Source organism: Algibacter pacificus, from assembly GCF_008033385.1.
GTDB lineage: Bacteria > Bacteroidota > Bacteroidia > Flavobacteriales > Flavobacteriaceae > Algibacter > Algibacter pacificus.
On the sequence record NZ_VOGY01000014.1, the window covers coordinates 1 to 57487 of the forward strand.

Genomic DNA, 57487 nt, shown 5'->3' on the forward strand with positions numbered 1-57487 from the left:
TTTTTGTTTTCTGTTCATTTTGCCTTGATGCAAAACGAACCAAAAAATCAGGTCAAAATTATGAAATTGCTAACGCACCATTCGCTTTCGGAATTGCGTGCTTAAAGCTTCGCATCTTCATTTCTTCGCTCATTATTTCTGAATTTTGACGTTTCCGACGGTGTCGGAATTTGGGAGTTTTACTTTTACTATGTTTGATTTTCTTCCCAATGTTACTTTTTTATTTTTCTATTTCTTTTTTTTATTCATTTGAGTAAACACTGTTCACTGTGACTGGCTACTGTGACTTTTTTCATTTGAGTAAGCACTGTAAACTGTCACTGATGACTGCGACTATTTTTTAATCCTCAATCCAATTCTTTAAAATCGTTTTTCCGTGTGGTGTTAATACCGATTCTGGGTGATATTGTACGCCACGAACATCGTAAGTTTTATGGCGTAAAGACATAATTTGTCCGTTAGCATCTACGGATGTGGCTTCTAAATTTTCTGGTAAATTTGGATTTACTACCCACGAGTGGTAACGCCCAACTTCTATGTTTTTGTCTAAGCCTTGAAACAATATTTCATCGTCTACGGTTATGGTTACATTTGTTGCCACACCGTGATAAACGTCCTCTAGGTTTATAAGCGAACCTCCAAAAACTTCGCCTATGGCTTGTTGGCCTAAACATACTCCAAGAATGCTTTTTGTTGGTGCAAATCTTTTGATAATGGCTTTTAGTAATCCAGCTTCGTCTGGAATTCCTGGGCCTGGAGATAATACTATTTTATGATAGGGCTCCACATCGTCTAGGGTAAGTTTGTCGTTTCGGACTACGGTAACATCGCAGTTTAAATCTTCTAGGTAATGAACTAGATTGTATGTAAAACTGTCGTAATTGTCTATGACTAGTACTTTCATAAGTTTGTTTTTTTCAGATGATTCTGAATTTTATTTATTGTTTTAGTCGAGTAAGTTTTGGTTTACTTTGACTGTTTGTTTTTAAATTTCTTTTTTATTAATTTGAGTAAACACTGTTCACTGTGACTGAATACTGCGACTCATTTTATTTTTTTGTTTTCTGTTCATTTTGCCTTGATGCAAAACGAACCAAAAAATCAGGTCAAAATTATGAAATTGCTAACGCACGATTCGCTTTCGGAATTACGTGCTTGAAGCTTCGCTTCGCATCTTCATTCCTTCGCTCATTATTTCTGAATTTTGACGTTTCCGACGGTGTCGGAATTTGGGAGATTCACTTTTGTTATGTTTGATTTTCTTCCCAATGTTACTTTTTTGTTTTTCTATTTCTTTTTTTTCATTCGAGTAAGCTCTGTTTACTGAGGCTAAATACTGCGACTTTCCCCAAGGGTTGCTCCCGCGTTAGGGATTGAGGCTTTGTTGGAGCTCCTCGAAGAGAGCGACTGCCGAAAGCCCGACCCTTTTCGGGTAACGCCCAAATTTTTATATGTCTTCGGCTACTTTTATGGCTTTTGTTAGTGCGCCGAGTTTGTTATATACTTCTTGTAGCTCGCTTTCGGCGTTAGATTTCGATACCATTCCGGCGCCTGCTTGCCAGTTTAATTTGTAGTCTTTGCTTAAAAAGGTTCGAATCATGATGGCATGATTAAAATTGCCGTCGAAATCCATGAATCCGATAGCTCCGCCGTAATAGCCGCGACTTGTTTTTTCGTATTGTTCGATAAGTTGCATGGCGCGGTGTTTTGGCGCGCCACTTAGGGTTCCCGCAGGAAACGTGTCGGCTACAACTTGCATGGTTGAGGTGCTTTCGTGTTTATGGCCGGTGACTTTACTTACCAAGTGGATAACGTGCGAGAAAAACTGGACTTCGCGGTAGGTTTCTACTTTTACTTGACTGCCGTGGCGACTTAAATCGTTTCGGGCTAGGTCGACAAGCATCACGTGTTCGGCATTTTCTTTATCGTCGTTTTTAAGTTTTTCGGCTAGAATTTCGTCTTGTTGCTCGTCGCCTGTCCGTTTGAATGTACCTGCAATGGGGTGGATTTCTGCCAAACCATTGGTTACAATAAGTTGGGCTTCTGGCGAGCTGCCGAATATTTTAAAATCGCCGTAATCGAAATAAAACAGGTACGGTGATGGGTTTATGCTTCGTAAGGCACGATAGATATTGAAATCGTCGCCAGTGAATTCTTGAGAAAAACGACGTGAAAGTACGAGTTGAAACACATCACCTCGGGCACAGTGTTTGCGCGCTAACTCTACTTGATTTCTAAATTCTTCGTCGGTTAAATTCGATTTTATTTCCCCTTTCGATTTGAAATTATAAGATGCAAAGTTTTGTATGTTTATCAGTTTGTCGATGTCGTGAATGTTATTTTCGGCATCATCATAACAATGCGCAAAAATATAAGCTTCGTTTTTATAGTGGTTTATGGCTATAATATTTTTGTAAACGGCGTAATATAGGTCTGGAATGACTACCGAATTGTCTTTTTTTGTAATTTGGATATCTTCAAAATAACGAACCGCGTCGTAGGCTGTGTAACCAAAAATTCCGTTGTTTATAAATTTGAAATCCTCATCGGTATGCGTTTCAAAACGTTTGGTGAAATTATGGATTTCGGTAGCGACATTAACGTCTTTTGTAATGTTTAGTGTGGTGGTGGTGCCATCGGGAAAAGTTTGCGTAATCACTTCATTTTCCACCTTTATGGTTGCAATAGGATTAAAACAAATGTATGAGAAATTTTTATGATTCCGGTGGTAATCGCCACTTTCTAGTAAAATACTGTTTGGGTATTTATCGCGTATTTTATAGTAAACAGATACGGGGGTTATAGTATCGGTTAGTATTTTTTTGTTGTGGGTGTATAGACTAAATTTTTTCATGTCTTGTTTTTAATATTTCGGTAAACACCGAAAATGTAATTTTTTTAATAAAAAAAAGGCTTGTCGTGAATGACAAGCCTTTTGGATATTTTTTTAAGTTTTAAATATACTAGGGATTTACTTCACGAATTTTAGTTTCGAAAGCTCCACCACCATGTGTTATTTAAAGTTATATTCATTTTTGTTTTTTTACTGGTTCAAATATAAAGATTGAAAAAGTATTATACAAAACTTTGTGCGTTTTTTACGAAAAAAGAAAAATTAACCTTATTTTGTTAAAGATTCTATTTAGAAAAAAGACCGCCATAACAAAGTACAGCAGTCTTGGTTGGTTACTACTAGTACTTAATAATTACTAGGGTAATAATTATTGTTGTTCTAATAAGATGTAAAACTAATATTTATTTTTATAGAATAGAAGGAATTCATGAATTTATAATGAGATAATAAATGGAATGTAAATGGTTTGTTTTAAGTTGAATAGAGGTGTTGCTGGTTGTTTTGTGTAAAAAAATGTTAAATAATAATTAGAGTTAACAACTATTAATTAGTTTTATAATTATGAAGAGATACGTATTTATTATAGCATTACTCTTGGTTTTAGGATGTAAGGAAAAGAAAAATGTACCTGAATTAGGAATTAAAGATTCCTATAAAAAAATAGATGCAAGTGCTGTTAAATTAGAGATATATAATTTTGATGGTCTAAAAACGTTTTTAAATAAGGAGGACAATAAAATTCATGTTATAAACTTTTGGGCCACTTGGTGTGCACCTTGTATTAAGGAGTTGCCTTATTTTGAAAAAATAAATACTGAATATAAATCTGAAAATGTAGAGGTGTTATTAGTGAGTTTAGATTTTCCGCATTTATACGATTCTAAATTGAAGCCTTTTATTTTAGAAGAAAAATTAAAATCGAAAGTCGTGGCTTTGGATGATGTCGATAGTAATACTTGGATTCCAAAAGTAGACGAAAGTTGGTCGGGAGCATTACCTGCAACTATGATATATAAAAATGATAAGCGTAAGTTTTTTGAAAAATCTTTTACTTACGAAGAATTAGAGCATGAATTAAAACAATTTTTAAATTAGAAAATTATGAAAAAAACAATGAAAATAGTATCGGTATTTTTAGTGGTACTTTGTGCAAGTGCTTTTACAATAAAAACGATTAACGTTAATGAAGGTTATAATATAGGTGATATAGCCGAAGATTTTACATTAAAAAATATAGACGGTAACATGGTGTCGCTGTCGGATTATAACGAAGCTAAAGGGTTTATTGTAACTTTTACTTGTAACACTTGCCCGTATGCGGTGATGTATCAAGATCGAATTATAGAACTGAATAAAAAATATGCAAAATTGGGCTATCCGGTAATTGCTATCATGCCAAATAATACGGATATTAATCCTGGTGATAGTTTTGAGAATATGAAAAAACGCGCTATTGAAAAAGGATTCGAATTTCCATATTTAATTGACGAAAATCAAGAGATATATCCAAAATTCGGAGCAACCAAAACCCCTCATGTTTTTGTATTAGAAAAAACGAGCAAAGGAAATGAAGTGAAATATATAGGCGCTATTGATGATAATTATAAAGATGCATCGGCTGTTACAACTAAATATGTTGAAGATGCGGTAGATGCCTTATTAAATGGAAAAGAAATAAAAGAGACAGAAACAAGAGCTATTGGCTGTGGCATAAAAGCTTAGTGAATTTGTGTTGTTTAACGATTAATGAAAATTCCGAGGTGTAATACTTCGGAATTTTTTTCGTCTATCCATATTATAAATATTAAATTTGCGTTCAAATAAAAAAATAAAAAGACCAACATAAAAATGGAAGATTTAACACAAGAAGAATGGGTAGAGCAATTATCTAAGGATGATAATGCTGTGATTTTAGATGTAAGGACAGATGCCGAAGTGGCCGAAGGCGTTATTGAAGGTGCTATACATATCGATATTTATAAAGGACAAGGGTTTGTGGACGAGGTTGAAGCCCTTGATAAAAGCAAAAACTATTACGTGTATTGCCGTTCTGGTAACCGTAGCGGACAAGCATGTTCTTTAATGGAACAATTAGGCTTTGAAAACGCTTATAATTTAGAAGGTGGTATGTTGGAATGGACTGGTGATGTTGTAGACTTAAAATAAGATATGAAATATATTTTATTTGCGGTAACCTTTGTTATTTTTAGCTTGTTTTTTAATTGTAAAGCTCAGGATGATGATATGGTTACTCATGTTACAGCAAATGAGTTGAATGTTGTTTTAAAGGAACAAAGTAATATCCAAATTTTGGATGTTAGAACTTCTAAAGAATATGAAGCCGGACATTTACCAAATGCTGAAAATATTGACTTTTTATCTGAAGGGTTTTCAAAAGCATTGGAAGGATTGGATAAAAATGAACCTTTGGTTATTTATTGCAAATCCGGAAGACGGAGTGGGAAAAGCTTAGACGTTTTTAGGACTCTAGGATTTACTAAAATCTATAACTTGGAAGGTGGTATTTTAAAATGGAAATCTAAAGGGTTTGAAGTGAATTAAATTTTGCTTTTTATCTATCAATGGAAATAAAATAAAAATCTCAGATTAACTTGTAATCTGAGATTTTTTTATTTCAAAACTTAAGTGTTTATTTTTTAATCAAAATGTTTTAAAATACGTTCTAAGGCCATGCCTCTGGAGCCTTTTATTAGTAAAATAGCATGTTCAATTTCAGAAAAATTAAAGTCGTTTTCTAAATCTTGATAGCTTTTATATTGTTTTACTTTTTCGGAATTTGTTTTGGTGTCGTAAAAATTTTCACCAACTAAAATAATGCAATCTATATTTATAGAGGAAGCTAAATCTGTAATCGCTTGATGTTCTGTTTTGGCAGCTTGTCCAACCTCGAACATATCTCCTAAAAATACTGTTTTTTTACCCTTTTGTTTTTCGAAATTTAATAAGGCGGCACGCATACTTGTTGGGTTGGCATTGTAGGCGTCTAGAATTATTTTATTGGTTCCCTGTTCAATAATTTGCGATCTGTTATTTGTTGGTGTATAGTGTTCAATGGCACTTTTTATCGCATGATGTTCAACTTTAAAGTAATGTCCAATGGCTATCGCAGCAGCAATATTATTAAAATTATAATCGCCTATTAATTGACTTGTCATTTTTAAGCGATCTAGTTGACAAGAAACAAAAGGTTGAGCGTCTATAAATTCAATAACCACTTCGGGATTCGTGGTTTTGCTGCCAAAAGTAAATCTTGTTGCCGCTTTTGTTTTTTCCATTTGAATGGCATCATTCGCATTCACAAAAACAGTTTTATGATTAGAAATAAGGAAGTCGTACATTTCACTCTTAGCTTTAATCACGCCTTCAATACTTCCAAAGCCTTCCAAGTGTGCTTTTCCAAAATTGGTAATATATCCAAAATCTGGTTTTGCTATGCTACATAGAAATTCAATTTCTTTTGGATGATTGGCTCCCATTTCAATAATACCAATTTCGGTGTCTTTTGTCATCGATAAAAGTGTAAGCGGTACGCCAATATGGTTGTTTAAATTGCCAACCGTTGCTGTGGTTTTAAATTTTTTAGAGAGTACAGCGTTTATAAGTTCTTTGGTGGTTGTTTTGCCATTACTTCCGGTTAAAGCGATAATAGGGCGTTTTAAATAGGACCGGTGTAAACTGGCTAGGTTTTGCAGCGTTTCTAAAACATTTTCAACTAAAATTGTATTAGAGTTTAATGGGTATTTCGGATTATCTATAACAGCATATTTAGCACCCGATTTTAAGGCCTGTTCTGCATATCTATTGCCGTCAAAGTTTGCGCCTTTTAAAGCAAAAAACATGCTATTCTTATTAATTTTTCGAGTATCTGTAGATACCGATTCACAAGTTAAAAAAAGCTGATGAAGTTGTTCGATTTCCAATTTTTTAAATGCCTTTATTTTATATGGGCTAAGATAACAATTTGTGTGGTCCTTTTTGCTATATTATCGTGTTAAAGTCAAGGCGAGCATATCATGAATTTTAAATATACCATATTACTATATGGTATATTTTTATGTTTAAAAGTGTTATTTTCAACTAAAACGACATGATTTAATATGTTTAGCAAATAATCTAGATTTGTATATCATATTTCATGAATTTTACTTAAATAAAATTCATTTTGAATAAAAAACAGGGTGTTATAATTACAATATGTTAAAAATAAGTCTAATATGGTGTTAAATTCTGCTTGCTTAGGTTTTTTTCTTAATTTACCGCTTCTTTTTTAAAACTCTAACAATTATTACATGAAGAAATTATCTGTTTTTTTACTAGCTATGTTGTTTATTTCAATGGCTGGTTTTGCACAAAACACGTCCGGAAAAACTCAAGAAGGACATACCAATCAAAATAAATTTAGGCAGCTAAAAGATTTATTAGCAACACCTAACAGTCAGCATACTGCATCTGGTGCGCCAGGAAAAAAATATACGCAGCAAAAGGTAGATTATATTATTGATGTTACTTTAGATGATGTGAACCAAAAAATTACCGGGCGTGAAACTATTACTTACCATAATAATTCGGAGGATGAGTTGACTTATTTATGGTTGCAACTCGATCAAAATATGCGAGCAATCGATTCTAAAACCCCTGATATAAAACCTTCTACCTTCCCCAAAGGGACATCAAAGGCGAGGTTTAATAGAAGTTATGTAGACGAACCTTTTGATGGTGGTTTTAAAATTACAAGCGTAACAAATATCGATGGCAGCAACCTGTCGTACACCATTAATCAAACCATGATGCGGATTAATTTGGCCACAGCTTTAGCGCCAGGTGAAACTTTTGAGTTTAAGGTGTCTTGGTGGTATAACATCAATAATCACAGATCTAACGGTGGACGATCGGGGTATGAGCACTTTCCTGCAGATGGTAATAATAATTATGTTATAGCACAGTTTTATCCAAGATTATGTGTGTATGACAATGTAGAAGGTTGGCAAAACGATCAGTTTTGGGGGCGAAGCGAATTTGCTTTAGAGTTTGGTGATTTTACGGTAAATATTACCACACCAGCAGACCATATGCTTGGCGCAACTGGTAAATTGTTGAATGAAAAAGAAGTGCTAACCAAAACACAACAAAAACGATTAGCAGAGGCTAAAAAAACCTTTGATAAACCTGTTGTAATTCATACTCAAGAAGAAGCTATCGAAATAGAAAAGAGCTTTTCTAAAAAAACAAAGACTTGGAAGTTTTTTGCAGAAAACGTAAGAGATTACGCCTTTGCTACCTCAAGAAAGTTTATTTGGGACGGTATGGCTGTAGATATTAATGGTAAAACCGTTATGGCTTATTCTTATTATTCTAAAGAAGCCAACCCGCTATATGGCGAACACTCTACTAGAGCAGTAGCGCAAACCTTAAAAACTTACTCTAAATACACCTTCGATTATCCCTATCATAAGGCCATTTCGGTAGACGGGCAAATGGGGATGGAATATCCGCAAATATGTTTTAATCCAGGTAGGCCAAATGCCGATGGTACCTATTCCGATAGAGTAAAATATAGAATGTTAGGTGTAACGATTCATGAAGTAGGGCATAACTTTTTTCCAATGATTGTGAATTCCGATGAGCGTCAATGGACATGGATGGACGAAGGTTTAAATTCCTTTGTGCAAATGTTAGCCATGATGGATTATGAAGAAGGTTATCCTTTAAACCGTGGCTTACCGAAAAATATTGTGAGATATATGAGTGGCGATCAATCTAAAATTGCACCTATTATGTCTAAAGGCGATAACGTGTATAGTTTTGGAAGCAATGCCTATGGAAAACCCGCTACTGCTTTATGGATTTTACGCGAAACCATTATGGGGCATGAGTTGTTCGATCATGCATTTAGAACCTATGCACAACGTTGGAAGTTTAAGCACCCAACCCCGGCCGATTTCTTTAGATCTATGGAAGATGCTTCGGCCATAGACTTAGATTGGTTTTGGAGAGGTTGGTTTTATACCACCGATGTTACAGATATTGGGGTTAAAGGCGTTAAAAAGTTTTATGCCGAACCCGGAGCAGAAGATGAGGTTAACTTTATTGAAGATGCTACGGAAGGCTTAAAATTTAAGTCGCCACAAAAAGCAAACGCTCAGTTTTTTTACGAAATTACATTTGAAAAACCAGGAGGGTTAGTGATGCCTATTATTGTAGAGTACACTTACGCCGATGGCACTAAGGAACGCAAAACCTATCCAGCGCAAATTTGGAGATATAACGATAAAGAAATTACCAAAGCTGTATATTCTAATAAAGAAATTACAAATATTGAAATCGATCCAGATTTAGAAACTGCCGATGTGGATACCTCTAATAACAGCTATCCTAAAAAAATGACTTCGGAATTTGATAACTTTAAAACCAAAGTAAAAGGCTAATTTACTGCTTGCTTTAGCTATAGAAGACTTGCTTGAAAAATACACAATAAGGTTGGTTTTTCAAGTAAGCCTTTTTTTTGTACGGTAAAAAAGAAATATAAAATTTAGTTCGTTAAAATTTTGCACGCATAAAAAGGAAAATAGAAGCAATGGGTAGTAGTAAATAATGCTTAAAAAAACACGCGTTTTGCAAATGTTGATTGAAAATTTATTACAAAACCCTAACAAGTTAGTTAATAACTAGTTAGGGTTTGTAAAAGTGGAGTCGGAGAGAATCGAACTCTCGTCCAAACAAGTAACCAAAGGGCTTTCTACACGTTTATTCTATTCTTGGGTTTTCGACTATAAGCTGGTTACAGACAACCCACTTATAACTTAGCTTCTTAAGTTTCGTAAAAGCATCGAAGCACTGCTCAAACTATATTGACATTTACGATGCCTCAAAATGGAACGCCGTCAATCAAGGCTTTCCGGAGACATAAAGCTTGTACACCTTGTGTACCTAGGCTAATCTTACTATAATTCAGATTATGCAGCTAAAGCGTAGTTATTCTCGCCGTTTAAAAGTTGGTCTAGTCTTTTACGTGTTTCAATGCCATTACACGACGTGCTTACCGTTCAATTAATCTCGCTGTCAAAACCAGTCGACCCCAGAATTAATGAAATAGTAAATTTTTAATTTACTTAACCCAGAATTTGTTTCAGGATCTCATCTATATGTTTTTTTGGCGTTACCACAAGGGTCGGGCTTTCCGCTATATCTTTTTTGCTTTTAATGGCAAAAAAGGATGCCGCTGCAATCCCTAACGCACAGTCTGCAAAGTTAATTAAAACTTTTAAACAGAAAGCTAATCCGCCAATATAAATCAAAAATTATACCATCATTAAGTTGTCAGGTACAAAAGTCAGTGCCATTTTAAGGGTATCCGCAGTCAAATAGTAAATCTTCTATAAAATTTCTACTATTTTTGGGAATATATTCACGGAAACTAATAAGTTTGTACCAATTACCAAAAGCATTTATATTATCAAAACAGCATTAGTAACAGGAGCAGCTTCCGGATTGGGGTATGAATTAGCATTATTATTAGCAAAAGATTCTTATAAGTTAATATTAGTGGATATCGATTCGTCTAAATTAACCGAAGTAAAAACAGAGTTAGAAACCCAATTTAATGTCGAAATTGTGGCCTTAACCAAGGACTTAAGTTTACCAAATGTGTCTCAAGATATTATGGATAATATTGGAGATACACCAATAGATGTGCTAATAAACAATGCAGGTTTTGGTTTGTTTGGTACATTCTCAGAAACTAGTTGGGAACGCGAATCTGCCATGTTAAACGTACACGTTATTACAACCACCCATTTAACGAAACTGGTATTAGAAGGCATGGTAAATCGTGGTTCTGGTAAGATTTTAAATATGTCATCGCTAGCAGCCTTTCAGCCCGGGCCATTAATGTCTATTTATTATGCTTCAAAAAGCTATATGCTCTCCTTTTCGGAAGCTATTGCAAACGAATTAAAAGGTACAGGTGTTACAGTAACTGCACTTTGTCCAGGACCTACAAAAACGGCCTTTCAAGAAACGGTTTCCGAAGATGCAAGCGAAAATAAAATTCAATTCAATATGGCTTGCGCTAAAGAAGTTGCGCTTTATGGTTATAAAGCGATGCTTAAAGGGAAAAGTTATGCTATTCCTGGAAAGTTTAATAAGTTTTTAGCGGTTATCCCTAGGTTTATTACGCGTAATGCAGCAACATGTATTGTTAGAAAACTTCAAGCAAAAAACAGAGAAGACTAGAGCTGTTATTCTTGCTTCTCATTTTTAGATGCCATATTTATATTGGTAAATACCCAGTGCCCCAAGGTGAAAAAAGCTCCAAATAGCAAAGTAAAAAGCCAAACGTCCTTGTTTCCTAGCGGTTGCACAATTATGTTTATTATATCAATAAATAAAACTTTTGGATTTGTTAAAATTTCCCAGGAATTATAGCGTAAAAAGCGACCTAAATACACGCCGAATGCGGATATAAAAAATACAAATGTCAAAATAAAATGGGTCTTTGTTTTATTAAAGTACTTTAATAAAACGGTTTTCATGTCACTTACCGAAAAATAGAAAAGCATCATGCCATTAAAAGCAAAAGCAGAAATTAATAAAATATCTAACCAAAATATATGCGGTTCGTTATATCTTAAATGCCACATATCAGTTAATATATAAGGTGCATTTGGAAGAAAAACTAACCATGTACCAAATGTAAAAAGCAGTGTTATTCGGTTAAGCTTGGGAATACCTACTAGATAAATTGTAATAGCATACGGAACGGCTGCTAAGAATAGATTCCAAACTAAAAAAAGATAATTGTAGGAGTGTGCGAGTTTCATTCTAATCATAAGTAAAATTAGAGTAGCACCTATTGAAAGACTTAATAGTGATAGCGATTTATATCGGTATGATATAAGGTTGTTAATGTAATTCATGAGGTTTCGATTTTAAATATTCTATTATTAAAACAGTAATGATACCAAAGGCATAGGCAACTAAATCATCTACGTGAAACGTACTGCCTAATATGATGTTTAGAAGTTTATGATGTTCTAGGTTTAACAATTCTAGTAGATTAAAGTATTGGGCGAATTCTATTAAAAAGGCAAAAGTTAATACGCTTGCACCTAGTTTAAAACAATCTATTTTTAAGAAGCTTTTAAAACAACAATAGAGTAAAATTACCGATAGAAAATCGCCGAACGGGTAGCGGATAAATCCAGTTTTTAGGTATACGGCAATTAGTATTTCGGTTAGTAAAAAAAGGAGTGTTAAGCTGAGGTAGGTTTTGTTTATTTTGTATGTCATTTTGTTAAATTCTAGTATGACTAAAGGAAATTATGATTTAAAAGTATAAAATAGCTATAGGTATGTTTAGTAGAATGATGCCGCAGGTTTTTAAGTTTTCGTATCTATCGGTTTTATTAATCAGAAGGGTTAGAAAGTTGAACGCAAGTAGTATTGAATTTAAGACAACAGCTACTATGATGAATTTAAAACCAACTATTGTTAGTATAAAAGTCTCTCCGAAATAAAGAAAAAATGAAAATAGAATGGTTCCAATAATAAAACTTATAATAGACACAGTTCTTCCTATGTTAGAAATACTGTACATAATTATCGTTTGTATTAATAATTGATATAGAAAAGCGTTACTCCTTTTTTTGAGAAGTAACGCTTCATTAAATTATCCGTTATTCCAATCTATTTTTCTTGATACATACATCACGATAGTAAGTATTAAAAATAGACCAACACTACCAACAAGCAGGGCATAGTTTTCTAATTGAATAATAACATAAATAAAAGCATATAATGCGGACAACGATAAACCAATAAATAAGGGGAACTTCAATGTTTTAAGTATCGATTTTGAGTACAAAGTAATGAGAACAATAACGGAACTTCCAGCTATTAAATAAGCTTTTAGAAAATTACTATGCTCAGATATAGACACTAGTAAAGTATAAAACATAATAAGAGCCAACCCAATCATTAAATATTGAAACGGGTGAATACTTATTTTACTCAAGGTTTGTATCAAAAAGAATATTAAAAAAGTAAGGCCTATGACTAAGAAGCCGTATTTGGCTGATCGTTCACTTTTTTGATATTCATCGACCATGACCATAAATTTAGTGCCAAAAGCAAATTTGTTAAGGTTGGGTATTTTATTTAGATGTTGTTGAGAAAAAGCTCTATTGATATGAAGTACCTTCCAATCGGCAATAAAACTGTCTTTTGTTATGTTTTTAGTTTCATCGTTTGGTAAATAATTACCAATAAAACTAGGGTCTGCCCAGTTAGAAGCCATGTTCATAGTGGTTGTTTTTCCAATAGGAATAAGTTCTATTTGCTTGCTGCCATTAAAGGCCATAGATAAGCTAAAGGGAGTATTGTTTTTGCTGGATAAATCTGTTGGGTTTATAAAATCAGATTCTAATACAACTAAATGGTCGCTGTTTTTTGTTGTGTTTTCGTTAAAGTTTGTTTGAAAAGAGTAAGTGTTTTGGTTTAGTTTTAAAAGCATTTCACTTTTTATACCTTTTAAGTTAGACGTTTTTAGAATTACGGTGGCTTTATCCCAAATAATATCTTCGGTATTAATGCCTTTTGAAGTTAAATCTGTTGGTATATAGTGTCCTGAAAAGTCCATGGTTGTTGTAAATACAGCTGATTCAAAATTACCTCTATTTAAGGTTTTAGAATCTACCTTTACATTGGCGTTTAGAGACTCTGGAAAAATGTAGGCATGTTTTATATGTGTTTCTGTTTCTGTAAAGTAGGTTTTTGTCTTTTCATTGTATGTTTTTGTTTCGGTGTATGTTTTGTATGGTATTTTTAAAAACGGGCCGTAAACAAGCACATTTTCGCCCCATTTTTCATTAATCTCGTTTACTACATCACTTTGCCTGTAGGCGCGTTCGGAAATGAGATTATTAATAAAAGATAATGGGATCAATAAAATAATGACTAAAAAACCGACCATCAGCATTCTTGCTGTGATTGATGTTTTTACCCAATTTCCGAATTTGTTTTGCTGTGGTTTGTTTATGTTTTTCATAATTAAAATTTAAAGTACTTTGAAATTCAAAGTAAAAGATTGAAAAAAGAGATTTTGTTGTTTTCTTGAGACTAAAGTCTAGCTTTTATTAATTAATTTTTCGAGTGCATTAATGTGTTTTTTAAACTCTACACGACCTAAATCGGTAGTGGAGTAGCGGGTGTTGGGTTTTCGGCCTATAAATTGTTTTTCAACTTTTATGTATTCTACTTTTTCTAAAGCTTTGGCGTGACTCGCAATATTACCATCGGTAGCTCCTAAAAGCGCTTTGAGCATGTTAAAATCGGCATATTCGTTTACCATTAAAATAGACATAATACCTAATCTAATGCGGTGATCGAATGCTTTATTTATGTTGGTTATTATGCTCATAGACTTAAAGTCGTTTACTTTTAGATTTTATGATTTCGTTATCATTAATCGTTTTAATTTTACGAAAAAGAAACGTGATACCAAAAGTAAAGGCCCCAATAAATAATGAAAAAGGAATTAATACTACCGCGCCTTGTTTTATGGTTTTGCGTTTTTCGCCTTGAGCAGTTATATTTTGAGATTCCAAAGTAATTTCTTCTTTATCTATAACACCATTTTTATTTACGTCGTAAAGTGCAAACTCTTGCTCATAATTTTCATTGGAATAATATAAATATAAAAGTCCCAATGCATAAACTATAAGGGTAGCTATAATGCTAATTTTTATTGTTTTATTCATTTTACATCGTATTTAAAATGCATGATAGTACCATAAATAATATGCATAACACCAAAGCCTAATACCCAAAGCCAGAATCCATAACCAGGTAAAAGCGTAGCTATTAAGCCTAAAATAATTTCTATATATCCTAAATAGCGAATATCACCAATGCTATATTTTGATGCATTTACCAATGCTAATCCGTAAAAAATAAGCATTAAGCCTCCGGTTTGTCCGTATTTGCCATGACTTAAAATAATTAGGATGTATAAACCGCCTGCTATTAACGGAATTAAAAAATTGATAATTAATCGTTTGGAAGTGGCATCCCACATGTTGGCTCCCGTTTTTTTTGCTTTTTTGGCAGAAAGGATGTAGCCCGTTGTGGCACTAAAAATAGCAACCAAAGCCAAAATAAGTATAACAAATCTAAATATTTGACCATCAAGAATCAAGGTGCCAGAGCTATATGTGTTAACAAGCCAATAGGTAATGGCTGCGCCGATAAGGGCATAGGTTCCGGCTAAAATACCAGATAAGCCACTTAAGGAAATAAATCGGGAGGATTTATTCATTAAATCTTTAATGTCGGAAATGTCTTTTAGATAATCTTTTGATTCCATGTAAAAGTACTTTGAAATGCAAAGTAAGTAAATATTTTTGAATTATTCGGTGTTTATTTTTGATAAATGTGGTTGAGGTTGTGCGAGGGCTAGCCACGAATCCACGAATTAGAGGTTGGGGTTTGTGGGTGAAAAGCTTTGGGTTATGTGATTTCTCACTTCGTTCGAAATGACAGCGGGCGGTTGTTTGGGGTAGGGTTTAGAGTGGTTTATCCACAAATTTAGGAATATAAGGTTGGGTGTTGTGGATGGAAAGCTTTGGGTTATGTGATTTCTCACTTCGTTCGAAATGACATAGCGTGTTTCGAAATGACAAACGGCTTCTTTAGTATAGTTGGGTTTGTGGTATTGGCTATGCAAATTGGTATTCCCTTATGATTAGCTATGTTTTTTGGCAGGTAGTTGCGGGAGCGATAGTAGCGGCATCCTTTTTGTAAAAAAGAACATGCCACAAACCTCAGTTTAACTTGGTGTTTATGGCATGTAAATAAGTTTAATTATAGCTATTACTTTACAAAAAGATATAGCGGATAGCGCGGTTTTTATTTTTCTTAAAAACCCGCCCAAAAGGTTTAAAGTATTCTAAATTCTAAAAATGCCACCAAAGGAAACAATGCGTTGTAAATAGGTGAAATGTTGCGATGCGCGATCTATTGGGTCTGGCGTGGTGCGAATATCGGGCATGTTAATGTAGCCGCCTTTTAAATCGAGCTGCATAAAAAAGTGCTTGAAAAAGGTGAAGTTAATACCCGCGCGGGCAGAAATACCGTAGCCTGCAACGTGAAACTCGTCGTTTCTTTCTTTTAGCAATAGCGTGCTGTTTGTTTTTGGGTATAGCAATCCGCCGCCGATACCTTCGGTTAAATTAATTTGAAATTTATCGGTGTTGGGTAGATTGAATAGGTTTGAAATATCGTCGTGTCTGGCTATTTCGGTGTAAATATAGTTTAGTCCGTCGGTATGCTCGAAGCCTAAAAAATCTTCGGATAAATAGGTGATTTCGTTGTTGTAGGTGTCATTAAATTGAGCGCCGTCTTCTGTGCTTGGAAGATCGATATAGCCGTCTAAAGCTCGGTACTTTTCACGTTCCATAACATATTTCATGTGGTCTAAACCTACTGAAATAGAGTATTTGTCTGAAATAAAATAGCCTAATTTAAAATTAGTTTGCGGGATAGTCAGTCGAGTTGGATTGATATAATCCATGTGCCAGCCTTTGGGTTTATCGTGGGCTGTGGCGTTTTTGATGGTGAAATTATAATTGTCTCCTTCAAAATGAATATCGGATTTACTATAAGATTCTCGGTTTCCACCCCAGCTTACAAAGAATTTTCCTTTGTTTGACTCGGTGTATTTTACGGTTTCTATGTCTTGGGCAAAGGCACTGAAATTAATAATACTTAACAGAAGTATTACGGTGTGCAGATTGGATTTCATTATTGCTATTTTGGTGCTTTAAAGGGATTGTATTGTTTTTCTAATTTTAACGAGATTACTGAGTAGCTGTTCTAGGTTATCTAAATGTAGCATATTGGCACCATCACTTTTTGCATTTGCAGGATCGAAATGGGTTTCAATAAATAAGCCATCCACATTATTAACAATGCCAGCTCGGGCAATGGTTTCAATCATATCTGGGCGTCCGCCCGTGACTCCAGCCGATTGGTTGGGTTGCTGTAAGGAATGTGTAACGTCGAGAATAACGGGTGCATATTGTTTCATGGTTGGAATACCACGAAAATCGACAATCATATCTTGATAACCAAACATGGTGCCTCGATCTGTAATCCACGCCTTATCGCTACCCGCATCTTTTACTTTTTGTACGGCGTGTTTCATGGCCTCCGGACTCATAAATTGTCCTTTTTTTAAGTTGACTACTTTGCCGGTTTTGGCGGCAGCAACTACTAAATCGGTTTGGCGGACAAGAAAAGCGGGGATTTGTAAAACATCGACGTATTGTGCGGCTAAGGCTGCATCGGATATTTCGTGAATATCGGTTACGGTAGGCACGTTAAAAGTTTCGGAAACTTTGGCTAAAATTTCTAAGGCCTTTTGGTCTCCTATACCTGTAAAGCTATCTATTCTACTGCGGTTTGCTTTTTTAAAACTGCCTTTAAATATATAAGGGATTTCTAGTTTATTGGTAATAGAAATCACTTTTTCGGCAATGCGCATAGCCATATCTTCACCTTCAATAGCACAAGGGCCACAAAGAAGGAAGAAGTTGTTTGAATTATTATGCTTTATTTTGGGGATATCTTGAAGCTTCATCGACTTAAATTTAAGCGACAAAGATAATCAAATTAAAAGCGACTTCTAACACTGTTCTTTATAATCCACAAGGCCATGATGAAGTTTGTAAGCACGAATAATCCAGTATTTAGCATTATATGGTTTAAATTCAGATTTAAGTTGCTGAAGTCTATTATTTTAGATAAATAAGCGATAATTAAATACGACGATAGGCAAACAAAGGTAATGCCGAGAGCGAAATTTAATTTTTTATTCGGTTTTATTATTTGCCATAAAAAAGGAATACCAAATAATAAAATAGGATATGCTGTTAAACCTTCAGTTTGGTTAACTGTAGTAAACCAATATATGGAAATGGCAATAAAATATAGGTATGGGATACTTTTTGTAAATCTATTAATTAGGTTCATCATAAGGGTTTTAAGTTATTGTTCTTTAAGGATGTGACTTATAAAAATAACGAAATACCATATTGAAAATTATATTTTATTTTAATTATAACAAATTTTTAACTATATAAGAAAATATCATGTACCTTTGCAGGCTTAAAATAAGGCACACATTATGGCTACTATTAAAAACATTGCAATTATTGCACACGTTGACCACGGTAAAACGACGTTGGTTGATAAAATTATGTATCACTGTCAATTATTTCGTGAAAACGAGAATACAGGTGATTTAATTCTTGATAATAATGATTTAGAACGAGAACGAGGTATTACCATTACTTCTAAAAACGTTTCTGTTATTTATAAAGACACTAAAATTAATATTATTGATACACCTGGTCACGCCGATTTTGGTGGAGAAGTAGAGCGCGTACTTAATATGGCAGACGGTGTTTTGTTGTTAGTAGATGCCTTTGAGGGGCCAATGCCACAAACACGTTTTGTATTACAAAAAGCAATTGATTTAGGTTTGAAACCATGTGTGGTTGTAAATAAAGTGGATAAAGAAAACTGTACGCCTGATGAAGTACATGAAAAAGTTTTCGATTTAATGTTTGAATTAGGAGCGGAAGAGTGGCAGTTAGATTTTCCAACCGTTTATGGGTCGGCTAAAAATAACTGGATGAGTGATGATTGGCAAAATGAAACAGAAAACATTGAGCCGTTATTAGATATGGTTATTGAACATATTCCTGAACCAAAAATTGAAGAAGGAACCACGCAAATGTTAATTACATCTTTAGACTTCTCTTCGTTTACTGGACGTATTGCTATTGGACGTTTAACTCGTGGTGAGTTAAAAGTTGGACAGAATATATCTTTAGTTAAAAGAGATGGTTCTATTGTTAAAAATAAAATTAAAGAGCTACATATCTTTGAAGGTTTAGGCCGCTTAAAAGTTGATGAAGTTCAAACGGGTGATATTTGTGCTATTGTTGGTCTTGAAGGTTTTGAGATTGGTGATACTGTTGCCGATTTTGAAAATCCAGAAGGTTTAAAAACCATTGCTATAGATGAGCCTACAATGAGTATGTTGTTTACCATTAACGATTCGCCGTTTTTTGGACAAGATGGAAAATTTGTAACCTCTCGTCATATTAAAGACCGTTTAACAAAAGAACTAGAAAAGAATTTAGCATTACGTGTTGAAGAAACTGATAGTGCTGATAAATTTATGGTATTTGGTCGTGGTGTATTACACTTATCGGTTTTAATTGAAACTATGCGTCGTGAAGGTTACGAGCTACAAATAGGACAACCACAGGTAATTATTAGAGAAATTGACGGGGTTAAATGTGAGCCTGTTGAAGAAATGACTATCGATTTACCCGAAACGGTTTCGGGTAAAGCCATAGAAATGGTTACCTTACGTAAAGGGGAAATGCTAAGTATGGAAGCTAAAGGCGATAGAATGGTTTGCGAATTTATTGTGCCATCTAGAGGTATTATTGGGTTGCGTAATCAATTGTTAACAGCTACTGCAGGTGAGGCTATTATGGCACACCGTTTTAAAGAGTATCAACCTTTAAAAGGAGGTATTCCAGAACGTCAAAACGGATCGTTAGTGTCTATGGAAAAAGGACAGGCTATTCCTTATTCTATTGATAAATTACAAGATAGAGGTAAGTTTTTTGTAGATCCAGGTGAAGATATTTACGAAGGTCAAGTTATTGGTGAAAATTCTCGTGGCGATGATATGACGGTTAACGTAACAAAAACTAAAAAATTAAGTAACGTACGTTCTTCTGGAGCAGATGATAAAGCGAAAATTGTACCAGCCATTAAATTCTCTTTAGAGGAAGCTTTAGAATATATTCAAAAAGATGAATATGTTGAGGTGACTCCAAACCACTTGCGTTTACGTAAAATTTGGTTAACCGAAGTAGATAGGAAGAGAAATAAAACGTTATAATACATGGAATTCTTAGGGATTTCCTTTACAGAATGGGTAGGGTATGCTGCAATGGCTACCGTTTTAGTATCCTTTTTAATGACATCTGTAATTAATTTACGAATAGTAAACATCTTGGGGTGTTTACTATTCGTGTTTTATGGCATAATGTTATCTCCAATCTCTAAGCCTATTATAATTACTAATGCGGCTATATTATGTGTTAATGTCGTATTTATAATTAGAAATAAATCTACCTATAATAAGTAATTTCTTTTAAAACAACATTGTTTTATTCAGTGGTCTGTTTTCTAGTTTACAATTTCTTATATTAGATGTTCATTTCCTAAAGTTGAACATGTAATATTTATGAATTCGAACAAATGAATGATTTCAAAGTTGTAAAATACAGTGCAGCAAATTATACAGAATGGAATGCATTTGTATCACACTCCAAAAATGGCACGTTTCTATTTCATCGCGATTTTATGGAATACCATCAAGATCGATTTGAAGACTTTTCATTGCTTATATATTTCAAAAATAAATTAGTAGCATTACTTCCGGCTAATAAAAAAGACCATGAAGTTTATTCTCATCAAGGATTAACTTATGGGGGGGTGTTATTTACCGAACAGGTTAAGTTTGATAGGGTACTTAATATATTTAAGTCTGTGCTTCAGTTTTTAAAAGATTGTAGTATTACCAGTTTTTTTATTAAGGAAATACCATCCATATATCCTCGAGTTTTTACCGAGGAGATAAATTATTTAATGTTTATTCTAAAAGCAGAACTGTTTAGAAAAGATACGCTGTCTGTGATTAATATAAACAATAAGGCGTTAAAAATTTCGAGAAATAGGTTAGAAGGATATAAACGTGGAGTGAAGCATAATTTGGTTGTAAAAGAAGTGGAAGATTTCGAATTGTTTTGGAACCAAATTCTGATAAAAAATTTAGAACAAAAACATAAAGCTAAACCAGTACATAGCTTAGATGAAATTACTTTGTTAAAAAAACGTTTTCCTAAAAATATAAGGCAGTTTAATGTTTACCACGACAAAAATATAGTGGCAGGGACTACTATTTTTGAAACCGAACACGTTGCTCATGCCCAATATATCTCTGGGAATGACGATAAAAACACATTAGGAAGTTTAGATTTTTTACATCACTATTTAATTAACGAAACATTTAACGCTAAGAGGTATTTCGACTTTGGAACATCGAATGAAAATAACGGATTGCATATTAATAAAGGCCTACAATTCTGGAAAGAAGGGTTTGGAGCGCGAACGGTAACGCAAGATTTTTATAAAATAGACGTTAATAATTATCCATTGCTAAATACGGTGTTTATATGATTAAATTCTTAGATTTAAAATTGATAAATAAACGGTTCGAGATAGAATTTAAAGCTAAGTTTGATAGATTTTTAAACTCCGGACAATACATTTTAGGTGAAGAGGTCTTGAAGTTTGAAAAAGAATTTGCGGCATATTGTGGAACCACATACTGTGTTGGTGTAAGTTCCGGGCTCGACGCTCTAGAACTTATTTTTGAAGCTTATAAAGTTCTAGAATTATTGAAGGAAGGCGATGAAGTTATTGTGCCAGCAAACACATATATAGCTTCTGTTTTGGCCATTTCGAATACAAAATTGATACCTGTTTTAGTAGAGCCTAATCCTGCTACTTTTAATATTGATGTCAATAATATTGAAGCGGCTATAACCAAGAATACAAAAGCTGTTTTGGGAGTACATTTGTATGGGCAATTGTATGAAGTAGATAAGCTAAAGGCCATTTGCAAGACCAATAATTTACTATTAATTGAAGATGCAGCACAGGCACAAGGCGCAACAAATGAAAAGGGAAGGAAAGCTGGATCTGTTTCTAATGCTGCGGCGTTTAGTTTTTACCCAACAAAAAATTTAGGCGCTTTGGGTGATGGCGGAGCAGTCACTACTAATAATCTAGAATTAGCAGAAACTATATATAAACTCCGAAATTATGGAAGAAGTTCAACTTATGAGAATGATATTAAGGGTTTTAATTGTAGGTTAGACGAGTTGCAAGCAGCATTTTTAAGAGTGAAGTTACCGTGCTTAGATCGAGATAATTTAAAACGACAGGAGTTAGCTAATTCATATTTAAATAAAATAAAAAATCCTAAAATAGCCTTGCCGTATTTTTCTGGGTTAGCAGATCATGTTTTTCATCAATTTATAATTCGATGCCAAACAAGGGATGATTTACGAGCGTTTTTATATCAACATGGTATAGAAACTTCTATTCATTATCCAATACCCACACACAAACAAGGGGCTTATGCGGAGTTTGAAAAACAAAGGCATCCCATTACAGAGAAAATTCATGAAGATGTTTTAAGTTTACCCATGAATCCTGTATTAGCGCCCTTCGAAGTTGAAAAAATAATAGACGTTATAAACAGGTATTAATTTATAGTTCAATTTTAAAACTTATATTGTTTAATGGATATATTAATAAAGTCGTTTAATCGTCCCTATTATTTAGATCGATGTTTATATTCCATACAGAAGCACATTACTGGATATGATAGGATTTATATATTAGATGATGGAACACCTCAAAAATATCTAGATAAAATTACTCAAAAATATACCGAAGTAAAAATTTTAAAATCTGCCTTACATCAGGTTAAATCAACTGCAGGCGATCATTTAAACGAGTTTAAGATTCCTATTGATTTTTGGGTGGAATCGGCCAATATGGCAAGCGACCATTTTTTATTGCTAGAGGATGATATTTGGGTGGTGGAAGATTTAGATTTGAAGTCATTAGGTTTTACATTAAAGAATAAAAACGTGGTGTTCTTAAAGCTATTTTGGTTAGGAAATCCTAAATTAACTACAAACCGAATTACAGAAGTATTTGAAGTATTTAATATGGTAAAACCAAGATTGCTTACTGGGATTCCCTTTTTGTTTAAGCTTATTTTTAGAACTTACGGTTACGGGTTTAATAAGTTGGTTGGGTTTTTTAAGTTAAATGCGTTTAAGAATATTTTACCTTATTACAGTATTTATTCTGTAGCAGGTGCCATTTTTAAAAAAAGTTATTTCACCTGTTTATGGCAAAATCATGATGATGAAATTGATGAAAGTTTGCAATTATTTAATGCTTTACATTATTTGAAAACACATCCGGAAAGCCAAATAGCCCATGGGAAAAAAGAATACTTTAAAACTGGGTTTTGTAGTTCTGCAACTTTTGGGGTAAAAAAAAGTGAGACCGATAATATGAAGCTATTAAAAGTGAACAGGTTGCTAAACGAAGCTTGGATGAAAAACGAATTTGCTGCTATTAATAGTTTGCCTAAGGATTTAAAAGAAACCGAAATTTTAGATATATTAAATACAGAAACCGGAGACCTTGAGTTGGCCTTAATATGGGAGAAGTGGGTTGAAGCTTTTAAACAAAAGTATCGAAAATTTGGCTGTAAAATAGATTAAACCTTGAGCAATTTTCATAAAATAATTTTTAAAAACACGAGTATGTTTGCGGTGTCTCAAATAATTGGGATTGGTGCTAGGCTTGTGTGTAATAAAGCTGCAGCCGTTCTAATTGGTCCAGCAGGAATTGGTATTATTGGTTTGATAGATAATATTCTTAGGTTAGTTCGTGGCGTAACTAACTTTGGTATTGCTTCTAGTAGTGTAAGAGAGGTGGCGTTGTTAGACCAGCAAGAAGACGAATCTAGTGCAGCCTCGGCAAGACTTATAAAAATTGTTTATATATGGGGTTTGTTTACTGGTATGTTGGGGCTGTTCGTGTTGCTTTTGTTTTCTAAACAAATTAGTAATGTTGTTTTTAAAACAGACTCAAAATACTTATGGATTATGGGGTTAAGTTTATATTTTGTCTTTAATACTATTTCGTCTATTCGTATGGCCGTTTTGCAAGCCAAGAAAAAGGTAAGCCTTATTGTTTTATATAATATTCTTTCCAGTCTTATCTCGTCGGTAATAGCCGTTTTGGTTTATTATTTTTATGGCATAGATGGCATAATTCCTGTAATAGTGTTAACGGCCATGGCTAATTTTTTATTGAGTTTGTATTTTACAAAAACAATAGCGGTTAGTAAGGTGAAAATAGCGGTTAGTCAAATATTTAAAGAAGGATTACCCATGGCTAAATTAGGACTACTTTTGTCTGTAAGTGCGGTATTTGGTCAAGTTTGTTTTTATATTATTAGGTGGTTTTTAATAAAATATCACTCGTATGAAATATTAGGAGTTTATCAAGTAGGAAACACCTTTTTAGTAAGTTATATAGGTTTGGTTTTTGCGGCTATGGCGAATGATTTCTATCCACGATTGTGTAATTATGAAGATAATGAGCAGCAGTTTAATAACTTGGTGAACGACCAAACAGAGTTTGCTTTATTAGTTGTTGTTCCTGCTGTTTTGGTGTTATACGTAATAGCTCCTTATTTAGTTCCTATTTTGTATTCTAAAGCGTTTTTAGATGTACTACTTATTTTAAAAATAGGGTTAATTGGGGTTGTTTTAAAAGCTGTAGTTTGGCCTATTGGCTTTATTGCTCTTATTAAAGGAAACAAGAAACTTTATTTGAAACAAAACCTTATTGGAGATAGTGTAAATGTGATAAGTGCCTTAGTAGGATTTTATTATTTTGGACTTTTAGGTTTAGGTATAGCTATGGTTGTTATGTTTGTAATATCGGGTATTTATACCTACGTAACTGTAATGAAACATTATCAGTTTAAATATAGAAAAGATACCTTGTATATTATGTTGACAGCAATACTAGTTTGTGCGTTAGTGGTATTGGTGTTTTTAGTTTACGATTTTAAAGGTTTTAATATCGTGTTATTTATTATGGCTGTTTTTTCAATGTTGTATTCTTTTGTTAAACTGCGTAATAGACTTCTAAAGTAAGTGTGAAGCTATTAGTATTAGCATATATTAAAAATGTCTGTATTTAAATTTTAACCACAAAATAAAATACTTTAGACTAAGTAAAATATTAAATTGTTTTAAGTTTTCTTTTAGTTCCAATCGTATCTTTTCCATAGAAGCTTGATCTTCTTCTTTGTTTAAATTCATTTTAAACGTTTTTTTTACAATACTATATGTAGCGTGTTTAAACTTTAAAGCTTTTTTATTAAATCTTAAATAATTTGTGTTTCCTAAAGAGGTTTTAAGTTTTAACCGTTCAACCAAAATGTTATCGACATAAAGGATATGGTATTGGCGTGCTGTTCTTAGCCAAAAATCATAATCTTCGTAAACCAGGTTTTCATCATAACCGCCTAGCGCTTTGAACGTTTTTGTGTTGATTAAAGCACTTACAGAGCAAATAGTGTTGGAGTGGTTTAGTATATTTTTATAAATAAAACCATGTTCTGGTTTGGTTGTTTTTTTGAGGAGAGAAAACTTGTTGTAGTAAGTGTATCTGGTTTCGCTGTTTAGATCGATTACTCTGGCATTCCCAAATACAATACCTATAGGTATGGTGGTGTGGGTGTTAAAAACAGAAACTTGGGTTTCAATACAATGAGGTAATAATACATCATCTGCCGCTAAATCTAAAAAAAAACAGCCTTTAACATGCTTAAATGAAGCATTAACTGATTTGGTAAGGCCAAGGTTTTTACTGTTTTTAATAAGTAAACCGGTGTTGTGTTTTAAAATCCATTGGTTAATAATTTCAATAGAATTATCGTCGCTATAATCATCTATAATTATTAATTGGATATTGTTGTAGGTTTGGTTTATAACCGAGTTGAGTGTTTTTTCTACATATGCGCTCTGGTTATAGCAGGAACATACTACCGTTACTAATGGGGGTGTGTTTAACATTGGACGTATTTAAAAACCGAAGGCTAAATTTATTTGTTGAGTTATATTAGCTTACTTACAAATATACTATGAGTTTCAAGTTTATAATTATATTTGTTGGTAAATCTAAACTTTTTAAAAATGACTAATGGTAATATACCACATGTATGCATTCTTGTGGACTGTTTAACGGGTGGAGGCGCAGAAAAGGCGGCATCATTATTATCAAAATCTTTTTATGAAACAAAAAAAGTTAAGGTTTCCATAGTTTCAATGCAAGGTGGGATAGATTACGATTTTAAAGGAGAATTGTACAATTTAGGAGGAATTAAGCATAACATTCCTTTTTTTAAAACCATTAAAAAATTATTTCAACTTAAAAAAGTATATAAACAAATTAACGCCGATTTTTATTTAGATTTTAGAGTGAAAAATAATGTTTTTAGAGAACTTATTTTTCATCTTTTTATTACAGATTTAAAAAAAACAGTACTTACAATTCATTCCTATAGGGTGTATAATTATTTACCCCAGCACATAATTTTTTATAGATTATACAATAAAGCCAAGGCGGTTGTTGTTGTGTCAAAGGGGATTTATTTTGAGGTTAAGAAATTGTATGATTTTAAAAACTTAATTTATATACCAAATTTTTACAATAAGGATATTATTGTAAAAAGTCAACAAATAAAAAAAACTTTCGATAAGCCTTTTATAGTAGCCGTTGGAAGATTGAAAAATGAAGTAAAACAGTTTGATAAATTAATACTTGCTTATAAAGATACCTATGCAGCTAAACATAAAATTCCTCTTTATATTTTAGGAAGAGGTGAGGATAAAAAGGTCTTAGAGCATATTATTTTAGATCATAAATTAAATGATATTGTAAAATTATTAGGGTTTAAAAAGAATCCTTATCCGTATATAGCACAAAGCGAATTTTTAATATTATCTAGTAAAATTGAAGGGATGCCAATGGTTTTAGTTGAGTCTTTAGCTTTAGGAACACCAGTAGTATCTTTTAATTGTAAAACAGGACCATCAGAAATAATTAACCATAATGAAAATGGCATTTTAGTTGAAGATCAGGATTTTATTGCATTTAAAAATGCGATGGATATAATGTGTTCCAACAAAGAATTATATGTAAATTGTAAGGCTAATAGTAAAGCTTCGGTATGTAAGTATTCTAACGATGCCGTCTATAATAAATGGGCGAAGTTATTACATATTTACTAAAAGTTTTGTGTTTAATTTGTATTATAGAAAGAAGTTAGGTTTGTTTTAATACTTGCATAAAGGTTGTTAATTATTTTGTTTTTTGCTTAATAACCTTATATTACCAAGATAGAAATGAATAGTTAAATCTGTGAGTCATAAGAAAAAAGGAAATTTATTTTTTAGGATACTATCAATAGAAAAATAGATACTCGCCTTAGGGGATAATTTTGTGAAATTAGCGCGACCTGTTATTTGGCTATACTAGAGAAGATGAACCTAATTGATTAAAAAAATAGTGATGATTAAAACGACAATTAAAGATCTTCAAATTATAGATATACCGAAAATAAGCGATCCCAGAGGGAATTTATCTGTAATTGAAAAAAACACTTTACCATTTGAAGTGAAACGGGTTTATTACTTATATGATGTGCCAAGTGATTCCTATCGAGGTGGGCATGCTCATAAAAAATTGTATCAATTTTTAGTTTCTTTAAGTGGTAGTTTTGATGTACTTCTAAAAGATGGTGAAAACCAAACAAAATTTACTTTAAATAAACCAAATAAAGGGTTGTTAATTGTTCCCGGAATATGGAGAGAATTAGAAAATTTCTCATCAGGTTCTGTATGTTTAGTTTTGGCGTCGGATGTGTTTGATGAATCCGACTATATCAGAGATTTTACCGATTTTAAAAGTTTTGTAAAATCAAAATAACACCAAACTGATTTTAACTCTATTAAATGAAAAAAATTTGTGTAGTTACCACGTCGTTGGCTAAAGGTGGAGCCGAAAGATCTACAGCCATATTAACAAGGATGCTTTTTAAACTTAAGCACGACGTTCATGTTGTAATTACTAAAAATGATATCGATTACGAATTTTCTGGAACACTGTTTAATTTGGAGGAAAAGTATGGAGCGAATCTATCTGGTTTTAAAAAAATAAGAATTCTAAAATCTTATTTTAAAACTCAAGATTTCGACGTCATTATCGATAACCGAACACGACCTATATTTCTTAAAGAATTTGTACTACATAATTTTGTGTTTAAGGCCAAAACAAAGGTTTTTGTGGTTAGGAGTTTTTGTTTAAATTATTATTTTCCTCACCATCCATTTTTGGCTAAATTATTATATAAAAACAAGTCGAAACTTGTAACGGTAAGTCAAGAAATAAAACAGGCAATAACCAAAAAATATAGTTTAACCAATAGCACTTTAATCTATAATGCCACAGGAATTGAAACAATTGTAGCTCAAGCCAATGAAAAAATAAATGTAAACGATACTTATGTGCTTTGGTATGGACGCATTGAGGAACGTGTTAAAAACCTTTCCTTGCTTTTGAGTGCTTATAAAACCTCTGCTTTACCTAGTAGAGGCATTAAGCTGTATGTGGTAGGACAAGAACAAGATGAAACAGGTTTTAGTGAAAAAATAAAAGCCCTCCAACTTGAAGATAACGTGGTGCATATACCATTTTTAAAGAATCCTTTTCCTTATGTAAAAAAAGCAAAATTTACGGTGTTAACCAGCTATTTTGAAGGGTTCCCTAGAGTGTTAATAGAGTCTTTAATTTGTGGAACTCCTGTTGTTTCTGTAAATTGTAAATCGGGGCCAAAAGAAATTATTAAAGATAAGTATAATGGTTTACTGGTAGAAAATCATAATATAAACGCTTTAGCCGAGGCGTTTAATAGTTTCATTGAAAATAAAGTTCTTTATACCACCTGTAAAAATAATGCTAAAATTAGTGTCGATCAGTTTAGTATTGAAAACATTACAAAGGATTGGCAGATTTTTTTGGAATCTTTAAACTGACTTTAAAAAACAATCTTAATTGTAGGCCGTAAAGTAAATGTTCTTTTTTATAAGAAAGCTATGTATTTTTTTTGCGAGTTTGGTGGTAAAAACTGGAGCAATTAAAAGTAGGCGCTGTTTGGAGTTTAATAGAGATTTATCAATGGTTGGATATAGTTTCTTAAACGTGGTTTTGTTGTTTGCAAGTTTACATTGAATGGCCAGCGAATATTTATTTAGAGTTAAATATTTTTTTAAATAAGGGAAGGCCTCTTCTTCTGCTTTAAAACTATTAAACAATTCGTATTTTATGTCTTGGTGATGACTTTCTTTTGATAAGCTACCAACCACCGTTTTATCATACCAACATGTGGTTACTGGGTTAAATACAATGGTTTTTTTAAGACCAAATTTTATTAGTAAATCAAGATCTTCTACTACGGGATATTTGGGGTTGAAACCTCCAATATCATCAAAACTTTTTTTATTGAATGTAATAGCCGAAGTCCAACCTATGGGGTGGATACAACTGGCTTTAAAATAATTGTCAATAATATGGGGGTGTGCTTTTTTTGGTGAACTATATCGGGCATTTATAATGTGATTTTTAGATAGTTTTAATGCATAGGCATTACAAAATAAATCAGCTTCAGGGAATTTTTGAATACTATTATAATGTTCCTGTAAATGGTTTGGTTTCCAAAAATCATCGGCATCTATTAACGCTATGTATTTACTGTTGGCTTTTTTTATACCCAAATTTCTAGCCATAGAAACACCTGAGTTGCTTTGGTTATAAATAACCAGTCTATCGTCTGTTATTTGGTGTACTTCATCAATGCTTCCATCGTTGGAGCCATCATTTATTACAATAATTTCAAAATCCTTAAAACTTTGATTTAAAACACTTTTCAAAGTGTTTTTTATATAGGGTTTTTTATTATACAACGGAATAATTACAGAAAAAAAAGGCATAATTTAGTTATGTTTAGAGTGTTCCCTTAAAATTTTATTTCCAATAATTTTAGCCGAATTCAAATTTTGATCTGTTAAAAATCCAGGAATTAAATAATTAAACAAAAATTCATTTAAAAAAATGTTGAGTTCATGTTCATTTGGGGTAAAATCTAAAGCTCTACAAAGCAACTGGTTTAAATTGTCATGTTTGGTATATTTAATACATAATTTGGGGTGATCATAATAAGCATTTCCTAAAACTACAACCGTTTTTTTTAACGAAATCGCTTCTATTCCTGTGGTAGAATTGTTTACAATAATTACATCAGCAAGATTTAAACTTTTGTTAATCGAGGCACACGTATCAAAATAAATGTTGTGTGTATCACAGAAATCGTAAAGTTTTTTTTCGTATTTCCCTCTGTAAATTGGGTGTTCTCGCAAGTACAGTTTAGAGTTTGCAGGAAGGTTTTTATAAATGTTTTTAACCATTTGGTAATGATTACTAAAATATGGGCTATGATACACCAAGTTAACATCCATTGGTACTTGTAAAATAAGCAAAAATTTATTTGTAGTACTGTGAGCTTTAAAAGAAAACTCCCTTTGATTTTTGTTAATATTTATTTTTGGGAAAGTGTCTGAATACTTTAAATCGGGTGGGTAGAAATAAGTATTATGGAGTAATTTATCTATGGTTAAGTCGATCGCTCTATAGAACGGCGACCGTTTGTATTTTATTGTTTTAGGACGATTTATAAAGGCTTGGATATCTTTTTGTTGTTGTGGTGTCAATTGATCTTTCTTTGCTATTTCAAACTGTCTAATAGATGCGTTGGCATTAACCCCTTGTTCATCAAAAAAAGTGGTGTCAAAAGGACCTAACTCTATAAAGTAGACTTTGATGTTAAGTGATTTTGCTATTTTTTTTGTTATTTCAATAGATAATCTCGAGTCGCCAATTAGTAGAATTGCATCTGGTTTAAAAGAAGTAAACTCTGCATGAATAAGGTCTATATATGAAACAGCTTGAAGCAATAAATTCCGTTTAGAAATATTTTTATTTAGTTTTAAATGAAACGCTATAATACTTTCAAAGGATATATTTTTATAAGCATTTTGATGGTTAATGATATTTAAATACTTTTTTTTATTAACCAGAGCATTTGCCCAAGATTTAAAGGATAAAAGCGTGGAGGGGGTTAATCTAAAAATAGAATATAAATACCCACTAAAATAAAGACTTAAAATTTTTATGTTTAAGGCAGGGGATGCTTTTTTTAGACCTAAAAAAAACCTTGAAAACTTATCGTAATACCCAATACAAAGTATTTTCATGTTGAAAACCTAATAAATGAAACCATAAAACACTTTTACCCCTTTCGTTGCACCACCTCATAAACCGCATTCTCATCGCACTTCAACGTTTTGCTTGGGTATTTTAAAAGCAAAGCATAATCGTGGGTAGCCATTAAAATGGTATTGCCGTTTTTGTTAATATCTTGCAGCACTTCCATAACCTCAATACTGGTTTGTGGATCTAAATTTCCTGTAGGTTCATCGGCTAAAATAAGCTCGGGATTATTAAGTAAAGCACGGGCAATGGCCACACGTTGCTGCTCGCCCCCCGAGAGTTCGTGCGGGAATTTAAAGCCTTTGGTTTTCATGTCAACCTTGTTTAAAACATCTTCAACACGAGTGTTCATTTCAGCTTTATCTTTCCAACCCGTTGCTTTTAAAACAAATAGTAAATTATCGTTTATCGTGCGGTCGGGAAGTAATTTAAAATCCTGAAAAACCACACCTAATTTTCGTCGTAAAAAAGGAATTTCTTTTTCTTTTAAGGTTTTTAGGTTGAAATCTACAATATGTCCTTCTCCTTCCGTTAAGGGTAAATCGCCATAAAGTGTTTTCATAAAACTACTTTTTCCGGTACCGGTTTTACCAATTAAATACACAAATTCTCCTTTGTTAATTTTAACATTAACATCAGAAAGCACCAAGCTTTCTCCTTGAAAAATAGAAGCGTTTTTTAATTCTAAAATGGCATTCGACATAAAAGCGGATTTTAAAGTGATGTAAATGTATTATTAAAAACTGAAAGGCTAAAAGTTAAGCATAAAAAGTTTTAGACTTCGTTTTAATTTTAAATATAATGCTATTGTTTTTTTTACTAAAGTGTATAATACAAAATTCAAAACAAAAAGAAAACTTAAAATTTTGCGACTTATTGTAATTATGGCACAATTATTTCGTTATAGATTTATTATATAATTATCTTTGATTTTAAATAAAAAACATATTGTTAATGATTAAGAATAATATTTTTTCCCTGTTAGTTGCTATTGGTTTTAGTGGTCAAATTATGGCTCAAAAATCGGCAGTTTATACCGGTGACTTGGTGGAGTATCAAAAAGCATTATCACTTTATAATAATCAACAATACTTAGCCGCTAAGTCTTTGTTTAGTGCGGTTGAAAAAACAGCAGATGCTGAGCTTTTACAATCCGATTGTGCTTACTACATCGCTAATTGTGCGGTACGTTTAAATCAGCAAAACGCCGATCAACTTATCGAGAATTTTGTTGAAGATTATCCTACGAGCACCAAGAGAAATACCGCTTTTGTGGATGTTGCCGATTACTATTTTGCAAACGGAAAATATGCTTATGCCCGTAAATGGTACAAAAAAGTAGATGTAAATGCCTTAGGTAAATCTGAAAAAGAAAAATTCTATTTCAATAACGGTTATACCGCCTTTTTAACAAAGCAATTTAAAGATGCAAAGAAATATTTAGCTAAAGTTGAAGACTCCCAAGAATACGGATCTCAGGCTAAATATTATATCGGTTTTATGGCTTATGAAGGGGACGATTACGAAAAAGCCAATGAGTATTTCGAACAGGTAAACGACCAAGAACGTTACCAAGAAAAACTATCATACTATCAAGCGGACTTACATTTTAAATTAGGAAAATTTGAAGAAGCTATTACATTGGCCAAAGAGCAGTTGGATAAAAGTGATGCGGATGAAGTGTCCGAACTTTCTAAAATTATCGGCGAAAGCTATTTCAACTTAGAGAAATATGCGGAAGCCATTCCTTATTTAACAGCATACAAAGGGAAGAAAGGCACTAGAGATCGTGTTGGAAAATGGAGTAATACCGATTATTATCAATTAGGCTACGCCTATTATAAACAAGGTGATTTTGAAAATGCTGTATCCGAATTCAATAAAATTATTGGCGGTAAAAACTCAATTGCTCAAAACGCGTATTATCATTTAGGTGAAAGTTATATTCATTTAGGTAAAAAACAAGAAGCTTTAAATGCCTTTAAGAATGCTTCGGAAATGGATTTCGATTTAAAAATTCAGGAAGATTCTTGGTTGAATTATGCTAAAATTAGTTATGAAATAGGAAACTCCTACCAATCGGCACCGCAAGTATTAGCTGGTTATTTAGAGAAGTATCCAAATACAAGTTATAAAGAAGAAGTGGAAACGCTTTTGATCGACTCTTATATTACCTCTAAAAATTATAAAGAAGCTCTAGAATTATTACAAGGCAAGCATAGTTTTGAAAATAAGGTAGCTTACCAAAAAGTGGCTTTTTATAGAGGATTAGAATTGTATAATGAAAACAAATTTAAAGAAGCTGCCGCGCTTTTTGATGGTTCTTTAAAAGAGCAACAAGACCAACGTTTTACAGCAAGAGCGACGTTTTGGAAAGCTGAAACCGATTATAACTTAACAAACTACGATGATGCTTTAATTGGGTTTAAACAATTTCAGTTACAAACGGAAGCGTCATCTACACCGGAGTTTGAAAATCTTGATTACAACTTAGCTTACACCTATTTCAAACTTAAAAACTATGGGCAAGCAACAACTTACTTTAACCAATTTATTTCAAATAAAAATAATGACAAAGTGAGATTGAATGATGCTTATTTACGTTTGGGTGATGCGTACTTTGTGTCTAGCGAATATAGTAGTGCGATTAATGCTTACGAAAATGCTATTAGATTAAATGAAATAGAATCGGATTACGCTTACTTTCAAAAAGCGATTAGTACTGGTTATGCCGGGAATGCTTCAGGAAAAATAAGTGAATTAAACAGTTTTATTTCGAAATATCCAAAATCGAAACTTCGTGATGATGCCATGTTCGAACTGGGGAATTCCTATGTAAAAGCCAACCAAACCGATAAAGCGATGCCGGTTTACGATCGTTTAGCAAACGAATATAAAACGAGTGCTTTTGTGCCAAAAAGTTTGTTGCGTCAAGGATTGGTCTATTATAACGCGAGTCAAAATGAGCAAGCCTTGGTGAAATTTAAAAAAGTAGCTAAAGATTACGCGGGCTCTGCAGAAGCTGTTCAAGCCGTTGCAACTGCAAGATTAATTTATATCGATTTAGGGCGTGTTAATGAATACGCGGTTTGGGTAAAGCAACTGGATTATGTTGAAGTTACCGATGCCGATTTGGATAACGCCACTTATGAAGCTGCTGAAAAACAATATTTAGATAATAATACAGATAAAGCCATTACGCAGTTCAATAAATATTTAAGCGAATTTCCACGCGGCTTACATGCGTTACAATCGCATTTTTACCTAGCGCAACTGTATGCTAAAACCAATTTAATGGAAAATGCTGCCCCACATTATAAATATGTTGTGGATGCGTCCAGAAGTGAATATACCGAGGAAGCCTTATCAAAATTATCACAGTTTTATTTAAGTTCGAAAAATTGGAATTCCGCCATGCCTATTTTATCAAGATTGGAAGGCGAAGCTAATTTTCCGCAAAACGTCATTTTTGCACAGTCTAATTTAATGAAAGCGAATTACGAATTGAATAACTATGATGCTGCCGTTTCCTATGCTGAAAAAGTTTTGAAAAATTCTAAAATCGATAATAAAATTAAAGCCGATGCTCAAGTTATTATCGCGCGTTTAGCCATTAAAACAAACAATGAAACTTTAGCAAAAACAGCTTATGCCCAAGTAGAGCAAGTTGCTACGGGAGAAACAGCTGCCGAAGCGTTATATTACAATGCGTATTTTAAAAATAAAGAAGGACAGCACGAAGCATCAAACGTTACGGCTCAAAAATTGGCGAAAGATTTTTCAGGATATAAATATTATAGTGCGAAAGGTTTAGTGCTTATGGCGAAAAATTTCTACGCTTTAAAAGATGCTTTTCAAGCTACCTATATTTTAGAAAGTGTTATTAAAAACTTTGCTACATATACAGATGTTGTTGAAGAAGCTAAAACGGAATTAAGTAAAATTAAGAAAGAAGAAGCTAAAACAAACTCCTCTATTTTACCGGAAGATTAAAGGGGGAGTGACCGTTGAAATCTTAGAATTTAATTAAGAAATAAAAATTATATAATATGCGCAAGCACATCAATAAAATATTAACCGTTGCCACCACATTAGTCGCAACATTTGGGTATGCACAAAGCAAACAGAATGATACCATTAATACGGGTGTTATCGATATTGTTAAACCCTACGCGCCATCTATTTCCGATGCTTTTAAAGTAAAAGAAACGCCAATTTTGGACGATGCCACTACCGATACCAAAAAAGATATTAAATACAATATCTTTTCGTTTCCAGTAGCATCAACCTTTACGCCATCAAAGGGAAAAGCGGCTGTGGTAGAAAAAACAAAACCTGTAAAATTATACGATAATTATGCTTCTTTAGGGGTTGGAAGTTACACGTCTATTTTGGGCGAGGTCTATTTAAATCATGCCATTAACCGTAACGAAAGTGTTGGTGGATATGTAAGTCACCATTCATCGGGCGGCGATATCGATGGTGTGGCATTCGATAATGGCTTTTCAGATTCAAAAATAAATGTGAATTACGCTAGCCGAACCCGATATATGGCATGGAATGTAGACGGTGGTTTTCAATACCAAAAATATAACTGGTACGGTGTTCCAGAAGTAGAAGTTTTAGCAGCACAAGCCGATAATATCGATGTGGCACATACCTACTATAACGCTCACGTTGGTGGCGATTTTAGTTTCGAAGATACTTATATAAACTCTGGAAGTGTGTTTTTTAGACGCTTTGGAGATAACCAAGGTTCGGGTGAAAATAGATTTATTGCCAAAGGAAAAGTTGATATTCCTGTGAATAGAGAAGAAATTTCAACCGAAATAAAAATCGATTATTTAGGCGGTACATTCGATCAAGATTTTTCTAATCCTACCGATATCGAATACGGTAATATTCAAGTCGGGCTTATGCCAACTTATCAAATAGTGCAAGACGATTTAACTTTAAATTTAGGAATTTCAGCCTATTTTTTAAACGATACCGCAAATAGCGAAAGTAAATTTTATATCTACCCAAACATCACAGCAAGTTACCGTTTGGTTAGCGATGTGGTTATTGCTTTTGGAGGTTTACAAGGCGATTTAATTCAGAATTCATATTACGATTTTGCAAACGAAAATCCATACCTATCACCAACATTATCCATTACGCCAACCGATCAGCAATACAATGCTTACCTGGGGTTAAAAGGAAAGTTATCTAGCGCCATGAGCTACAGTATTAGTGGTAGTTACGCTTCCGATCAAAGTAAAGCTTTATACCGCACCAATGTTATTAGAAGTGCGCCTGGACGTCCTTACGATTACGGAAATTCATTCGGAATGGTTTACGATAACATCACAACTTTCGGACTTTCCGGAGAAATAAATGTGGACGTCAATCGTAATTTCAACTTAGGCATAAAAGCCGAATATTTCAGTTACGATACCGATACCCAAGCCGAAGCCTGGAATTTGCCAGAGGTAAAAGGAAATCTGTTTTTAGATTATCAAATAGACCAAAATTGGTTTGCGGGTGCTAATTTATTTTTCATGGGCGAGCGTCAAGATCTTTTAGAACCAGAGACTTCAAACGCGACGCCAATAACTTTAGACAGCTATTTCGATGCCAATGCGCACCTGGGCTATCACATAAACGAGCAAGTTTCCGTATTCGCAAAAGCCAATAATATTGCCAATAATAATTATCAACGTTGGTTAAATACACCAGTGCAAGGCATTCAGTTTTTGGCCGGCGCCACGTTTAAATTCGATTTTCAGTAACCGACTTTTTACTTTTTCAAAAACAGAAAAATAATAACCATAACCCTGAACATGTTTCAGGGTTTTGTGTTTTTTGAGCGTTACCCTCCGGGTCGGGCTTTCCGCTATATCTTTTTAAAAGGTTCGCTTTTGGTGCTAAAACAGGTTATTTTGTTTAATTCATGGTTTATCAAAAAAAATTTTTCCAATTAGGTTTAAAAAGGATGCCGCATCAATCCCTAACGCGGGTCAGCCCGCTAAAGTAGGGGTTTTCCAAAAGGTGAGATGTTTTGTTTGTATTGTTTTGTATCAGTGATTAATTGCAATTTCAAAAGCAATTAAATAGCAGTCAAACGGGCTAAATAATCAAAATGTTCGCCTTCCAAAACCAATTCGCAATTTAAACCAACCGTTTCGCAAGCTAAATTTAAAGTTTCAAAATCGAGATATAACCATTTCATAGCCGTTTCTTCTTCACCTTTATAAGTTAAAAAATAGTCGAGCTCCCCATGATAATTCGCATTGGTATCCATCCAATAACCACCATCTTCATCCTCGTACATATATTTAATATCCGAGGAATCAATTAAAATTTGTCCGCCAGCATTCAGTAACCTTTTCAAATGGGTTAAATGTTTCGAAACCTGAGAGAGTTCTTGGAAAATTCCAGTACCATTCATTAAAATTAAAACGGTATCAAAAGTGTCCGTTTCATCTAAAATTGCTTTCGTTTCAGCATGTAAAACACCACGACGTGTAGCCACCTCAATGGCTCCTTTCGATATGTCAATAGCTTTAACGGTTTTATTATTTTCTTGTAAATACAAACTATGACTTCCCGAACCGCAACCCACATCTAGAATAGCGCCTTTGGCAAGTTTTAAAGCCTTTTGCTCTAGTTTAGGCATCTCACTAAACCCACGAAATAAATAAGGAATGGGCAACACATCATCATCCGAAATATTGGTAGAAGTTATAATATCTTCGGTATAATTCCCGTTTTGGTAATCTAATAAAGCTTGTCCGAAAAGGTCTTTCATCAATAAGGCTGTTTTGTCATTCCCTCGAAGGAGGGAATCTTTTATTATTTTATTTTCTTTAAAAAAATGTAATCTCATTTCATTTCCGCGAAAGCGAAAATCTCATAAATTATACTATTTTTGTGGCATGCAAGACATTTTAAAACATCTTCCAAAGCAGGCCAAAGATAAGGATAACGAGAATAAAAAATTCTTCGCGAAGCTAAAAAAGAAGCCGCCCAAAAATTTAGATTATGTTATGCAAGATTTGCATGAGCAAGAGTTTAAACGTACCGATTGTTTGGAGTGTGCCAACTGCTGTAAAACCACGGGACCACTATTTACAGATAAAGATGTGGATAGAATTGCAAAGCATTTCCGGATGAAAACACAGCAATTTATATCCCAGTTTTTACGTGTGGATGAGGAAAATGATTATGTATTGCAAAGCGTACCTTGTACTTTTTTAGGTGCCGATAATTATTGTTCCATTTACGATGTACGCCCTAAAGCCTGCCGAGAATTCCCCCACACCGATCGGAAAAAATTTCAGCAAATATCCAATTTAACTATAAAAAATGTAGCTATTTGCCCAGCAGCGTATAATATTGTGGAGGAAATGAAAAAACGGATTAAGGTTTAGTTTTATTTATGTTATCTTTTGGGTCTATAATTATCCGAATAGAGCTATTGCATGAAAACGAAATTACTTTTTTTTGGTCTTATATTTTATGGGTTTATAGTGAAAGCTCAAGAAATTAATTGGTTTACAAATTTTGAAGCGGCTCAAAAACAAGCTTTAGAAACAAATAAACCTATTTTATTAGAGTTTTACACGCCTTTTTGTAAACCGTCAATTAGTTTAGATAAAAAGGTTTGGGGAGATGAAGAGGTGCAGCAATTAGTAAAACATTATGTGCCTTTTAAAGTAAATGGTACAACATCTATAGAACTTGTTAATAAATATCAAGTAAAAAATGCTCCAGCTATTTTTATTATAGATGCCAATGGTAAAGTTTTTAAGAGAAAAAAAGGAGCGTTATATAAAACTAATATTGTTTTATTACTAACCAATTATAGGATCAATACTTCTATGCTAAAAGTATATCTGTCGAGCTTTTATCAAAAGGAAAAATTTTCAACAGCTTTTAGATTGGGTATGAAATATTCGGATTTTGCTGTATTGTCTAATAAGAAAATTAAAAAAGATATTTTAAGAGTATCGAAGGAATATTTTGAAACAGCAGAAATGTTTTTAAACCTAAGTGATAATCCTAAAAAAGAAGCCTTTATTCAAAAAATTGAATTATATGAAATTCAAGCTCGACTCATTCTAAATAGAATAGGCAAGGCAGAAAAAATGCTGTCTAAATGGAACGAAGTTCAGGTAGATGATATGAATAAGGATTTGTTTTATAAGCTTGAATATGTTGTTCGAGAGAAAAATAAAAAAGCGAATGGAAAGGTTAGTGGATTTAATCAGTTATCGGAGGTAGAAAAAGCAAAAACCATACTATTATTACAATCTATTTAAACCTTTATAATGAGCAAAAAATTCTTATATAAAATTGATATCCAAGGGCATCGTGGTTGTCGCGGATTATGTCCAGAAAATAGTTTGCCTGCATTTGCAAAAGCTATCGAACTTGGGGTAGATACCCTAGAGTTGGATGTTGCCGTTTCCAAAGATCATGTTATTGTGGTTACCCACGAACCGTATATGAATCCTGATATTTGTCTAGATGCTCATGGAAATGATATTCCAAAAGAAGACGCCAAAACGTATAACTTATACCAAATGAAGTATGAGGCGATTAAACAATTTGATTGTGGCTCTAAACCCTATTCGAGATTCCCAAACCAACAAAAGATTAAAACTTACAAGCCGGCTTTAGAAGACGTTTTAAAGGAAGCAAAACGATTAAATCCTGAAATAAAATTCAATATTGAAATAAAATCTAAGGAAGCTTATGATGAAATTTTTACTCCGAAACCTAAAGATTTTGTAGCCCTTGTTTTAAAGGTGCTTGATGAAAATAATGCCTTAAATGAAACGAATTTGCAAAGCTTCGATTTACGGATTTTAGAAGAAATAAAAATGCAATCCCCCAAAATGGTGGTGGCGCTTTTAGTAGAGGAGGATGAGGGTATTACTGAAAAACTGGAAAAATTAAGTTATGCACCAGAAATAATAAGTCCGTATTATAAATTACTAGATAAAGAAATTGTGAGCAACCTTCAAACAGAAAACTTTAAAGTGATTCCATGGACTGTTAATTCAGAACGAGAAATGCAAACCATGATAAGCTATAGGGTAGATGGTATTATCACAGATTACCCCGATAGACTCATTAAAATATTAAAAGCATAGTGTTTTTTACTCGTAAATTAAATATTTAGCACGCATTTTTCCAAAGGCTGTCAATCCATCGGCCCAACTAGCTTTAATTTCTTCAGCACTTAAACCAGTTTCAATTTGTTGTTGTAATGTTTTTGTTCCTGCTAATTTCGTGAAAAACGAGATGAAAAATTCCGACTTGTTTTCAGTGTTATGGTATGCTTTTATCAGCCAATTTAGGTTTAATGCGTTTAGGTTTTCGGTCTTGGTTAAATTTTCACCGTAACATAATTTATTTTCATATTTCGGGTATTTAGCCCCAGGATTAGTCTGTGGTTTAAATTGAAACGGAAATATTTCAGCATTTAAAAAAGGACTTCCAAATATTTGAAATTGGGTGTCTGTGCCACGACCAGCACTTACGTTTGTGCCTTCAAAAAAACATAAACTCGGGTATAGATTTATGGCTTTATCATTTGGTAAATTCGGACTCGGTTTTATAGGTAAATTGTAGCTTAAATTACGATTGTAGTTTTTTACAGGAATCACCTGTAATTCACACTTTACCCCATTTGTTAACCATTTTTCACCGTTAATCATTTTTGCATATTCACCAATCGTCATTCCGTGAACGGTTGGTATCGGGTGCATGCCCACAAAACTTTTGTGAGCTTTCTCTAAAATAGGACCATCAAAATAATGTCCGTTTGGGTTGGGTCTATCTAAAATTAAAACAGGAATATTTTGCTCGGCACAAGCTTCCATAACATAGTGTAAACTCGAAATGTACGTGTAAAAACGCGCACCAACATCTTGAATATCGAAAACCACGATATCTAAATCTTTCAGTTGTGCTACCGAAGGCTTTTTGTTTTTTCCGTAAAGGGACACTATAGGTAAATTCGTTTTTACATCAACGCCATCTTTAATCACTTCGCCAGCATCTGCCGTGCCGCGAAAACCGTGTTCCGGAGCAAAAACCGATTTAATATTTACCTTTAAAGCCAGTAAAGAATCTACTAAATGCGTATGCGTGTTTTTCTCATCATTTTTAAAAATCACACTGGTTTGGTTGGCAACAATACCCACACGTTTGCCTTCGAGTATTGGCAAATAAAGTGCTGTTTGGTTAGCGCCAACAACAATGCTTTTATCTTCTTGATTTTGTTTTGGGATATCGGTATCTAAAACTATCGCCTTTTCCGACTTAGATTTCGTGATATTCCCACAAGAAATCATTACTAAAACAAATAATAAAACTGTATTTTTGAAAACATTTAATCGCATAATAAATTTTGAATTACGAGTTTTTTTTAGCTAAACGCATTATTGGCAGTAAAGCGTATAAAAGTAGTGTATCGGCACCAATAATAAAAATTGGTATTGCTGCTATTGCTATCGGTATTGTGGTTATGATGATTGCCATTGCCACCGGTATTGGTTTGCAACAAAAAATTCGAGATAAAGTGGTGGCCTTCAATGGGCATGTTACTATTAGTAATTACGATAGCAACAACTCTCAAGAAAGTATCGTGCCAATTTCTAAAAATCAAGAGTTTTATCCGGAGTTTAAAAGTGTCGATGGCATCAAACATATACAGGCAGTAGCTACAAAATTTGGAGTTATTAGAACCGAAATCGATTTTGAAGGCGCTGTTTTTAAAGGCGTAGGTGAAGATTTTGATTGGAGTTATTTTCAAGAATTTTTGGTTGAAGGTGAGCTTCCAAACTTTACCAAAAAATGGAGTGAAGAGGTTTTAATCTCACAATATTTGGCCGATAGATTAGGCTTTAAAGTGAGCGAAAAATTTCAAATGGTTTTCGCAAAAGACGATACCGAAAAGGCACCAAACATTATAACATTCCATATTGTTGGTATTTATAATTCTGGTTTTCAAGAATTAGATCAGCAATATTTAATTGGAAATATTCGACATATTCAACGTATAAATAACTGGGAAGACGACCAAATAGGAAACTTTGAAGTTTTTATTTCCGATTACTCGGAGCTAGATAGAAAAGGTATCGAGATTTATCAAAACACACCATCCACATTAAACACCATTACCGTAAGTAATAAGTACAGTTCTATTTTCGAATGGATAAAAATTTTCGATAAAAATATTTATGGTATTATCGGTATCATGATTTTAGTGGCAGGTATCAATATGATAACGGCATTACTCGTTTTAATCCTCGAACGTACCCAAATGATTGGGATTCTAAAAGCCTTGGGAAGCAACAATTGGAGTATACGTAAGTTGTTTTTATACAACGCATCTTACCTTATTTTGCTCGGTTTATTTTGGGGAAATTTACTCGGGTTAGGCTTACTGTTTGCACAGAAATATTTCAAACTTTTTCCGTTAGACCCCAGTGTGTATTATGTTTCCGAAGCACCTGTTTACATCAGTTTAACTTACATTATTGCGCTCAACATTGGTACGCTCGTCCTTTGTTTGTTAATGCTTTTAATTCCGTCCTACATCATTACAAAAATATCACCAGTAAAAGCCATTCGTTTTCAGTAAATATTAATATTTTGGGCGCTACCACAAGGGTCGGGCTTTCACTACTCGCTCCCTTCCGTTGGTCGGGGAGCTCAAACAGACCGTTCAATCCCTAGCGCAATTATCAGCCAAAGATGTGGTCAATCAAAAGTGTTGTGTCTAGTTGCAAGAATTACTTGTTATTTTCAATATCACTTATATGATGCTCCAAAGCCTTCACCGAAATTTGAATTTCAATAATTAAAAGCGCTAACGAAATAATTAACGAAATAAGGGCAAAACCAAACACCCAAACGGCAATAGCATTTTGGTGGATGTAAATTAAAAACATAGTAAGTACACAAAGTAGTAAACTAGAAATCCCGAAAATTTGCATGCTTCGGGTAAGGTATAAGCGTTTTTTTATGTTTTTAATTTGAGCGATAAGCACGCTATCTTTCTTTTGTTTGTATTTATCATGTAAATCTCGAATAATCGAGGCATAAGCTAAAAAACGATTGGTGTAAGCCAACATAATTAAGGAAATAGCCGAAAATAAAAGCGCCGGTGTAGTAAGCGTTAATTGTTCCATAATTTGGTTTTATATCAAGTTACAAAGTTAGGCCAATTAAATTAAAATTGTAAGTTTTTGAGTGTTTCAAATCTTCTAATGATTCAATTTTAAAAATTGAATCATAACAATGTTCTGTGTTAAGTGCTTGTTTTTCAGAGTCTCGTATTTGGAAATTTTGTAATGGAATATTATCTTTAGAAAATGCAAGAAGATTTTCTACATTATATCTGGAAATTTAAGAAGTTTAACACGCAAAACTTAAAAACGGAACGCGGAGAAGCGATTCTTTTAAATACCGTTGGACAACACAATTTTAATTCGGGACCAGATTTTTTTAATGCAAAACTGACTATTGGCGAGCAGCTTTGGGCAGGCAATGTGGAAATTCATATAAAATCATCCGATTGGTATTTGCATAATCATGAGCAGGATCCGGCTTATGATGGTGTTATTCTTCATGTAGTTTGGGAGCATGACACCGAAATTTTTAGAAAAGATAACACTGTAATTCCAACTTTGGTACTTAAAGCGCATATCGATTTTTCACTTTTAAATAATTATAAAAAATTATTTGCAAAACAGAACCGTTGGATACATTGTGAAAATGATTTTGCATCCACAGATGAATTTATTTTAAACAATTGGCTCGAGCGCTTGTATTTTGAACGACTTGAGCGTAAAGCAAATGCTATTGAGTCCCTTTTACAGAATTCTAAAAACGATTGGGAAGCGGTACTTTTTAAAATGCTTGCTAAAAACTTCGGATTAAAAGTAAATGGAGACTCCTTTTTAAGTTTGGCCGAGTCTGTAGATTTTTCGGTGGTAAGGAAAACGCAGTCTAGTTTACAAAGCTTAGAGGCGTTGCTTTTCGGACAAGCTAATTTACTTTTAGAACCTGTGGAAGAGGCTTATTTTATTGGTCTATCTAAAGAATATGAATTTTTAAAACAGAAATTTCAGTTAAAAACAAATCAGGTGTTGCCGTTACAGTTTTTTAGGTTGAGGCCACCAAACTTTCCAACTATTCGGTTATCGCAATTAGCTAATTTGTATCACGAACATCAAAATTTATTTTCAAAAATAATTGAGTTGGATGCGCTTGATGATTTTTATAAACTATTTAATGTGTCAACTTCGGCGTTTTGGGAAACACATTTCACCTTTCAAAAAGTTTCAAAACCATCAAAAAAAGTAATAACCAAAGCCTTTACAGATTTATTATTAATCAATACCATTCTGCCCTTAAAATTCTGTTATGCCAAACAAAAGGGGCAGGATATTGATGTTTCAATTTTAAATATAGCAACCCAAATTCATTCAGAAAAAAATAATATTATTGATGCGTTTAATCAACTTAAAAAAATCTCTAAATCAGCTTTGGTATCGCAAGCTCTTATTCAGTTAAAAACAGAATATTGCGAAAAGCATAAATGTTTGCAGTGCGCTGTTGGAAATACGCTTTTAACTAAATAATTGTTTGTTTTTTAAGAATTGTAATATTTCATTGCGATATTTTTTTATTGTTCATAATATTAAGAAAGCGTTAAATATTTGAAGCTATAAACTTTTAAACAAAAAAAGGAATTCTTAAATTGCAAGCATGAACAATATCTATAAGCCATTGTTGTTTTTCCAGAAACACGGATATTATGTGTGCCAGCGTATTGCCGAGCGTTTTGGTATTCGTGCTAAAGTGGTGCGTACATCGTTTATGTATCTTACGTTTGTTACGGTTGGTTTTGGGTTTGCATTATATTTGTTTCTTGCTTTTTGGATGCGTATAAAAGATTTAATTTACACCAAACGTTCTTCGGTTTTCGATCTATAATTTATGAATCCATTAATAAGAATTTTTAGAACTAAAATTTATACGGCCGTATTTTTACTCGTTCTTATTTTACTTATTGGAGTTTTTGGCTATATGATGATTTCGGATTATACAGCCATCGACGCGCTTTATATGACGGTAATAACGATTACTACTGTTGGTTTTGGGGAAGTCGTTCCGCTAGACAATCAATCTAAAATATTTACCATTTTTTTAATTTTAACTAGTATTGTAATTGTTGGTTACGCCTTATCTACGATAACGGAATATATTTTAAGCAAAGACCATATTGAAGAATTAAAACAAAGAAAGATGCAGAAAAAAATTGAGAGTTTTAGTGATCATGTTATAATTTGTGGTTATGGCAGAAACGGAAAACAAGCCGCCATAAAATTAGCAGCGCATAATCGAACTTTTGTTATAATAGAAAAAAATAAAGACATGGTAGAAAGGCTAGAACTAGATGGTGCTGCTTATGTTATAGGGAATGCCAACGAAGATGAAACATTAATAGCAGCTGGAGTAGACCGTGCCAATTGCTTTATTTCTGCTTTGCCTAGTGATGCCGATAATTTATTTGTGGTGCTTTCGGCAAGACAAATTAATCCTAATATTAATATTATTAGTCGTGCATCGCAAGAGTCATCATATAATAAACTAAAATTTGCAGGAGCTAATAACGTTATTTTACCCGATAAAATAGGAGGCGACCATATGGCTTCTTTAGTTGTTGTTCCTGGACTTATGGAGTTTATTGATAATTTATCAATAGTAGGAAAATCAAATATAAATATTGAGGAGGTTGCGGTAGAAAAACTGCATACTCATCATAAACATAAAACGATTCGTGATTTGGATTTACGTCGGAAAACAGGTTGTACCGTAATAGGATACAAGGATGAAAACGGCGAGTATATTGTAAACCCAGAAGCCGAATTAGAATTGGTTGAAAATTCTAAAATTATTGTTTTAGGACGACCAGAACAAATAGAAGCTTTAAATAACGAATTTAATATTGAACAGTAATTTTGCGATTTAACAGGCATTCTTTTTATAATGCCAATTTTTTTTAGCATCTTGCTTATTTTTAGTGTCATTTTTATAATAAAATGATCGATTTTAATGAAATTTAAACAATCAACTTATATCTTATGAGGAAGTCCTTTCTTTCAATTTTTACATTATTAGTCCCATTTTTAACATTTGCGCAAGAGATGTCTATTGATGAGCAAATAGAAGCTAAATTTAAACCTTTTGCAGCTGCCGTTAGTGGAGTGGTTTTTTACCCAATTTCTATAGCAGGCAAGGATGTTCCTATAGTTATTATTGTGCTATTAGCAGGCGCCTTGTTTTTTACATTATATTTTAAGTTTGCAAATATTAGACTAATGCGTGTAGCGTTTCATGCTACAAACGGAAAATATGATAAAATAGATCATCACAGTGTGGATGTTGCCGCAGGAGATCCTACACCTGGAGGCGATGTTTTTGAAAGCCCACAAGCCGAAGGCGTTGTTGGAGAGGTGACCCATTTTCAGGCATTAACCGCAGCATTATCGGCTACGGTAGGTTTAGGTAATATTGCAGGGGTGGCTGTTGCTATAGCTCTTGGAGGTCCTGGGGCAACTATTTGGATGATTTTAGCAGGATTTTTAGGGATGTCAACTAAATTAGTAGAAGCTACTTTAGGTGTAAAATATAGAGAGGTAGGAGCCGATGGAAAGATTTACGGTGGCCCAATGTACTATTTAAGAAAAGGGCTTAAAGAAAAGAACTTAGGTGGTTTGGGTAAAGTATTAGCCTTTATGTTTGCTGTGTTTGTTGTTGGTGGTTCTTTTGGAGGCGGTAATATGTTTCAAGCTAACCAGGCGGCAGCCCAGTTTAAATTATTATTCGGATTAGATTCGGGCTTTATTTTTGGTGTTGTAATGGCTATTTTGGTGGCTATTGTTATCATTGGTGGAATTAAAAGAATAGGGCAGGTTACCGAAAAAGTGGTTCCATTTATGGGAATTATGTATGTTGGTGCGGCTTTAGTTATTATAGGAATGAATTTAGGAACAGTACCAGAGGCTATGAGTCAAATTTGGGCAGGTGCTTTTGATGATAATTCACTCTTAGGTGGTATTTTAGGTGTTATGATTGTTGGATTTCAAAGAGCTGCATTTTCAAATGAAGCAGGTGTTGGTTCGGCTTCTATTGCACATGCCGCAGTAAAAACACGATTTCCTGCAAGTGAGGGTATAGTAGCATCTATTGGGCCATTTGTAGATACTGTTGTTATTTGTACCATGTCTGCTTTGGTGATTATTATCATGAATATAAAAAGTAACTTATTCGATTATGCAAATTTAGATGAAGGAAGTAATGTTATTATGAATGGTACGGGAGCGCATTTAGGAGGTGTCGATTTAACATCGGTAGCCTTTGATGCAGCAATACCTAACTTTTCGGTTTTACTTACTATCGCAGTTATTCTATTTGCATTTTCAACTATGTTATCTTGGTCATACTACGGTATTCAAGGTTGGAAATATTTGTTTGGAAAAGGAAAAGTTGCCGATATTTCGTATAAAATATTATTCTTGTTTTTTGTCATTGTTGGTGCCTCTTCAAGTCTTAATTCGGTAATCGATTTTTCAGACGCGATGATTTTTGCCATGGTATTCCCTAATGTTATTGGGTTGTTCTTACTCATGCCTAAGGTAAAATTAGAATTAAATAGGTATTTATCGGCCATAGGCTATAATAAAGAAAAGTAAAAAATAATAAGATGAATTTTTTAAAATCCTACCTCGCGTTTTCTAAAGAACAGCGGCGTGGGATTTTTTTGTTATTCGCTGTTATCATAGTGCTGCAATGTGTTTACTTTTTTATTCTCCCAAAATTTTCCGTAAATTCAAATAAAACATTACCAGAAAACAAAAAAGCTTTAGCGGTATTTATAGCAGAAATAGATTCGCTTAAATTACGAGAGTTACAAACTTTAAAACCTAAAATTTCTCCGTTCAATCCCAATTTTATAACCGATTATAAAGGAGCTAAATTAGGGATGAGTAATGAAGAAATAGATAAGCTGCTTCAATTTAGAAAAGAAGAGCAGTGGATAAATTCAACTAAACAATTTCAAGAGGTTACCCAAGTGTCCGATTCGTTATTAAAAATCATATCACTTTATTTTAAATTTCCAAAATGGATTACAAATCCAGAGCCTGATAAAGCCTCCTATAGTCATTCATATAAAAATAAAACAAAAACTTTTGCTCAAAAACAAGACTTAAACACAGCGACGGCATTACAACTTCAAAAAGTAAATGGTATTGGCGAGGCGTTATCAAACCGTATTGTCAAATTTCGGAATAAATTTAAAGGTGGTTTTATTGCAGATATTCAGTTAGAAGATGTTTACGGATTATCTCCCGAAGTTATCCAAAAATTAAAACAAGAGTTCACGGTTAAAACACCACCAGAGGTTCAAAAAATAAATTTAAATACCGCTACAGTTAATCAGTTGGTAACCATTCAGCATATAGATTACAATCTGGCACATAGCATCATTGAGCAGCGCACATTGCGTGAAGGGTTTAATACGCTAAACGAATTACTAAAAGTAAAAGACTTTCCTGTAAATAAATTAGAGATAATTAAATTATATTTGCAAATTGATAATCAAAATTAATGGATAGCATATACTTCACAGAAGAGCACCAGCTTTTTAGAGCGAGTTTTAAAGATTTTTTACAAAAAGAAGTGGTTCCGCATATTGAAAAATGGGAGGAAACCGGTATAATAGATCGTTTTATTTGGAAAAAATTTGGCGATATGGGTTTTTTCGGAATCAAATACCCCGAAGTTTATGGCGGTCTCGATTTAGATTTATTTTATACCATAATCCTACTTGAAGAACTTCAAAAAATTAATTCTGGCGGTTTTGCCGCAGCCATTTGGGCACACATGTATTTAGCCATGACGCACTTAAATGCAGAGGGAAGCGAAGCGATAAAACAAAAATATTTAGTTCCTAGTATTTCTGGCGATAAAATAGGTTGCCTATGCATTACAGAACCTTTTGGAGGAAGTGATGTGGCGGGCATGCGGACTACGGCAGTAAAACAAGGAGATTCCTATATTATAAATGGTTCAAAAACCTTTATTACCAATGGTATTTTAAGCGATTACCTTGTGGTATCTGCAAAAACAAATCCCGAACTAGGCAATAAAGGCATTAGTATTTTTGTAATCGATCGCGAAGCAGCAGGCATATCGGCAACCAAACTCGATAAACTAGGTTGGCGTGCTTCCGATACCGGAGAAATAGCTTTCGATAACGTAGAAGTTCCAGCAAACCAGCTTATAGGCGAAGAAAACAAGGGGTTTGGATACATTATGCAGCACTTCGCTTTAGAGCGCTTAATTATGGGAGTTAACGGTCATGCACGAGCAGAATTTGCTTTAGAATACGCCTTAAACTATATGAGCGAGCGCCAAGCCTTTGGGCGCTCTATAGATAAATTTCAGGCGCTGCGACACCGTATAGCCGATTTATATACCGATATGGAAATGTGTAAAACCTTTAATTATGCTGTGGCTTATCGGTTAAATAAAGGCGAATACGTTGTACAAGAAGCAACCATGTCTAAGCTGCGCTCAACAAAAATGGCCGATGAGGTAATTTACCAATGTTTGCAGTTTTTAGGCGGTTACGGCTATATGGAAGATTATCCTATGGCGCGGTTATTACGCGACAGCAGGTTAGGCCCGATAGGTGGCGGAACATCCGAAATATTGCGCGAAATATTGGCAAAGATCATTATCGATAAAAAAGAATATAAAGAGGTAACTTAAATATTTTGGCAAATTGTGCCCATTAAATCTGTAAATAATCTATAAAATTTAGTGCTAAATTAAAGTTTATGCACTGTTTTTTTATATTAGGATAGGCACAACCACGCTTTCCGCTATATCTTTTTTGTGCAAACTAAGGTTTTATTTTTTTATTAAATTACAATAATAATTAAAAGTGTCGTTTTCTTAAAGTGCTGGGGAAAGCACAAAAAAGGATGCCGCATCAATCGTTTTTGCAGGCAATTCTGCCAAATGCAGTGCTAAAAAAATGAGCCGGAAATTCAGGTAAAATCATTTAGAAAAAATATTTTTTAAAATATAATTATTATTTAGAAATTATTATATATTTGCACCCTGAAAATTCTAAAAGAGAGGAGGTTAAGATACTATGTTAATAATACCAGTTAAAGAAGGAGAAAATATAGATAGAGCGTTAAAGCGTTACAAACGTAAGTTTGTAAAAACAACGGTTAAAAACCAGTTGAATTTACGCAAACAATACGACAAACCTTCAGTTTTACGTAGAGCTCAAATTAAAAAAGCGCAATACATTCAAGGTTTAAGAGATGCCGAAACAGTATAGTTTTAGTATTTTATAAAAAAAAATCCCGCGAGAGCGGGATTTTTTTTGTTTATAAAAGTTATTGATTGTTAAAATATAGAGATCTGAAATGAAAAAAATATCTTAAAAAGTAAGTCTTTGTATTTCAGATATCTTTAAAATTTATTGTGCTTTTCTTTTTAATCTGCGGTTAAACAATAAAAAAACGTCGTATATTTAAAAACAATTCATACCCCAAATAGATGACTTTTAAACCATTTACCGATTATCTTCTGCTGGAAAAAAACTATTCCGCATTAACGGTAAATGCCTATCAATCCGATTTAAAAGCCTTTTCAAAATACATAAAAACAGAATTCGATGATGATTCTATCGATCATGTAAACTATGCCCAAATTAGAAATTGGATTGTTTCATTGGTAGAAAGTGGAATTTCAAATAGAAGTATTAATCGGAAAATTTCATCATTAAACACCTATTATAAATTTCTTTTAAAAGTTGGCGATATCCAGTTAAACCCTTTAGCAAAACACCGCGCCTTAAAAACCAGTAAAAAAATACAAGTGCCATTTTCGGAAACTGAAGTGCAAAACGTGTTAAGCGATTTTAATTTTGGAACCGATTTTGAAAGCCTTCGTAATAAACTTATTATCGAGCTATTCTATTCAACAGGCATACGAAGAATAGAACTGGTGGAGTTGGAGGTAGCGCGTTTCGATATAGAAAATAAAACTTTAAAAGTTTTAGGAAAAAGAAATAAAGAACGCACAATCCCTTTAATACCATCGGTTATTCAAACATGTAAAAGTTACTTAAAAGCAAGAAATAAATTAGAAAAAATAGTCGATTCTGATAAATTGTTTTTAACCCAAAAAGGTGTTAAAATATATGAAATACTTGTTTACAGAATAATTAATGAGTACTTTAGTTTAGCATCTTCAAAGGTAAAACGAAGCCCACATATACTAAGGCATTCTTTTGCAACACATTTGTTAAATCAAGGTGCAGATTTAAATGCTGTTAAAGAGCTCCTTGGCCATTCAAGTTTAGCAGCCACACAAGTCTATACCCATAATAGTATTGCTGAATTAAAAAAGGTCCATATTAATGCTCATCCCAGAAGTAAAAAATAAATTAAGCCGTAGTTGTTAATTACAACTTAAAAAAAATGTTTAACTAAAAATATACAAGTATGAAAGTAAACACGCAATCTGTGAATTTTAATGCCGATCAAAAGCTGATAGATTTTATTCAAAAACGAATGGATAAACTTGATTTATTTTATGATAAAGTTATTAAATCCGATGTTTTTTTAAAATTAGAAAATACAAGTGATAAAGAGAACAAAATATTTGAAGCAAGAGTAAGTGTGCCAGGGGATAGTTTTGTGGTTAAAAAGCAATGTAAAAGTTTTGAAGAAGGGGCCGATATGGCAATAGCATCTTTAGAACGTCAATTAAAAAAACGAAAAGAAAAATTAAGAGCACATCTATAGTTTACTTGTGTTTTAATCGATGTAGTGTAATTAGAAGCATTTTTAATAAATTTGAGTTAAAACCAAGGTTGTTACTGAGGTTTTCGAAGGATTTGTAAAATGAATGCTCTAAATATTTAAGCGTTTTTTGGTGTATTTTAAAAATAGTTTGAAATTATATAAAAATTTATTAAAAAAATGTTTTGAATATTTAAATAAATCTATACATTTGCAGTCCGTTAGAAATAGCGGACTTTTTTTATGCGTAAAAAAAGTAAAAAGCCGATGTAGCTCAGCTGGCTAGAGCAGCTGATTTGTAATCAGCAGGTCGTGGGTTCGAGTCCCTCCATCGGCTCTTTTAAAATCTTAATTATAACTTGTTAAAATTGAGTATTTTAAATTGAAATATTGATTTTTTGGGGAGATACTCAAGCGGCCAACGAGGGCAGACTGTAAATCTGCTGACTACGTCTTCGCAGGTTCGAATCCTGCTCTCCCCACAATTTTATAGGTTAAGTAATTAATCTGAAAAGTTTATTGAAATATTGATATTACCTTTTAAAGATTTTTGAATCTAAAAAAAAGAGTTCTACTTTTGTCAGAATTCTAAAATTTTAAATTCTAAAATTTTTAATTAAATGCGAGAGTAGCTCAGTTGGTAGAGCGTCAGCCTTCCAAGCTGAATGTCGCCGGTTCGAACCCGGTCTCTCGCTCTAAATATTTACGAGCTATAACTTGTTGTTTCCGAATGAAAAGTTTAGAATCGGCAATCGTAAATCAACGGCCGGTGTAGCTCAGGGGTAGAGCGTTTCCTTGGTAAGGAAGAGGTCACGAGTTCAATTCTCGTCATTGGCTCTAAGTAAAAAATAGAATACACTAATATTATTATATAACAAAGATTAAAATCATTTTAAAAACATGGCAAAGGCAACTTTCGATCGTTCAAAACCACATTTAAATATTGGTACAATTGGACACGTAGATCACGGTAAAACAACTTTAACTGCTGCTATTACTAAAGTATTAGCTGATGCAGGTTTATCAGAAGCAAGATCATTTGATCAAATTGATAATGCTCCAGAAGAAAAAGAAAGAGGTATAACAATTAATACTTCTCACGTAGAGTATGCAACAGCAAAACGTCATTACGCTCACGTTGACTGTCCAGGTCACGCCGATTACGTAAAGAACATGGTAACTGGTGCTGCTCAAATGGATGGTGCTATCTTAGTAGTAGCTGCTACAGATGGTCCAATGCCTCAAACACGTGAGCACATCCTTTTAGGTCGTCAAGTAGGTATTCCTCGTATCGTTGTATTCATGAATAAAGTGGATATGGTTGATGATGAAGAATTACTTGAATTAGTAGATATGGAAATCAGAGATTTATTATCTTTCTATGAGTACGATGGAGATAATGGACCTGTTATTGCTGGTTCTGCTTTAGGTGCACTTAACGGTGAGCAAAAGTGGGTTGATTCTGTGATGGAATTAATGGAAGCTTGTGATGCATGGATTGAAGAGCCACAACGTGAAGTTGATAAAGATTTCTTAATGCCTATCGAGGATGTATTTTCTATTACTGGTCGTGGTACTGTAGCAACTGGTCGTATTGAGACTGGTATCGCTAACACTGGTGATCCTGTAGAAATTATTGGTATGGGTGCAGAGAAATTAACATCTACTATTACAGGAATCGAAATGTTCCGTCAAATATTAGATAGAGGTGAAGCTGGTGATAATGCAGGTATCTTATTAAGAGGTATTGAGAAATCTCAAATCTCTAGAGGTATGGTAATCTGTAAGCCAGGTTCTGTAACACCACACGCTAAATTTAAAGCTGAGGTTTATATCCTTAAAAAAGAAGAAGGTGGACGTCATACTCCATTCCATAATAACTACCGTCCACAGTTCTACGTACGTACAACTGACGTAACTGGAAACATTGCGCTTCCTGATGGTGTTGAAATGGTTATGCCAGGAGACAACTTAACTATTACTGTTGAATTAATTCAACCAATTGCAATGAACGTAGGTTTACGTTTCGCAATTCGTGAAGGTGGTAGAACTGTTGGTGCTGGTCAGGTAACTGAAATTTTAGACTAATACAGTTTTTAATACATAAAAAAGGTTAAGGTGTTCTTTTTTTAGAGTGCCTTAACCTTTATTTACGGGCGTAGCTCAGTTGGTAGAGCACTGGTCTCCAAAACCAGGTGTCGGGAGTTCGAGTCTCTCCGCCCGTGCTAAATAAAGGAATTTATATTCTCAATTAAGTTTTCATTCAATGATAATTGAATGTTTAAAAAAAAGTAAAAATGGCAGGATTTGTAAATTATATAAAGGAATCATTTGGAGAACTAAAAAATAATGTGTCATGGCCTACATGGTCAGAAGCACAGAGTTTAACTGTTTTAGTTGCTGTGTTTTCAATTATATTTTCTCTTGCAATTTGGGGAGTAGATTCGGTTTTTAGTAAGGTTATTACGTTTTACTTTGATTTAATTAAATAGAAAAAATTATGTCAGAAGTAAGTGAAAAAAAATGGTACGTGGTACGTGCTGTAAGTGGTCAAGAAAATAAAATTAAAACTTATATCGAGAATGAAATTGCTCGTTTAGGTCTTACCGATTATGTAGATCAAGTTTTAGTTCCAACGGAGCGCGTTATGCAAATTCGTAACGGCAAAAAAATTCATAAAGAAAAAGTGTTCTTTCCAGGATATATTATGGTGCAAGCCAATTTAACAGGTGAGGTTCCTCATATTATCCGTTCAGTAACTAATGTTATTGGGTTTTTAGGTGAAACTAAAGGGGGAGATCCTGTGCCATTACGTCAATCTGAGGTTAATCGAATGTTAGGTAAAGTTGATGAATTGGCTGTTGAAGAAAGTGCTGTTGTGGCAATTCCATACACTAAAGGAGAAACGGTTAAAGTAATTGACGGTCCTTTTAATGGGTTTGATGGAACGATTGAAAATATCAATGAAGAAAAGCGTAAGCTCGAGGTTATGGTGAAAATCTTTGGAAGAAAAACACCATTAGAATTAAGCTATATGCAAGTTGAAAAAGTATAATAGTGTTACATTAAGATAGATGAATCTTTCGCTTCCAAATGAGGGATAACATCGAATTAAATTATTAAAAATGGCAAAAGAATTAAGTAAAGTAGTTAAGTTACAAGTTCGGGGAGGTGCTGCGAATCCGTCGCCACCGGTTGGACCCGCTTTAGGAGCTGCAGGTGTTAACATCATGGAGTTCTGTAAGCAATTCAATGCTAGAACCCAAGATAAAGCAGGTAAAGTATTACCAGTTGCAATATCTGTTTACAAAGACAAATCATTCGACTTTGTAATTAAAACACCTCCTGCGGCAGTTCAATTATTGGAAGCTGCAAAGTTGAAAAAGGGATCTGGAGAGCCAAACCGAAAAAAAGTAGCTAAAGTATCTTGGGATCAGGTTAAAACCATCGCAGAAGATAAAATGGTAGATTTAAATGCATTTACTATTGAGTCTGCTATGAAAATGGTTGCTGGTACAGCAAGATCTATGGGGATAACTGTAACAGGGCAATTCCCTAATTAATCTATTAAAGACATTAGAAAATGGCAAGATTAACAAAAAAGCAAAAAGAGGCTTTAGCAAAAATTGAAAAGGGAAAAATTTATTCTCTTAATGACGCATCTGCACTAGTAAAAGAAATTTCTAATACAAAGTTTGATGCATCAGTAGATCTAGCAGTACGTTTAGGAGTTGATCCTCGTAAGGCTAACCAAATGGTGAGAGGTGTTGTTTCACTTCCTCATGGAACTGGTAAAGATGTAAAAGTGTTAGCATTAGTAACTCCTGATAAAGAAGCCGAAGCTAAAGAAGCTGGGGCAGATTACGTTGGTTTAGATGAATACCTTGATAAAATCAAGAGTGGTTGGACAGACGTGGATGTAATTATTACAATGCCGAGTGTTATGGGGAAATTAGGGCCTTTAGGACGTGTATTAGGTCCTCGTGGCTTAATGCCTAACCCTAAAACAGGTACTGTAACTATGGATGTAGCAAAAGCAGTAGGAGAGGTGAAAGCTGGTAAAATTGACTTTAAAGTTGATAAAACTGGTATTGTACATGCAGCTATTGGTAAAGCATCTTTTAGTGCTGATAAAATTGCAGATAATGCAAATGAATTATTAACAACTTTAATGAAACTAAAACCAACTGCATCGAAGGGTGTTTATGTAAAGAGCATTTTTATGTCTGCTACAATGAGCCCAAGTATAGCTGTTGATCCTAAAATTGGTTAATTAAGTTAAAACTTTTATTATGACAAGAGAAGAAAAATCACAAGTAATTGAGGAGTTAACTGCAGAATTAGCGAATAATGCAAATATCTACATTGCAGATATTTCAGGATTAAATGCAGATACTACTTCAAATTTACGTCGTGCTTGTTTTAAAGCAAACGTAAAATTAGCAGTTGTAAAAAATACATTACTTGAAAAAGCAATGGAAGCATCGGAAAAAGATTTCGGAGAACTTCCATCTGTATTAAAAGGAAATACATCTGTTATGTATTCTGAAACTGGTAATGTGCCAGCGAAACTAATAAAAACATTCCGTAAGAAAGCAGAAAAACCATTATTAAAAGGGGCTTTTATTGAAGAAGCAGTTTATATTGGGGATGATCAATTAGACATGTTAGTTGATATCAAGTCTAAAGAAGAATTGCTTGGAGAAATTGTAACAATATTACAATCTCCTGCTAAAAACGTTATTTCTGCACTTAAATCGGGTGGAGGAACTATAGCTGGACTTATCAAAACACTTTCTGAAAAATCAGAATAGTATTAAATAGTACGCACTTTATTACAAATATATTATTACAAAATTATTAAAACGATAGAAAAATGGCAGATTTAAAAGATTTCGCAGAACAATTAGTTAACCTTACTGTAAAAGAAGTAAATGAGTTAGCAACTATATTAAAAGATGAGTACGGTATCGAGCCTGCTGCTGCTGCTGCAGTTGCTGTTGCTGGTCCTGCTGCTGGAGGAGAAGCTGAAGAAGCTCAAACTGAATTTGATGTTATTTTAAAAGCTGCAGGTAGCTCTAAGTTAGCTGTTGTAAAATTAGTTAAAGAATTAACTGGTTTAGGTTTAAAAGAAGCTAAAGGTTTAGTTGATGATGCACCAAGTGCAATTAAAGAAGCTGTTTCTAAAGATGAAGCAGAAGCGTTAAAAACGCAATTAGAAGAAGCAGGAGCAGAGGTTGAGTTAAAATAAGCTTAGCTACTCAATATCATAAGGGTTTAGGTCTGGAGCACGCGCTACCAGGCCTAGGCCATTTTGTGTATAATAGATATTACGCACAAAGATTACAAAACAACTCAATTTAATTGAATTGTTTTTTGCAGTTTAATTAGTGTTCAAAGCCACTATAACTATTTTTTTAATCATAATTCCGTCCATTGATGTTGTCAACACAAGCTGAAAGATTAAATTTCTCGTCTATTGTAAATAAGACAGATTACCCAGACTTTTTGGATATTCAGATAAAATCATTCCAAGATTTTTTCCAATTAGAAACTAAATCTGAAGAAAGAGGTG

Annotated in this window: 57 protein-coding genes, 5 tRNA genes and 1 other RNA gene (1 of these 63 cut by a window edge); 43 read left to right on the forward strand and 20 right to left on the reverse strand. The window is 33.4% G+C overall.

The window, feature by feature from the left end:
- Nucleotides 1-340: 340 nt before the first annotated feature.
- Both FQU21_RS15465 and FQU21_RS15470 read right to left on the reverse strand, forming a co-directional pair.
- Entirely contained in the window at nt 341-904 is a 564-nt protein-coding gene (locus FQU21_RS15465) for an anthranilate synthase component II (protein ID WP_147678919.1), read from the reverse strand.
- 543 nt (nt 905-1447) lie between these two features.
- On the reverse strand, nt 1448-2854 hold the full coding sequence (locus FQU21_RS15470; RefSeq protein ID WP_147678920.1) for an anthranilate synthase component I family protein: 1407 nt from the start codon (nt 2852-2854) through the stop codon (nt 1448-1450).
- Nucleotides 2855-3415: 561 nt separating this feature from the next.
- Here FQU21_RS15470 and FQU21_RS15475 point away from each other — a divergent pair.
- The 4 genes from FQU21_RS15475 (at nt 3416) to FQU21_RS15490 (ending at nt 5416) form a co-directional block, all read left to right on the forward strand.
- Entirely contained in the window at nt 3416-3949 is a 534-nt protein-coding gene (locus FQU21_RS15475) for a TlpA family protein disulfide reductase (protein ID WP_147678921.1), read from the forward strand.
- A 6-nt stretch (nt 3950-3955) separates the two neighbouring features.
- Complete coding sequence (locus FQU21_RS15480) at nt 3956-4576, forward strand: thioredoxin family protein (RefSeq protein WP_147678922.1); 621 nt, start codon at nt 3956-3958, stop codon at nt 4574-4576.
- Between the two features lie 126 nt (nt 4577-4702).
- Complete coding sequence (locus tag FQU21_RS15485; RefSeq protein ID WP_147678923.1) at nt 4703-5020, forward strand: rhodanese-like domain-containing protein; 318 nt, start codon at nt 4703-4705, stop codon at nt 5018-5020.
- Between the two features lie 3 nt (nt 5021-5023).
- Nucleotides 5024-5416, forward strand: a complete 393-nt coding sequence (locus FQU21_RS15490) for a rhodanese-like domain-containing protein (protein ID WP_147678924.1) — start codon at nt 5024-5026, stop codon at nt 5414-5416.
- Nucleotides 5417-5511: 95 nt separating this feature from the next.
- On the opposite strand, the gene FQU21_RS15495 is transcribed toward FQU21_RS15490, so the two are convergent.
- Nucleotides 5512-6795, reverse strand: a complete 1284-nt coding sequence (locus FQU21_RS15495; protein WP_147678925.1) for a UDP-N-acetylmuramoyl-tripeptide--D-alanyl-D-alanine ligase — start codon at nt 6793-6795, stop codon at nt 5512-5514.
- A gap of 369 nt (nt 6796-7164) precedes the next feature.
- Here FQU21_RS15495 and FQU21_RS15500 point away from each other — a divergent pair, with 369 nt between their 5' ends.
- Nucleotides 7165-9300 carry a M1 family metallopeptidase gene (locus FQU21_RS15500; protein WP_147678926.1) on the forward strand — a complete coding sequence of 712 codons (2136 nt, stop codon included), beginning with the start codon at nt 7165-7167 and terminating at the stop codon, nt 9298-9300.
- A gap of 257 nt (nt 9301-9557) precedes the next feature.
- On the opposite strand, the gene ssrA is transcribed toward FQU21_RS15500, so the two are convergent.
- Nucleotides 9558-9952, reverse strand: a transfer-messenger RNA (tmRNA) gene (gene ssrA, locus FQU21_RS15505).
- 375 nt (nt 9953-10327) lie between these two features.
- Here ssrA and FQU21_RS15510 point away from each other — a divergent pair.
- Entirely contained in the window at nt 10328-11107 is a 780-nt protein-coding gene (locus FQU21_RS15510; RefSeq protein ID WP_262712763.1) for an SDR family NAD(P)-dependent oxidoreductase, read from the forward strand.
- A 5-nt stretch (nt 11108-11112) separates the two neighbouring features.
- On the opposite strand, the gene FQU21_RS15515 is transcribed toward FQU21_RS15510, so the two are convergent.
- The 9 genes from FQU21_RS15515 to FQU21_RS15555 form a co-directional block, all read right to left on the reverse strand.
- Nucleotides 11113-11790, reverse strand: coding sequence for a DUF1361 domain-containing protein (locus FQU21_RS15515; protein ID WP_147678928.1), 678 nt, complete (start codon nt 11788-11790; stop codon nt 11113-11115).
- Nucleotides 11777-12163 (reverse strand): ribosomal maturation YjgA family protein, encoded by a 387-nt coding sequence (locus tag FQU21_RS15520; RefSeq protein ID WP_147678929.1) that lies wholly within the window; start codon nt 12161-12163, stop codon nt 11777-11779. The genes FQU21_RS15515 and FQU21_RS15520 overlap by 14 nt, the downstream gene beginning before the upstream one ends.
- 379 nt (nt 12164-12542) lie before the next feature.
- Nucleotides 12543-13919, reverse strand: coding sequence for a cell envelope integrity protein CreD (gene creD, locus FQU21_RS15525; RefSeq protein WP_147678930.1), 1377 nt, complete (start codon nt 13917-13919; stop codon nt 12543-12545).
- A 78-nt stretch (nt 13920-13997) separates the two neighbouring features.
- The gene (locus FQU21_RS15530) at nt 13998-14291 is read right to left on the reverse strand and encodes a winged helix-turn-helix domain-containing protein (RefSeq protein WP_147678931.1); all 294 of its coding nucleotides are present in this window, start codon (nt 14289-14291) and stop codon (nt 13998-14000) included.
- A gap of 4 nt (nt 14292-14295) precedes the next feature.
- Nucleotides 14296-14631 carry a hypothetical protein gene (locus tag FQU21_RS15535; RefSeq protein ID WP_147678932.1) on the reverse strand — a complete coding sequence of 112 codons (336 nt, stop codon included), beginning with the start codon at nt 14629-14631 and terminating at the stop codon, nt 14296-14298.
- On the reverse strand, nt 14628-15236 hold the full coding sequence (locus tag FQU21_RS15540; RefSeq protein ID WP_147678933.1) for a hypothetical protein: 609 nt from the start codon (nt 15234-15236) through the stop codon (nt 14628-14630). Before FQU21_RS15540 ends, FQU21_RS15535 begins: the two co-directional genes overlap by 4 nt.
- A 582-nt stretch (nt 15237-15818) precedes the next feature.
- Nucleotides 15819-16673: a hypothetical protein gene (locus tag FQU21_RS15545; RefSeq protein WP_147678934.1), complete on the reverse strand. Its 855-nt coding sequence runs from the start codon at nt 16671-16673 to the stop codon at nt 15819-15821.
- Nucleotides 16674-16691: 18 nt separating this feature from the next.
- On the reverse strand, nt 16692-17510 hold the full coding sequence (gene kdsA / locus FQU21_RS15550) for a 3-deoxy-8-phosphooctulonate synthase (RefSeq protein ID WP_147678935.1): 819 nt from the start codon (nt 17508-17510) through the stop codon (nt 16692-16694).
- Nucleotides 17511-17542: 32 nt separating this feature from the next.
- On the reverse strand, nt 17543-17905 hold the full coding sequence (locus FQU21_RS15555; RefSeq protein ID WP_246124852.1) for a hypothetical protein: 363 nt from the start codon (nt 17903-17905) through the stop codon (nt 17543-17545).
- 151 nt (nt 17906-18056) lie between these two features.
- On the opposite strand from FQU21_RS15555, the gene typA reads away from it, so the two are divergent.
- From typA to FQU21_RS15585, 6 genes are all read left to right on the forward strand, one after another.
- On the forward strand, nt 18057-19856 hold the full coding sequence (typA, locus tag FQU21_RS15560) for a translational GTPase TypA (RefSeq protein WP_187269404.1): 1800 nt from the start codon (nt 18057-18059) through the stop codon (nt 19854-19856).
- 3 nt (nt 19857-19859) lie between these two features.
- Nucleotides 19860-20105, forward strand: coding sequence for a uroporphyrinogen decarboxylase (locus tag FQU21_RS15565; protein WP_147678937.1), 246 nt, complete (start codon nt 19860-19862; stop codon nt 20103-20105).
- A gap of 113 nt (nt 20106-20218) precedes the next feature.
- Nucleotides 20219-21199: a GNAT family N-acetyltransferase gene (locus FQU21_RS15570; protein WP_147678938.1), complete on the forward strand. Its 981-nt coding sequence runs from the start codon at nt 20219-20221 to the stop codon at nt 21197-21199.
- Complete coding sequence (locus FQU21_RS15575) at nt 21196-22296, forward strand: DegT/DnrJ/EryC1/StrS family aminotransferase (protein WP_147678939.1); 1101 nt, start codon at nt 21196-21198, stop codon at nt 22294-22296. The genes FQU21_RS15570 and FQU21_RS15575 overlap by 4 nt, the downstream gene beginning before the upstream one ends.
- 33 nt (nt 22297-22329) lie before the next feature.
- A complete protein-coding gene (locus FQU21_RS15580; protein ID WP_147678940.1) occupies nt 22330-23331 on the forward strand; it encodes a glycosyltransferase family protein in 1002 nt (333 codons plus the stop codon).
- 3 nt (nt 23332-23334) lie between these two features.
- Complete coding sequence (locus tag FQU21_RS15585) at nt 23335-24780, forward strand: oligosaccharide flippase family protein (RefSeq protein ID WP_147678941.1); 1446 nt, start codon at nt 23335-23337, stop codon at nt 24778-24780.
- Nucleotides 24781-24807: 27 nt separating this feature from the next.
- On the opposite strand, the gene FQU21_RS15590 is transcribed toward FQU21_RS15585, so the two are convergent.
- Nucleotides 24808-25704: a glycosyltransferase family 2 protein gene (locus FQU21_RS15590; protein ID WP_147678942.1), complete on the reverse strand. Its 897-nt coding sequence runs from the start codon at nt 25702-25704 to the stop codon at nt 24808-24810.
- 120 nt (nt 25705-25824) lie between these two features.
- Between FQU21_RS15590 and FQU21_RS15595 the strand changes: the two genes are divergently transcribed.
- From FQU21_RS15595 to FQU21_RS15605, 3 genes are all read left to right on the forward strand, one after another.
- Nucleotides 25825-26922, forward strand: a complete 1098-nt coding sequence (locus FQU21_RS15595; protein ID WP_147678943.1) for a glycosyltransferase — start codon at nt 25825-25827, stop codon at nt 26920-26922.
- A gap of 280 nt (nt 26923-27202) precedes the next feature.
- Entirely contained in the window at nt 27203-27619 is a 417-nt protein-coding gene (locus FQU21_RS15600; RefSeq protein WP_147678944.1) for a sugar 3,4-ketoisomerase, read from the forward strand.
- 26 nt (nt 27620-27645) lie between these two features.
- Complete coding sequence (locus FQU21_RS15605; protein WP_147678945.1) at nt 27646-28725, forward strand: glycosyltransferase; 1080 nt, start codon at nt 27646-27648, stop codon at nt 28723-28725.
- A gap of 15 nt (nt 28726-28740) precedes the next feature.
- Here the strand turns inward: FQU21_RS15605 and FQU21_RS15610 are convergent, their stop codons facing one another.
- From FQU21_RS15610 to FQU21_RS15620, 3 genes are read right to left on the reverse strand one after another with little or no spacing between them, the layout of a single operon-like run.
- A complete protein-coding gene (locus FQU21_RS15610; RefSeq protein WP_147678946.1) occupies nt 28741-29679 on the reverse strand; it encodes a glycosyltransferase family 2 protein in 939 nt (312 codons plus the stop codon).
- A gap of 3 nt (nt 29680-29682) precedes the next feature.
- Nucleotides 29683-30999: a capsular polysaccharide export protein, LipB/KpsS family gene (locus FQU21_RS15615; protein ID WP_147678947.1), complete on the reverse strand. Its 1317-nt coding sequence runs from the start codon at nt 30997-30999 to the stop codon at nt 29683-29685.
- 35 nt (nt 31000-31034) lie between these two features.
- Nucleotides 31035-31718, reverse strand: coding sequence for a cell division ATP-binding protein FtsE (locus tag FQU21_RS15620; protein WP_147678948.1), 684 nt, complete (start codon nt 31716-31718; stop codon nt 31035-31037).
- A gap of 251 nt (nt 31719-31969) precedes the next feature.
- Here FQU21_RS15620 and FQU21_RS15625 point away from each other — a divergent pair, with 251 nt between their 5' ends.
- Nucleotides 31970-35008 carry a tetratricopeptide repeat protein gene (locus FQU21_RS15625; protein ID WP_147678949.1) on the forward strand — a complete coding sequence of 1013 codons (3039 nt, stop codon included), beginning with the start codon at nt 31970-31972 and terminating at the stop codon, nt 35006-35008.
- Nucleotides 35009-35064: 56 nt separating this feature from the next.
- On the forward strand, nt 35065-36786 hold the full coding sequence (locus FQU21_RS15630) for a TonB-dependent receptor (RefSeq protein ID WP_147678950.1): 1722 nt from the start codon (nt 35065-35067) through the stop codon (nt 36784-36786).
- Nucleotides 36787-37103: 317 nt separating this feature from the next.
- On the opposite strand, the gene FQU21_RS15635 is transcribed toward FQU21_RS15630, so the two are convergent.
- Nucleotides 37104-37805, reverse strand: coding sequence for a class I SAM-dependent methyltransferase (locus FQU21_RS15635; protein WP_147678951.1), 702 nt, complete (start codon nt 37803-37805; stop codon nt 37104-37106).
- A gap of 127 nt (nt 37806-37932) precedes the next feature.
- Between FQU21_RS15635 and FQU21_RS15640 the strand changes: the two genes are divergently transcribed.
- From FQU21_RS15640 to FQU21_RS15650, 3 genes are read left to right on the forward strand one after another with little or no spacing between them, the layout of a single operon-like run.
- Nucleotides 37933-38427 (forward strand): YkgJ family cysteine cluster protein, encoded by a 495-nt coding sequence (locus FQU21_RS15640; protein ID WP_147678952.1) that lies wholly within the window; start codon nt 37933-37935, stop codon nt 38425-38427.
- A 51-nt stretch (nt 38428-38478) separates the two neighbouring features.
- A complete protein-coding gene (locus tag FQU21_RS15645) occupies nt 38479-39318 on the forward strand; it encodes a thioredoxin family protein (protein ID WP_147678953.1) in 840 nt (279 codons plus the stop codon).
- 9 nt (nt 39319-39327) lie between these two features.
- Nucleotides 39328-40155, forward strand: coding sequence for a glycerophosphodiester phosphodiesterase family protein (locus FQU21_RS15650; RefSeq protein ID WP_147678954.1), 828 nt, complete (start codon nt 39328-39330; stop codon nt 40153-40155).
- Between the two features lie 6 nt (nt 40156-40161).
- Here the strand turns inward: FQU21_RS15650 and FQU21_RS15655 are convergent, their stop codons facing one another.
- Complete coding sequence (locus FQU21_RS15655) at nt 40162-41409, reverse strand: exo-beta-N-acetylmuramidase NamZ family protein (protein ID WP_147678955.1); 1248 nt, start codon at nt 41407-41409, stop codon at nt 40162-40164.
- A gap of 8 nt (nt 41410-41417) precedes the next feature.
- Between FQU21_RS15655 and FQU21_RS15660 the strand changes: the two genes are divergently transcribed.
- Nucleotides 41418-42653, forward strand: coding sequence for an ABC transporter permease (locus tag FQU21_RS15660; RefSeq protein WP_147678956.1), 1236 nt, complete (start codon nt 41418-41420; stop codon nt 42651-42653).
- A gap of 151 nt (nt 42654-42804) precedes the next feature.
- Here FQU21_RS15660 and FQU21_RS15665 read toward each other — a convergent pair whose 3' ends face one another.
- Nucleotides 42805-43203 (reverse strand): DUF2721 domain-containing protein, encoded by a 399-nt coding sequence (locus FQU21_RS15665; protein WP_147678957.1) that lies wholly within the window; start codon nt 43201-43203, stop codon nt 42805-42807.
- 183 nt (nt 43204-43386) lie between these two features.
- Between FQU21_RS15665 and FQU21_RS15670 the strand changes: the two genes are divergently transcribed.
- The 22 genes from FQU21_RS15670 to rpoB form a co-directional block, all read left to right on the forward strand.
- Nucleotides 43387-44658: a DUF2851 family protein gene (locus tag FQU21_RS15670; RefSeq protein WP_147678958.1), complete on the forward strand. Its 1272-nt coding sequence runs from the start codon at nt 43387-43389 to the stop codon at nt 44656-44658.
- A 127-nt stretch (nt 44659-44785) separates the two neighbouring features.
- The gene (locus FQU21_RS15675; RefSeq protein WP_147678959.1) at nt 44786-45013 is read left to right on the forward strand and encodes a PspC domain-containing protein; all 228 of its coding nucleotides are present in this window, start codon (nt 44786-44788) and stop codon (nt 45011-45013) included.
- A gap of 3 nt (nt 45014-45016) precedes the next feature.
- A complete protein-coding gene (locus FQU21_RS15680) occupies nt 45017-46039 on the forward strand; it encodes a potassium channel family protein (protein WP_147678960.1) in 1023 nt (340 codons plus the stop codon).
- Nucleotides 46040-46164: 125 nt separating this feature from the next.
- Nucleotides 46165-47775: an alanine/glycine:cation symporter family protein gene (locus FQU21_RS15685; RefSeq protein WP_147678961.1), complete on the forward strand. Its 1611-nt coding sequence runs from the start codon at nt 46165-46167 to the stop codon at nt 47773-47775.
- A gap of 11 nt (nt 47776-47786) precedes the next feature.
- Nucleotides 47787-48692: a ComEA family DNA-binding protein gene (locus tag FQU21_RS15690; protein ID WP_147678962.1), complete on the forward strand. Its 906-nt coding sequence runs from the start codon at nt 47787-47789 to the stop codon at nt 48690-48692.
- Nucleotides 48692-49858 (forward strand): acyl-CoA dehydrogenase family protein, encoded by a 1167-nt coding sequence (locus FQU21_RS15695; RefSeq protein ID WP_147678963.1) that lies wholly within the window; start codon nt 48692-48694, stop codon nt 49856-49858. Before FQU21_RS15690 ends, FQU21_RS15695 begins: the two co-directional genes overlap by 1 nt.
- 388 nt (nt 49859-50246) lie before the next feature.
- The gene (gene rpsU, locus FQU21_RS15700) at nt 50247-50441 is read left to right on the forward strand and encodes a 30S ribosomal protein S21 (protein ID WP_147678964.1); all 195 of its coding nucleotides are present in this window, start codon (nt 50247-50249) and stop codon (nt 50439-50441) included.
- Between the two features lie 221 nt (nt 50442-50662).
- On the forward strand, nt 50663-51553 hold the full coding sequence (locus tag FQU21_RS15705; protein WP_147678965.1) for a tyrosine-type recombinase/integrase: 891 nt from the start codon (nt 50663-50665) through the stop codon (nt 51551-51553).
- A 59-nt stretch (nt 51554-51612) separates the two neighbouring features.
- Nucleotides 51613-51915: a ribosome hibernation-promoting factor, HPF/YfiA family gene (gene hpf / locus FQU21_RS15710; protein ID WP_147678966.1), complete on the forward strand. Its 303-nt coding sequence runs from the start codon at nt 51613-51615 to the stop codon at nt 51913-51915.
- 260 nt (nt 51916-52175) lie between these two features.
- A tRNA-Thr gene (locus FQU21_RS15715) sits at nt 52176-52249 on the forward strand.
- A gap of 63 nt (nt 52250-52312) precedes the next feature.
- Nucleotides 52313-52394 (forward strand) — tRNA-Tyr (locus FQU21_RS15720).
- Nucleotides 52395-52534: 140 nt separating this feature from the next.
- A tRNA-Gly gene (locus FQU21_RS15725) sits at nt 52535-52607 on the forward strand.
- Nucleotides 52608-52677: 70 nt separating this feature from the next.
- Nucleotides 52678-52749, forward strand: a tRNA-Thr gene (locus FQU21_RS15730).
- 63 nt (nt 52750-52812) lie between these two features.
- Nucleotides 52813-54000 carry an elongation factor Tu gene (gene tuf, locus FQU21_RS15735; protein WP_147678967.1) on the forward strand — a complete coding sequence of 396 codons (1188 nt, stop codon included), beginning with the start codon at nt 52813-52815 and terminating at the stop codon, nt 53998-54000.
- A gap of 64 nt (nt 54001-54064) precedes the next feature.
- Nucleotides 54065-54137 (forward strand) — tRNA-Trp (locus FQU21_RS15740).
- Between the two features lie 72 nt (nt 54138-54209).
- Nucleotides 54210-54404 carry a preprotein translocase subunit SecE gene (gene secE / locus FQU21_RS15745; RefSeq protein ID WP_147678968.1) on the forward strand — a complete coding sequence of 65 codons (195 nt, stop codon included), beginning with the start codon at nt 54210-54212 and terminating at the stop codon, nt 54402-54404.
- A gap of 8 nt (nt 54405-54412) precedes the next feature.
- Nucleotides 54413-54967 (forward strand): transcription termination/antitermination protein NusG, encoded by a 555-nt coding sequence (nusG, locus tag FQU21_RS15750; RefSeq protein WP_147678969.1) that lies wholly within the window; start codon nt 54413-54415, stop codon nt 54965-54967.
- A gap of 70 nt (nt 54968-55037) precedes the next feature.
- A complete protein-coding gene (rplK, locus tag FQU21_RS15755; protein ID WP_147678970.1) occupies nt 55038-55475 on the forward strand; it encodes a 50S ribosomal protein L11 in 438 nt (145 codons plus the stop codon).
- 20 nt (nt 55476-55495) lie between these two features.
- Nucleotides 55496-56185, forward strand: coding sequence for a 50S ribosomal protein L1 (rplA, locus tag FQU21_RS15760; protein ID WP_147678971.1), 690 nt, complete (start codon nt 55496-55498; stop codon nt 56183-56185).
- Nucleotides 56186-56204: 19 nt separating this feature from the next.
- Entirely contained in the window at nt 56205-56726 is a 522-nt protein-coding gene (gene rplJ / locus FQU21_RS15765; RefSeq protein ID WP_147678972.1) for a 50S ribosomal protein L10, read from the forward strand.
- A gap of 62 nt (nt 56727-56788) precedes the next feature.
- Nucleotides 56789-57163 (forward strand): 50S ribosomal protein L7/L12, encoded by a 375-nt coding sequence (gene rplL, locus FQU21_RS15770; protein ID WP_147678973.1) that lies wholly within the window; start codon nt 56789-56791, stop codon nt 57161-57163.
- A 188-nt stretch (nt 57164-57351) separates the two neighbouring features.
- Nucleotides 57352-57487: the 5' end (the start) of a DNA-directed RNA polymerase subunit beta gene (rpoB, locus tag FQU21_RS15775; protein ID WP_147678974.1), read on the forward strand. The gene runs 3677 nt beyond the window's last position; only the first 136 of its 3813 coding nucleotides appear in the window; it begins with the start codon at nt 57352-57354; the stop codon falls past the right edge of the window.

What these genes read in the sequence shown, in the direction of transcription:
- FQU21_RS15465 (WP_147678919.1), bottom strand. Translation starts at nt 904, where the DNA reads ATGAAAGTACTAGTCATAGACAATTACGACAGTTTTACATACAATCTA.
- FQU21_RS15470 (WP_147678920.1), bottom strand. Translation starts at nt 2,854, where the DNA reads ATGAAAAAATTTAGTCTATACACCCACAACAAAAAAATACTAACCGAT.
- FQU21_RS15475 (WP_147678921.1), top strand. Translation starts at nt 3,416, where the DNA reads ATGAAGAGATACGTATTTATTATAGCATTACTCTTGGTTTTAGGATGT.
- FQU21_RS15480 (WP_147678922.1), top strand. Translation starts at nt 3,956, where the DNA reads ATGAAAAAAACAATGAAAATAGTATCGGTATTTTTAGTGGTACTTTGT.
- FQU21_RS15485 (WP_147678923.1), top strand. Translation starts at nt 4,703, where the DNA reads ATGGAAGATTTAACACAAGAAGAATGGGTAGAGCAATTATCTAAGGAT.
- FQU21_RS15490 (WP_147678924.1), top strand. Translation starts at nt 5,024, where the DNA reads ATGAAATATATTTTATTTGCGGTAACCTTTGTTATTTTTAGCTTGTTT.
- FQU21_RS15500 (WP_147678926.1), top strand. Translation starts at nt 7,165, where the DNA reads ATGAAGAAATTATCTGTTTTTTTACTAGCTATGTTGTTTATTTCAATG.
- FQU21_RS15515 (WP_147678928.1), bottom strand. Translation starts at nt 11,790, where the DNA reads ATGAATTACATTAACAACCTTATATCATACCGATATAAATCGCTATCA.
- FQU21_RS15520 (WP_147678929.1), bottom strand. Translation starts at nt 12,163, where the DNA reads ATGACATACAAAATAAACAAAACCTACCTCAGCTTAACACTCCTTTTT.
- creD (WP_147678930.1), bottom strand. Translation starts at nt 13,919, where the DNA reads ATGAAAAACATAAACAAACCACAGCAAAACAAATTCGGAAATTGGGTA.
- FQU21_RS15530 (WP_147678931.1), bottom strand. Translation starts at nt 14,291, where the DNA reads ATGAGCATAATAACCAACATAAATAAAGCATTCGATCACCGCATTAGA.
- FQU21_RS15535 (WP_147678932.1), bottom strand. Translation starts at nt 14,631, where the DNA reads ATGAATAAAACAATAAAAATTAGCATTATAGCTACCCTTATAGTTTAT.
- FQU21_RS15540 (WP_147678933.1), bottom strand. Translation starts at nt 15,236, where the DNA reads ATGGAATCAAAAGATTATCTAAAAGACATTTCCGACATTAAAGATTTA.
- FQU21_RS15545 (WP_147678934.1), bottom strand. Translation starts at nt 16,673, where the DNA reads ATGAAATCCAATCTGCACACCGTAATACTTCTGTTAAGTATTATTAAT.
- kdsA (WP_147678935.1), bottom strand. Translation starts at nt 17,510, where the DNA reads ATGAAGCTTCAAGATATCCCCAAAATAAAGCATAATAATTCAAACAAC.
- FQU21_RS15555 (WP_246124852.1), bottom strand. Translation starts at nt 17,905, where the DNA reads ATGATGAACCTAATTAATAGATTTACAAAAAGTATCCCATACCTATAT.
- typA (WP_187269404.1), top strand. Translation starts at nt 18,057, where the DNA reads ATGGCTACTATTAAAAACATTGCAATTATTGCACACGTTGACCACGGT.
- FQU21_RS15565 (WP_147678937.1), top strand. Translation starts at nt 19,860, where the DNA reads ATGGAATTCTTAGGGATTTCCTTTACAGAATGGGTAGGGTATGCTGCA.
- FQU21_RS15570 (WP_147678938.1), top strand. Translation starts at nt 20,219, where the DNA reads ATGAATGATTTCAAAGTTGTAAAATACAGTGCAGCAAATTATACAGAA.
- FQU21_RS15575 (WP_147678939.1), top strand. Translation starts at nt 21,196, where the DNA reads ATGATTAAATTCTTAGATTTAAAATTGATAAATAAACGGTTCGAGATA.
- FQU21_RS15580 (WP_147678940.1), top strand. Translation starts at nt 22,330, where the DNA reads ATGGATATATTAATAAAGTCGTTTAATCGTCCCTATTATTTAGATCGA.
- FQU21_RS15590 (WP_147678942.1), bottom strand. Translation starts at nt 25,704, where the DNA reads ATGTTAAACACACCCCCATTAGTAACGGTAGTATGTTCCTGCTATAAC.
- FQU21_RS15595 (WP_147678943.1), top strand. Translation starts at nt 25,825, where the DNA reads ATGACTAATGGTAATATACCACATGTATGCATTCTTGTGGACTGTTTA.
- FQU21_RS15600 (WP_147678944.1), top strand. Translation starts at nt 27,203, where the DNA reads ATGATTAAAACGACAATTAAAGATCTTCAAATTATAGATATACCGAAA.
- FQU21_RS15605 (WP_147678945.1), top strand. Translation starts at nt 27,646, where the DNA reads ATGAAAAAAATTTGTGTAGTTACCACGTCGTTGGCTAAAGGTGGAGCC.
- FQU21_RS15610 (WP_147678946.1), bottom strand. Translation starts at nt 29,679, where the DNA reads ATGCCTTTTTTTTCTGTAATTATTCCGTTGTATAATAAAAAACCCTAT.
- FQU21_RS15615 (WP_147678947.1), bottom strand. Translation starts at nt 30,999, where the DNA reads ATGAAAATACTTTGTATTGGGTATTACGATAAGTTTTCAAGGTTTTTT.
- FQU21_RS15620 (WP_147678948.1), bottom strand. Translation starts at nt 31,718, where the DNA reads ATGTCGAATGCCATTTTAGAATTAAAAAACGCTTCTATTTTTCAAGGA.
- FQU21_RS15625 (WP_147678949.1), top strand. Translation starts at nt 31,970, where the DNA reads ATGATTAAGAATAATATTTTTTCCCTGTTAGTTGCTATTGGTTTTAGT.
- FQU21_RS15630 (WP_147678950.1), top strand. Translation starts at nt 35,065, where the DNA reads ATGCGCAAGCACATCAATAAAATATTAACCGTTGCCACCACATTAGTC.
- FQU21_RS15635 (WP_147678951.1), bottom strand. Translation starts at nt 37,805, where the DNA reads ATGAAAGACCTTTTCGGACAAGCTTTATTAGATTACCAAAACGGGAAT.
- FQU21_RS15640 (WP_147678952.1), top strand. Translation starts at nt 37,933, where the DNA reads ATGCAAGACATTTTAAAACATCTTCCAAAGCAGGCCAAAGATAAGGAT.
- FQU21_RS15645 (WP_147678953.1), top strand. Translation starts at nt 38,479, where the DNA reads ATGAAAACGAAATTACTTTTTTTTGGTCTTATATTTTATGGGTTTATA.
- FQU21_RS15650 (WP_147678954.1), top strand. Translation starts at nt 39,328, where the DNA reads ATGAGCAAAAAATTCTTATATAAAATTGATATCCAAGGGCATCGTGGT.
- FQU21_RS15655 (WP_147678955.1), bottom strand. Translation starts at nt 41,409, where the DNA reads ATGCGATTAAATGTTTTCAAAAATACAGTTTTATTATTTGTTTTAGTA.
- FQU21_RS15665 (WP_147678957.1), bottom strand. Translation starts at nt 43,203, where the DNA reads ATGGAACAATTAACGCTTACTACACCGGCGCTTTTATTTTCGGCTATT.
- FQU21_RS15670 (WP_147678958.1), top strand. Translation starts at nt 43,387, where the DNA reads ATGCAAGAAGATTTTCTACATTATATCTGGAAATTTAAGAAGTTTAAC.
- FQU21_RS15675 (WP_147678959.1), top strand. Translation starts at nt 44,786, where the DNA reads ATGAACAATATCTATAAGCCATTGTTGTTTTTCCAGAAACACGGATAT.
- FQU21_RS15680 (WP_147678960.1), top strand. Translation starts at nt 45,017, where the DNA reads ATGAATCCATTAATAAGAATTTTTAGAACTAAAATTTATACGGCCGTA.
- FQU21_RS15685 (WP_147678961.1), top strand. Translation starts at nt 46,165, where the DNA reads ATGAGGAAGTCCTTTCTTTCAATTTTTACATTATTAGTCCCATTTTTA.
- FQU21_RS15690 (WP_147678962.1), top strand. Translation starts at nt 47,787, where the DNA reads ATGAATTTTTTAAAATCCTACCTCGCGTTTTCTAAAGAACAGCGGCGT.
- FQU21_RS15695 (WP_147678963.1), top strand. Translation starts at nt 48,692, where the DNA reads ATGGATAGCATATACTTCACAGAAGAGCACCAGCTTTTTAGAGCGAGT.
- rpsU (WP_147678964.1), top strand. Translation starts at nt 50,247, where the DNA reads ATGTTAATAATACCAGTTAAAGAAGGAGAAAATATAGATAGAGCGTTA.
- FQU21_RS15705 (WP_147678965.1), top strand. Translation starts at nt 50,663, where the DNA reads ATGACTTTTAAACCATTTACCGATTATCTTCTGCTGGAAAAAAACTAT.
- hpf (WP_147678966.1), top strand. Translation starts at nt 51,613, where the DNA reads ATGAAAGTAAACACGCAATCTGTGAATTTTAATGCCGATCAAAAGCTG.
- tuf (WP_147678967.1), top strand. Translation starts at nt 52,813, where the DNA reads ATGGCAAAGGCAACTTTCGATCGTTCAAAACCACATTTAAATATTGGT.
- secE (WP_147678968.1), top strand. Translation starts at nt 54,210, where the DNA reads ATGGCAGGATTTGTAAATTATATAAAGGAATCATTTGGAGAACTAAAA.
- nusG (WP_147678969.1), top strand. Translation starts at nt 54,413, where the DNA reads ATGTCAGAAGTAAGTGAAAAAAAATGGTACGTGGTACGTGCTGTAAGT.
- rplK (WP_147678970.1), top strand. Translation starts at nt 55,038, where the DNA reads ATGGCAAAAGAATTAAGTAAAGTAGTTAAGTTACAAGTTCGGGGAGGT.
- rplA (WP_147678971.1), top strand. Translation starts at nt 55,496, where the DNA reads ATGGCAAGATTAACAAAAAAGCAAAAAGAGGCTTTAGCAAAAATTGAA.
- rplJ (WP_147678972.1), top strand. Translation starts at nt 56,205, where the DNA reads ATGACAAGAGAAGAAAAATCACAAGTAATTGAGGAGTTAACTGCAGAA.
- rplL (WP_147678973.1), top strand. Translation starts at nt 56,789, where the DNA reads ATGGCAGATTTAAAAGATTTCGCAGAACAATTAGTTAACCTTACTGTA.